This window comes from Methanosarcina sp. UBA289, assembly GCA_002496565.1.
GTDB lineage: Archaea > Halobacteriota > Methanosarcinia > Methanosarcinales > Methanosarcinaceae > Methanosarcina.
Window position 1 is genome coordinate 125,134 of record DAKJ01000004.1, and the last position, 57,671, is coordinate 182,804.

48 protein-coding genes, 2 tRNA genes and 1 pseudogene (1 of these 51 running past the window's edge) are annotated in these 57,671 nt (G+C 37.8%); 37 read left to right on the plus strand and 14 right to left on the minus strand.

Translation table 11 applies throughout. The features are described from left to right. Window positions 1-1,237 carry the 3' portion of a replication factor C large subunit gene (locus BP549_RS01050; RefSeq protein ID WP_292377479.1) on the plus strand. The gene continues 740 nt to the left of window position 1, outside the view, so the window shows 1,237 of its 1,977 coding nt (coding positions 741-1,977); its start codon lies beyond the left edge, outside the window; the stop codon is at window positions 1,235-1,237. A 1,144-nt stretch (window positions 1,238-2,381) separates the two neighbouring features. Further along, a tRNA-Val gene (locus BP549_RS01055) sits at window positions 2,382-2,455 on the plus strand. 394 nt (window positions 2,456-2,849) lie between these two features. On the opposite strand, the gene BP549_RS01060 is transcribed toward BP549_RS01055, so the two are convergent. Beyond that, window positions 2,850-3,959: a hypothetical protein gene (locus BP549_RS01060; protein ID WP_292377481.1), complete on the minus strand. Its 1,110-nt coding sequence runs from the start codon at window positions 3,957-3,959 to the stop codon at window positions 2,850-2,852. A gap of 171 nt (window positions 3,960-4,130) precedes the next feature. Here BP549_RS01060 and BP549_RS01065 point away from each other — a divergent pair, with 171 nt between their 5' ends. The 6 genes from BP549_RS01065 to BP549_RS01090 all read left to right on the plus strand — a co-directional run bounded on the left by BP549_RS01065 (window position 4,131) and on the right by BP549_RS01090 (window position 11,584). After that, on the plus strand, window positions 4,131-4,283 hold the full coding sequence (locus BP549_RS01065; protein WP_292377482.1) for a hypothetical protein: 153 nt from the start codon (window positions 4,131-4,133) through the stop codon (window positions 4,281-4,283). Between the two features lie 392 nt (window positions 4,284-4,675). Then, a complete protein-coding gene (locus BP549_RS01070) occupies window positions 4,676-7,312 on the plus strand; it encodes a phage/plasmid primase, P4 family (protein ID WP_292377483.1) in 2,637 nt (878 codons plus the stop codon). A 794-nt stretch (window positions 7,313-8,106) separates the two neighbouring features. Beyond that, a complete protein-coding gene (locus BP549_RS01075) occupies window positions 8,107-8,505 on the plus strand; it encodes a hypothetical protein (protein ID WP_292377484.1) in 399 nt (132 codons plus the stop codon). A gap of 22 nt (window positions 8,506-8,527) precedes the next feature. Beyond that, a complete protein-coding gene (locus BP549_RS01080) occupies window positions 8,528-8,791 on the plus strand; it encodes a hypothetical protein (RefSeq protein WP_292377485.1) in 264 nt (87 codons plus the stop codon). A gap of 198 nt (window positions 8,792-8,989) precedes the next feature. Next, complete coding sequence (locus BP549_RS01085; protein ID WP_292377486.1) at window positions 8,990-9,250, plus strand: hypothetical protein; 261 nt, start codon at window positions 8,990-8,992, stop codon at window positions 9,248-9,250. A 1,200-nt stretch (window positions 9,251-10,450) separates the two neighbouring features. After that, window positions 10,451-11,584, plus strand: a complete 1,134-nt coding sequence (locus BP549_RS01090) for a hypothetical protein (protein WP_292377488.1) — start codon at window positions 10,451-10,453, stop codon at window positions 11,582-11,584. Between the two features lie 150 nt (window positions 11,585-11,734). On the opposite strand, the gene BP549_RS01095 is transcribed toward BP549_RS01090, so the two are convergent. Both BP549_RS01095 and BP549_RS01100 read right to left on the minus strand, forming a co-directional pair. Next, window positions 11,735-12,553 (minus strand): hypothetical protein, encoded by an 819-nt coding sequence (locus BP549_RS01095; RefSeq protein WP_292377490.1) that lies wholly within the window; start codon window positions 12,551-12,553, stop codon window positions 11,735-11,737. Window positions 12,554-13,037: 484 nt separating this feature from the next. Then, window positions 13,038-15,812 carry a DUF2254 family protein gene (locus BP549_RS01100; RefSeq protein WP_292377556.1) on the minus strand — a complete coding sequence of 925 codons (2,775 nt, stop codon included), beginning with the start codon at window positions 15,810-15,812 and terminating at the stop codon, window positions 13,038-13,040. Between the two features lie 469 nt (window positions 15,813-16,281). On the opposite strand from BP549_RS01100, the gene cas1 reads away from it, so the two are divergent. Together cas1 and BP549_RS01110 are read left to right on the plus strand one after the other, a co-directional pair. Beyond that, window positions 16,282-16,674, plus strand: a complete 393-nt coding sequence (cas1, locus tag BP549_RS01105) for a CRISPR-associated endonuclease Cas1 (RefSeq protein ID WP_292377492.1) — start codon at window positions 16,282-16,284, stop codon at window positions 16,672-16,674. A gap of 542 nt (window positions 16,675-17,216) precedes the next feature. Next, complete coding sequence (locus tag BP549_RS01110) at window positions 17,217-19,802, plus strand: hypothetical protein (protein WP_292377494.1); 2,586 nt, start codon at window positions 17,217-17,219, stop codon at window positions 19,800-19,802. A gap of 478 nt (window positions 19,803-20,280) precedes the next feature. On the opposite strand, the gene BP549_RS01115 is transcribed toward BP549_RS01110, so the two are convergent. Continuing rightward, complete coding sequence (locus BP549_RS01115; RefSeq protein ID WP_292377496.1) at window positions 20,281-21,237, minus strand: integrase; 957 nt, start codon at window positions 21,235-21,237, stop codon at window positions 20,281-20,283. Between the two features lie 1,257 nt (window positions 21,238-22,494). Here BP549_RS01115 and BP549_RS01120 point away from each other — a divergent pair. The 8 genes from BP549_RS01120 (at window position 22,495) to BP549_RS01155 (ending at window position 30,316) form a co-directional block, all read left to right on the plus strand. Beyond that, window positions 22,495-22,671 carry a winged helix-turn-helix domain-containing protein gene (locus tag BP549_RS01120; RefSeq protein ID WP_230627482.1) on the plus strand — a complete coding sequence of 59 codons (177 nt, stop codon included), beginning with the start codon at window positions 22,495-22,497 and terminating at the stop codon, window positions 22,669-22,671. A 345-nt stretch (window positions 22,672-23,016) separates the two neighbouring features. Continuing rightward, window positions 23,017-23,253, plus strand: coding sequence for a hypothetical protein (locus BP549_RS01125; protein ID WP_292377498.1), 237 nt, complete (start codon window positions 23,017-23,019; stop codon window positions 23,251-23,253). Window positions 23,254-23,486: 233 nt separating this feature from the next. Beyond that, entirely contained in the window at window positions 23,487-25,784 is a 2,298-nt protein-coding gene (locus BP549_RS01130; RefSeq protein ID WP_292375690.1) for a CDC48 family AAA ATPase, read from the plus strand. A gap of 272 nt (window positions 25,785-26,056) precedes the next feature. Next, window positions 26,057-26,617 carry a CBS domain-containing protein gene (locus BP549_RS01135; RefSeq protein ID WP_292375688.1) on the plus strand — a complete coding sequence of 187 codons (561 nt, stop codon included), beginning with the start codon at window positions 26,057-26,059 and terminating at the stop codon, window positions 26,615-26,617. 346 nt (window positions 26,618-26,963) lie between these two features. After that, entirely contained in the window at window positions 26,964-28,115 is a 1,152-nt protein-coding gene (locus BP549_RS01140) for a pyridoxal-phosphate-dependent aminotransferase family protein (protein WP_292375685.1), read from the plus strand. A 100-nt stretch (window positions 28,116-28,215) separates the two neighbouring features. Continuing rightward, window positions 28,216-28,680 (plus strand): riboflavin synthase, encoded by a 465-nt coding sequence (ribC, locus tag BP549_RS01145; RefSeq protein WP_292377500.1) that lies wholly within the window; start codon window positions 28,216-28,218, stop codon window positions 28,678-28,680. Between the two features lie 39 nt (window positions 28,681-28,719). After that, complete coding sequence (gene ribH / locus BP549_RS01150) at window positions 28,720-29,124, plus strand: 6,7-dimethyl-8-ribityllumazine synthase (protein WP_048108716.1); 405 nt, start codon at window positions 28,720-28,722, stop codon at window positions 29,122-29,124. A 49-nt stretch (window positions 29,125-29,173) separates the two neighbouring features. After that, window positions 29,174-30,316: a pyridoxal phosphate-dependent aminotransferase gene (locus BP549_RS01155; protein WP_292375678.1), complete on the plus strand. Its 1,143-nt coding sequence runs from the start codon at window positions 29,174-29,176 to the stop codon at window positions 30,314-30,316. 85 nt (window positions 30,317-30,401) lie between these two features. On the opposite strand, the gene BP549_RS01160 is transcribed toward BP549_RS01155, so the two are convergent. Further along, entirely contained in the window at window positions 30,402-30,845 is a 444-nt protein-coding gene (locus tag BP549_RS01160; protein WP_292377558.1) for an FAD synthase, read from the minus strand. Window positions 30,846-31,191: 346 nt separating this feature from the next. On the opposite strand from BP549_RS01160, the gene BP549_RS01165 reads away from it, so the two are divergent. The 3 genes from BP549_RS01165 to BP549_RS01175 all read left to right on the plus strand — a co-directional run bounded on the left by BP549_RS01165 (window position 31,192) and on the right by BP549_RS01175 (window position 34,836). Then, complete coding sequence (locus BP549_RS01165) at window positions 31,192-32,694, plus strand: L-aspartate semialdehyde sulfurtransferase (RefSeq protein ID WP_292377501.1); 1,503 nt, start codon at window positions 31,192-31,194, stop codon at window positions 32,692-32,694. A 2-nt stretch (window positions 32,695-32,696) separates the two neighbouring features. Then, on the plus strand, window positions 32,697-33,083 hold the full coding sequence (locus BP549_RS01170; RefSeq protein ID WP_292375674.1) for a 4Fe-4S binding protein: 387 nt from the start codon (window positions 32,697-32,699) through the stop codon (window positions 33,081-33,083). 946 nt (window positions 33,084-34,029) lie between these two features. Beyond that, window positions 34,030-34,836, plus strand: coding sequence for a DUF166 domain-containing protein (locus tag BP549_RS01175; protein ID WP_292377503.1), 807 nt, complete (start codon window positions 34,030-34,032; stop codon window positions 34,834-34,836). A gap of 342 nt (window positions 34,837-35,178) precedes the next feature. On the opposite strand, the gene BP549_RS01180 is transcribed toward BP549_RS01175, so the two are convergent. After that, window positions 35,179-35,586 (minus strand): Ig-like domain-containing protein, encoded by a 408-nt coding sequence (locus BP549_RS01180; protein WP_292375668.1) that lies wholly within the window; start codon window positions 35,584-35,586, stop codon window positions 35,179-35,181. An 806-nt stretch (window positions 35,587-36,392) separates the two neighbouring features. Between BP549_RS01180 and BP549_RS01185 the strand changes: the two genes are divergently transcribed. Further along, complete coding sequence (locus BP549_RS01185) at window positions 36,393-36,755, plus strand: Mth938-like domain-containing protein (RefSeq protein ID WP_292375666.1); 363 nt, start codon at window positions 36,393-36,395, stop codon at window positions 36,753-36,755. Between the two features lie 62 nt (window positions 36,756-36,817). On the opposite strand, the gene BP549_RS01190 is transcribed toward BP549_RS01185, so the two are convergent. Beyond that, on the minus strand, window positions 36,818-37,729 hold the full coding sequence (locus tag BP549_RS01190; protein ID WP_292377504.1) for a mechanosensitive ion channel family protein: 912 nt from the start codon (window positions 37,727-37,729) through the stop codon (window positions 36,818-36,820). A gap of 316 nt (window positions 37,730-38,045) precedes the next feature. On the opposite strand from BP549_RS01190, the gene BP549_RS01195 reads away from it, so the two are divergent. Continuing rightward, complete coding sequence (locus BP549_RS01195) at window positions 38,046-39,344, plus strand: cell surface protein (RefSeq protein ID WP_292375662.1); 1,299 nt, start codon at window positions 38,046-38,048, stop codon at window positions 39,342-39,344. A gap of 531 nt (window positions 39,345-39,875) precedes the next feature. Here BP549_RS01195 and BP549_RS01200 read toward each other — a convergent pair. Then, window positions 39,876-40,568 carry an AIM24 family protein gene (locus BP549_RS01200; protein WP_292375660.1) on the minus strand — a complete coding sequence of 231 codons (693 nt, stop codon included), beginning with the start codon at window positions 40,566-40,568 and terminating at the stop codon, window positions 39,876-39,878. A gap of 302 nt (window positions 40,569-40,870) precedes the next feature. Here BP549_RS01200 and alaXM point away from each other — a divergent pair, with 302 nt between their 5' ends. The 8 genes and pseudogenes from alaXM to BP549_RS01240 all read left to right on the plus strand — a co-directional run bounded on the left by alaXM (window position 40,871) and on the right by BP549_RS01240 (window position 47,474). Then, the gene (alaXM, locus tag BP549_RS01205) at window positions 40,871-41,602 is read left to right on the plus strand and encodes an alanyl-tRNA editing protein AlaXM (protein WP_292377506.1); all 732 of its coding nucleotides are present in this window, start codon (window positions 40,871-40,873) and stop codon (window positions 41,600-41,602) included. Between the two features lie 204 nt (window positions 41,603-41,806). Next, window positions 41,807-42,805: pseudogene (locus BP549_RS01210) on the plus strand (TIGR03557 family F420-dependent LLM class oxidoreductase). A 202-nt stretch (window positions 42,806-43,007) separates the two neighbouring features. Next, on the plus strand, window positions 43,008-43,415 hold the full coding sequence (locus BP549_RS01215; protein ID WP_292377507.1) for a VOC family protein: 408 nt from the start codon (window positions 43,008-43,010) through the stop codon (window positions 43,413-43,415). A 399-nt stretch (window positions 43,416-43,814) separates the two neighbouring features. Next, on the plus strand, window positions 43,815-44,492 hold the full coding sequence (locus BP549_RS01220) for a diacylglycerol/polyprenol kinase family protein (protein ID WP_292377509.1): 678 nt from the start codon (window positions 43,815-43,817) through the stop codon (window positions 44,490-44,492). Between the two features lie 1,219 nt (window positions 44,493-45,711). Then, window positions 45,712-45,900 carry a DUF2795 domain-containing protein gene (locus tag BP549_RS01225; protein ID WP_292375653.1) on the plus strand — a complete coding sequence of 63 codons (189 nt, stop codon included), beginning with the start codon at window positions 45,712-45,714 and terminating at the stop codon, window positions 45,898-45,900. Window positions 45,901-45,954: 54 nt separating this feature from the next. Continuing rightward, window positions 45,955-46,164, plus strand: a complete 210-nt coding sequence (locus BP549_RS01230) for a DUF2795 domain-containing protein (protein WP_292375652.1) — start codon at window positions 45,955-45,957, stop codon at window positions 46,162-46,164. A gap of 113 nt (window positions 46,165-46,277) precedes the next feature. Then, complete coding sequence (locus BP549_RS01235; RefSeq protein ID WP_292375650.1) at window positions 46,278-46,424, plus strand: DUF2795 domain-containing protein; 147 nt, start codon at window positions 46,278-46,280, stop codon at window positions 46,422-46,424. Between the two features lie 855 nt (window positions 46,425-47,279). Further along, on the plus strand, window positions 47,280-47,474 hold the full coding sequence (locus BP549_RS01240) for a CxxC-x17-CxxC domain-containing protein (protein WP_292377510.1): 195 nt from the start codon (window positions 47,280-47,282) through the stop codon (window positions 47,472-47,474). 123 nt (window positions 47,475-47,597) lie between these two features. Here BP549_RS01240 and BP549_RS01245 read toward each other — a convergent pair whose 3' ends face one another. The 4 genes from BP549_RS01245 to BP549_RS01260 form a co-directional block, all read right to left on the minus strand. Next, a complete protein-coding gene (locus tag BP549_RS01245; protein WP_292375647.1) occupies window positions 47,598-47,951 on the minus strand; it encodes a hypothetical protein in 354 nt (117 codons plus the stop codon). A 45-nt stretch (window positions 47,952-47,996) separates the two neighbouring features. Next, window positions 47,997-48,557, minus strand: a complete 561-nt coding sequence (locus BP549_RS01250) for a TIR domain-containing protein (RefSeq protein WP_292375645.1) — start codon at window positions 48,555-48,557, stop codon at window positions 47,997-47,999. A 22-nt stretch (window positions 48,558-48,579) separates the two neighbouring features. After that, a complete protein-coding gene (locus BP549_RS01255; RefSeq protein ID WP_292375643.1) occupies window positions 48,580-48,720 on the minus strand; it encodes a hypothetical protein in 141 nt (46 codons plus the stop codon). A gap of 285 nt (window positions 48,721-49,005) precedes the next feature. Continuing rightward, window positions 49,006-49,215 carry a TOBE domain-containing protein gene (locus tag BP549_RS01260; protein WP_292377512.1) on the minus strand — a complete coding sequence of 70 codons (210 nt, stop codon included), beginning with the start codon at window positions 49,213-49,215 and terminating at the stop codon, window positions 49,006-49,008. Window positions 49,216-49,396: 181 nt separating this feature from the next. On the opposite strand from BP549_RS01260, the gene BP549_RS01265 reads away from it, so the two are divergent. From BP549_RS01265 to BP549_RS01290, 6 genes are all read left to right on the plus strand, one after another. Beyond that, on the plus strand, window positions 49,397-49,624 hold the full coding sequence (locus BP549_RS01265) for a hypothetical protein (protein ID WP_349682315.1): 228 nt from the start codon (window positions 49,397-49,399) through the stop codon (window positions 49,622-49,624). Between the two features lie 135 nt (window positions 49,625-49,759). After that, window positions 49,760-50,017: a hypothetical protein gene (locus tag BP549_RS01270; protein ID WP_292375639.1), complete on the plus strand. Its 258-nt coding sequence runs from the start codon at window positions 49,760-49,762 to the stop codon at window positions 50,015-50,017. A gap of 225 nt (window positions 50,018-50,242) precedes the next feature. Next, window positions 50,243-51,025, plus strand: a complete 783-nt coding sequence (locus tag BP549_RS01275; RefSeq protein ID WP_292377513.1) for a sulfide-dependent adenosine diphosphate thiazole synthase — start codon at window positions 50,243-50,245, stop codon at window positions 51,023-51,025. Between the two features lie 164 nt (window positions 51,026-51,189). Beyond that, window positions 51,190-51,262, plus strand: a tRNA-His gene (locus tag BP549_RS01280). Window positions 51,263-51,624: 362 nt separating this feature from the next. Beyond that, window positions 51,625-53,334: a radical SAM protein gene (locus BP549_RS01285; RefSeq protein ID WP_292377514.1), complete on the plus strand. Its 1,710-nt coding sequence runs from the start codon at window positions 51,625-51,627 to the stop codon at window positions 53,332-53,334. A 266-nt stretch (window positions 53,335-53,600) separates the two neighbouring features. Then, window positions 53,601-53,801, plus strand: a complete 201-nt coding sequence (locus tag BP549_RS01290) for a hypothetical protein (protein ID WP_292375633.1) — start codon at window positions 53,601-53,603, stop codon at window positions 53,799-53,801. Window positions 53,802-53,862: 61 nt separating this feature from the next. On the opposite strand, the gene mgtA is transcribed toward BP549_RS01290, so the two are convergent. Both mgtA and BP549_RS01300 read right to left on the minus strand, forming a co-directional pair. Beyond that, window positions 53,863-56,391 carry a magnesium-translocating P-type ATPase gene (gene mgtA / locus BP549_RS01295; RefSeq protein ID WP_292377517.1) on the minus strand — a complete coding sequence of 843 codons (2,529 nt, stop codon included), beginning with the start codon at window positions 56,389-56,391 and terminating at the stop codon, window positions 53,863-53,865. A 35-nt stretch (window positions 56,392-56,426) separates the two neighbouring features. Then, complete coding sequence (locus BP549_RS01300; protein ID WP_292377518.1) at window positions 56,427-57,500, minus strand: hypothetical protein; 1,074 nt, start codon at window positions 57,498-57,500, stop codon at window positions 56,427-56,429. Window positions 57,501-57,671 lie beyond the last annotated feature (171 nt).

A 57,671-nucleotide genomic window follows, 5' to 3' on the forward strand; every position in this document is an offset into this window, starting at 1 on the left:
CCTTGAAGCTGCTCGCGGACTTGACGAAAGTCCTGAAGACCTTGTACACTGGATCGATGAAAACCTGCCTATCCAGTATGCCTCTAAAGATGGAGATATTGAGGATATAAGGACCGGCTTTGGTTATCTCTCAAGGGCTGATCTCTACCTTGGACGCGTAAAGAAACGCCAGAACTATGGGATGTGGAGATACGCCAGCATGTTGATGGTCTGCGGAGCTGCAATTTCAAAGACAAGGCCCTATCCTGGATTTATTAAGTACCAGCCACCGTCTCTTTGGAAGAAGATGGGGCAGATACGTTCTAAGCGCGACCTCAGGGATAATATAGCTTCTAAAGTTGGAGAACACAGCTTCGAGTCCATGCGATATTCAAGAAATAACCTGCTGGAGCTTTACTCTAGCATGTTAAAGGATGAAGAGTCTGCAATTGAAATTACTGCAGGTCTGGGTCTTGAAATCGAGGAATTGATATACCTCTCGGGAAGCACAAAAGCCAGCAAAAAACTACAGAAAATTTACGATAGGGCACAGGAATTCCTCCTTGAAGGGAAAGAAGAATCCGATGGAACGGAATTTTTCAGGGCTCCCGATTCCTCAGGCGATAGTAAGGAGCTTCCTTCTGGCTTCGTGGTTACGACTCGTGAGGAAAAAGCTGGAAAATCTTCTGGGAAATCTTCTGAAAAGTCTGCAGTTCCAGATTCTCGGACCTCTCAGGGCGGGCAGAAGACCCTTAGCTTTGGCTTTGATATTTTGCCTGAGATTTCCCCAGAAATTACAGATTCGGGAGATAATAATACTTCTTTGGAAAAGATTATTTCTGATACCCTTAAACCTTATACCTTTAAACCTGATGACCTTGCATCTGATAACCTTACACCTGTTACCCTAAAACCTGATAGTTTTACTTCCGATACCCTTATACGGGAGCAGTATAGAGCAGGGACTGACGGAGTCGGATTCATACCTGATAGTCTCATGTCCAGTTCTCATAAAAACGATAATCTTAAGATTAAGGATTCTTTTTTCCTGCCTGAATCCTTTGAGAAGAGAGCTTTCTCTGGCTCTGAACCGATAGAAAGCAGCATCTCTCCTGAATTTTCAAAATCCATGAAATCTGTAAACCTTGAGCCTGCTATCAAAAAAGTTTCTGATACGTCTGAAAATTCTGAGGTAAAGGTTAGCGAAACTCCTAAAAAAGACGAGTCGAAAACACAAAAAACGCTTTTCGACTTCTAATATCTAACCTTTTGTTTTATTTTTTTGGTTTATTTTCAATTTTTATCCTAATTTTTCTCCTTGTTCAAAGATGAATTAATTTTTCTTTCCGGCACGTTGTATCAATAAGGACATTTTTCAGAATTTATGAAACTGATAAGAAGGTATGAAACTGATAAGAAGGAAGCTGAGTGCAAAGTTAGAAAAGGTTGAGATAATTTCATTAAAATGGCACAATCTTAGATAAGTTCAGGCAGATTAAGTAGACCTATAACTAATTATTTAATTATAAAAATTTTCAAACTTCAAGAACAGGTAAAAACAGCAAAAAACAGTTTGTGAGCGGGTTGGAGAGTTTGGGGAATAGTTGGGGGAAATAGTTGGGGGATATTGTTTTGGGGTTATACTATGGAAAAGAGACCCGCTCACTCGAAATGAATATCTGTTCATCTTATAAATAGCTTTTCATTTCTATATGTTCGAATTTATAATTTCAGATTTATTTCCCTATCTGGAATTTTTCCTTTTTGATATAATATCGTAAATGCAAAATCGATAACTGCTGGGTTAAGTTATACCTATATAAGCATTTCCATTTTTTACAAGTATAGGATGAGCGGGTTGGGGAGTATGAATTGGGGTGTTGGGGGGTTGGGGTTATCTTACAAAATAGAGACCCGCTCACAAACTAAGTCATGCTAATCTAATATAAATATATTTTGCTTGGCGTCTTTATATTCCCCGAATTTCCCCGTGTCAGCATATATATAGAAAGAGTAATCATTTTGAAATCAAATATTCTTATATATTATCTCTTATTTTTATCTGTAAAAAACATTTGATTTTGATAAATTGAATGTTATTTCTTGGTTGAAACGTGGTCACTCTATATAAATAGATGTCGATCAAAGTCTCTCCCATTATTTGTAATAGATATATCACTTGGTATAATAAGAGTTTATCATTTATTGTAAAGCAGTTTCATTTACTATTGACAGCAATCTCATTAGTATAGTAAGAGATTTATTTGGTGAGTAAGAGTCTAATTTAACACATTAATTGGTTTTCAGGTCATCCCTGAAGTTCTCTTCTAACAAAAGAGTTATATATAACTTATGACATTTTGGTCTTGCACTTAGAGCGATTCTGTAAATGTAAGCAAAATGGGCTCGTGGTCTAGTCGGTTATGACATCGCCTTTACACGGCGGGGATCCTGAGTTCGAATCTCAGCGGGCCCATTCTCTTTATTTTCCTTGTTTTCTGATTCTAAGTGTTTATTGAGCTTCTTTTCTAATGTTTCAATTCTTGATTCAAGATCAGATTTCACTTCTGGTTGTGTAACTTTAAGTTCAGCATTGAATTGTTCATCCAAAGAGATTACATATAATGGTTTACCATTGTACTCTGTTTTGAATATGTGCGCAGTTTCTCCGGCAAGGTCAATTTCTGATTGAGGGAGCCTTACTAATGGGTATGTGATTTCTGGCTTTACCCTATGCCTCAGGACTTTGGATTTTCCCAATAATTTCATTCTTCTACCTCTATAATATCAAATAAAAGGTTACTAAATATTTATGTAACTTTCCCTTTTCTGATATGTGATTAGAGTTGAAGAAAACTGTATGTACGCGATTATTGTTGTAATTGCCAGCGGCTATAAAATTCTAACACTGCTTGATATATCTCATCTACAGTATTAAAACTAAATCTCGATGGCTGCTTATATTTAAATATCATTTCACTGGCTAGCTTCAAGTCAGCTAACTCCGCTTCTCCAATAACCACTTGCTCCGGTACTGTCGATCCTCGATGTAAAGTATGATTTTCTTTTGTTCTATTAATAAAGTAGAGTTCTTCGGGAGAGTCTGCACCTATTAACATATCATGGTGTAGGAAATGCTCTAGTAGTAAATCGTCCTTTATGTACTCAAAATCGATTTTTTCTTCTATTCTCAAGCGCATTGCGTCTAACATGTATCTTATAAAGTCTTTTTCATTTATTTCCTCGGGTATTCTCTCAGGTATCTCTTCAATACCTGATAATTTTGTTTTGGAAATTAGGTGAGGAATTTCTTTTGGGAACCCTGGAAACTCTTCTTCAAACAATTTTAGGAGCACATCTTCAGCAAAAAACCTGTATATTTCCCATGGATGTGCCTTAATGGTGTTTTTAAATCCTTCTTCCGACATTTTAAACTCTGAGTGACATTTTATATGCGCAAAGTAACATAATTCCAAAAGTTCATCAATACGTTGATGTCTGTAAGATCCAATTGTAGTAATGTAAATTTTCCAAGTACCTCTATCAAGTTCTCTGCCCTCAGTTTCAATACTTGTATTGAAAAAAGAAGCCGATAGCAGCAATTTTAGGTAAAAGGTTAACCATTCTGGGCTGTTTTCAAAATGTTCGTGTTCCTTGAGCACTATTTTTATAGATTTTTCATAGTCGTTTAAACGAATTTCGGGAAACTGCTGTTTTATATTTCTTAGATTTTTTAGTTTTTTGATATCCCAATAGTTCCGCAGACCCTTCTTCTCAGGTGAAATTAATTCTATACAATCTAGTTTCTGCAGATCATGGAGGTGCCTATTGATATTTCCCTGATCCATAATGTTATATCTCTTCAACAAAAACTCTCGAATAGCTGGCTCTCCAACAAGTTTCTCATTTTTCAGAATAAACTTCAATATGCTGGATTTTACTTCGCCTACATTCAGCCTGTCTCCTTGTTTCTTTGGCATATCGTGTATATCAACTGGTATGTATATATACATATGCTTAAAAGCGACGGATAAAAATGATTCTACTGAGAGTGGAAATTAGCTAAACTAATGTTTTGAAGCATTTTCTTTTTATATAAGAACCTTATACTAATGTATTAAATGTATCCAATTTAAAAGGAGTTCAAAAACATGGAAAATAGTTTTCCGAATCTCATTGGAGATAAACTCCCAGTCATTGCATATGTTGACCCTGCAACGTTTTCTAAAATCGAGGCATTGCGTGGGGATATTTCCAGAAGTAGATTCGTAGGAAAAATTCTTAAAAAAAGTATTGAGCAGTAAAAATGAAAATTGAAAGACCGTGTCTACTGTGTGGACAAAAAAGCAGTTCGATAAACATGAACTATTGGACGACAATTCTGGCTTACTGTACAATCTCCAAAAAATTAGATGAGGTTATTAACAAAATAGTAAACACAGGCTGTGTTTGATTAAAGAGTCAATGTTAGAAGTCTAGACCCTTCTAACACCAACGAATTCTTTAATTCATCTCCATTTTAAATCGAGAAAGCACACTAATGCGACTTAGTGCTATATACTATCTACACATCGATAGTATTTAACACTTATTGTTGTACTTTAGTGTCTTCCATATTCGGTTTTACCTTGAAGAAAGCAACATGAATTACAGAACTCACTCTTTTTTTTGAGCGCGCCTGATTACAGGTGTAAAAATGACTAATACAGAATCTAATCAAAACGCACAGCAAGGAACCACAACCGAAGAAATGCTAATAGCTGCAAGGAACTACACAGCAGCAGGCTTGATAATTCACCCTCTCATAAAACCAAAACAAGGCGAAAGAGGCACAGGCAAAGCACCTTTTGAGGAGGACTGGCAGAACAGAGCAGAGCCTAGGAGCCAAGAAGACTTATTTAAGTTTTGGGGAAGGAAGAGCGCAATCCCTTATAATATAGGTCTTCAGTGTGGTGAGCGATCCGGTATAACTGTTTTAGACATTGACGACTACAACCCTATAATATTAAACGAGTTGTTAGAGGGCATAAATAAAGAAACCCTTACAATGTCACGCAGGACACCAGAGAGAGGACACCTTTATTTTAAGTATACTGGAGAACTGCAAGCAGTTAAAAAGCATTTCATAGGCTTTGAGGTTCTTAATAATGGCTCTAATGCTGTCTTACCTCCAAGTGTTCATTATTCTGGCTCTGTCTATCAGATGAATAGAGAGATAAACAGTATAAATGATTTTCCGGAAATGCCAGAGGAGCTTATAAGCAGACTAAAGGAGCTTTTCAGCACTTCTGATAAACTAGAGTCTGTCTTTAACAAGTGCCGAAAGTGTATAAGAGAGAAGTTTATAGAGCTCAAAAAGGCTAGGGACACAGAATTTTATCACACCTCCACGGGGCGAGATTTTACCCTTGCTTTAATGATTGAGTTATACGCAAACGGAGCAGAAGAGGAAGAGCTCTTATTAGCCTGTAAAATCATCTTTAGAGACAAATACACACGCAAGCAGAGCGAGAAAGAATTAAACTATGTTCTGAACTATGCAAAGGATGGCGGGAAGCCCTGGACGTGTGAGACGATCCGGAGCAAGTGCAACATAATAACAATAGGAAGCGGAGGAAAAAGCCTTTGTGATGCCTGCCGACCTGCCGGAGATAAGGACAAGAAAACCGCAACAATGGAACGAAGTGTTAAGTATTTCCATCTATTGAGAAAGGGAGAACAGCAGGACGTAGCTTCCAAAGAGTTTTTAAAAAAGTATCCTTGTGTACACGTTACAGGCTACGGATTAGCGACCTACAGAGAAGGGATTTATGTCCCAATGACTCCGGAGGAAACAAAACAGAAGCTATTAAGCCTTATAAAAGAATGGGGATACGCACCAACAGCAAGCGAATTAAAAAACATTCTTGAAATGATAGAGATTAAGGCACACAGGCCGGAGACTCTTTTTATTAATGCGGATAATCCGGAACTTGTAGCACTTGATAATGGAATTCTTAACCTACTTACAGGTGAATTAACAGAGTACACCCCTGATATAGTGATATTCAATAAGCTACCTGTCACATATGACCCGCATGCAACGCATAAACCAATTTTTGATAAGTTCATAGGGGAAGTATTCGAAGGAAACGAAGCAGGGAAAAAGGCATATCAAGAATTTGGAGGGTACTGCCTTTACAGAGCCTTTCCTATACATGCTTTCTGTGTATTCATAGGGACTGGGGGAAACGGCAAATCACAGCTTATAGCAATCCTCGTAGGGATGCTAGGAGGAAACGAGAACATAACATCCTACTCAATGCAGGACTTCTTTTCCCCTAAGGAGCCTTCTATAATTGCAGCACACCATAACAAAATGGCTAACCTATCAAGCGAAACAGACCAGGACGCTATAAAGTCAACAAAGACAGGAAAGGCACTGACTGGGGGGGATGCAGTGACGGCCAGAAAGCTATACTGTAACCCCTTTACTTTTGTTAGTCACAGTAAGGCCCTATTCTCTGCAAATTCAGCGCCAGAAATAGAAGACAACACAGGCGCGCTTGTAGATAGAATGATACCAATTTTATTAAAAAAGAAATTTAGAGGAACCGAAGGCGAAGTCTTACAAATAGGGGAAAAAATAGCACAGTCTGAGGAGATGCCAGCCGTTTTAAACTGGTTTATAGAGGGATTTAAGCGCCTAATGGAGCAAAAGAAGTTTACAAGAGCACAGTGTGCGGAGCTAGACGCGGCAAATTACGCACGTCTAAGCATGCCTTTCGAATACTTCGTGGAGGAATATTGCTATGAGTCTGAGGGATTTGATACTGAATATACCACAGTCGCAGACGTAACAGAGGCGCTTTTCAGATATCGGGCAATGTATCCACAGAGCGCGGATTTCGGGACAGCCACGAAGTTTAAAAAGAAGATAGAAAGCGCATTTAAGGAGCAGGGACTGCGGAAAGTAAGATACCAGCAGAAAAAAGTAAACGGCAGAAATACAAAAGTTTACATGAACCTCATAATTGATGTGAACACACTTAACGAGGATTACGAGGCAGTAATGAAGAGAAGAGACGAGGAGGAAAAAACCTCCGCCCCCCTGCCAGACTTCACCGCGCAAGTAGAGAAAACGGAGCAGCAGAAGGTAACAGATGCAGCCTTTGACATGTTGGCGCGCGCACTTATGAATTATGCAAAGTCAGATAAATATAATGGAATTGTCGAAGACCTGGCGGAATTCGTTGATAGCTTCAATCAGAAACAGCCGGTGTTTATGCAGAGAGTCGGAAGCAATGGCGTTTTCACAACAGCCGAAAGATTAAAAATAAGGGGATTCAGATAAATAATCTCACTTTTTTTTTCTATGAAAAAAACTCAACAGTCCAATTTTCATTTATAATGTTACACAGTGAGGAACGAAGGCTTAATATTCCTCCGATTTTTTTATAAACATTTTATCCATGTAAATTTTTCATAGGCATAAGGCGTTTTCCCTACGGTATCCAATCATTTTTCGTGGCGGTTTCGATAACAAGAGTGCAAAAGGTATCCAAACCAATGGAGTTTTTAGACAGTTTGGATACCGATATTTTCGGCATCAGTTGACCGTGAATTCTTAGACGGTATCCATAATTACGGAAAAAAGAAAAAGATTATAATTATTATTTAGAAAGTTAAACCTCTAATTTTTTGCTATAAATTCCATAACCTGATTATTTATAGAAAAAAATATTACTATCTAACTGTCTAAAAAGTATAGAAAGTTTACCTGCCATTTTTTGGATACCTTGGATACTTTGAATCGGGAGATACTGTTTAGATACTGGATACCTATTGGATACCTTGGATACTTTGGATACCATTGTAAACTATATCAGAAAGTGAGAAGAGGTGAAGGGCTCCAGGTTATTAGCCTAACTTCTTAAACATTTTAGATTTTAGTATAGGGAGCGCCAGAAACCACAACTTTTTGGACACCTTTCCTATCCATTTAATCCATTTCTGCATATAGAAACCATATCAATAGACACAATTATATTTTTATACAAAAGACAATGAAATTATCAGTATATGACAAAAAAATGTTTAATTAACGATGATCTTATTCAGAAATGTTATGATAATTTGCTATTAGGGATGAGTCAGACAGCCTGCGCAAAAAGTATAGGAGTTGCAAACTCTACATGGTTCCTATGGCAGAAGCTCGCACTTGAGAAAAAATCTCCCTATGCTAAGTGGTGGGCTGAATGCCAGAGAGCGGAAGCAGATCTTCAGGCAAATTGTCTTCGATCTGTAAAGCTTGCTATGGATCATGGAGATTCTAAAGCAGCAATGTTCCTGCTACAAACAAAATTTGCATCTGAAGGATTCGGGAAGTCCTCACAGGTCAATGTCAACGCTAAAACAGAAAGTCAGAACCTAAACCTTAGCGTCAATGCAGATGTGACGAATGACGAGCGCAGGGCTGCTATTATTCGAATTTTGGAAAAGCTTGAGCCAAAGTCTAACACCTTTGAAAATAATATGCTTGAATAATTCACCAGGATTAAAGATCAAGATGTCTCTAAAGCCAACTCTAAACGAATATGAAGAACTTGCAAAGGAAATTAACTTCCTTTGCTCAAGGCTTACAACACTATCCTGCAAAATAGGACAAAAAATAGGTGTTTCTAAGGAGCCTTATAAGCTTGCTAGTGATGCATCTAAGAAACTTGATATGTGTAAATCAATGATGGAAGACCTCATGTTTAATCATTACCCCGGATTACCCAGGGAAGCAACAAAGATCTTTTACCACGAACCAAAAGACCCCCAGGACTAAACCTATCAGGTCTTTTATTTCCTTTTTTATTGTAGAAAGTCCAGCAAGACTATAAGATATCCTCTGTGCTTTCAAAGCCCTGAAAGTGAATTTCACCCAGGATAATCTCTTCATGTTGTTTTTATATGTAACTAGTTTTTGTCAAGTAAGCTAATTTGTCAATGCTGAGATGGAGCAACAAGCAAGGCAGGCTTAAACATGGCTCACTATCTCTCTAAAGGTTCCACAGGCCGGAGTATTGAAGATCTCTTTAATGTTAGTCCTAAGATTTTAATTTGCCTAATCGAGGAGGACTATAGGAAAGTGAAGATAAATCCCACACAGAAAATGAGTGTGAAGACTTTAATATGTTTAAAAGAGAAACTGGTAGTGAACCCTCATTACTATTTTATGTATGCTCAGATTTCAAAGAGGCCAGAGGATAGGCCGCTTGTAACTGAAAGGTTATTGAGCACGTAAACAGTAAGCTCATCTGGATTTACGAGAGTTCAAAAAAGGTGCGTCCGTGTTCGTTTTTAACTGTACAACTTCTTAAATTACTAAAATCTGCTGTAAAAATTCTGGTCACATTTCGCAGCCGCATTATTTTGACAAAAACCACCTTTGGTTTGCGGTTTTGATTAAAATTGATAGTCTCTGACATTACCAAAGTTAAATCTAAATATTTTTTAAATTATCCACAGGTGAAGTTAAGTTTAAAACTTTAATTAAACAAAGAAACTTTACTTAATTATTCTTCTTAATAATCTTTTGTTCACAACAATAAACAATAATAGTAAACATAATAGTAATATCATTAGCGCACATACAATAACTAATACATGTTATTAATCAATAACAAGATAATTAATAATATAATATTAATAAACAATATCAATAAACATTATACTTAATTAATAATTAATGTTAGTATTAACAGATATAATATAATAACTAATGTTATTGTTATTACTAATACTATATATTCTATACATATATGTATGCTAATATAACTACTATATATACTCTTACTGTAGTACATACGTGCTGTACTAAGCACATAAATATGCATGTATATAACCAATATCAATAGATCATATCTAATTCTAAAGGCTTCTAAGGGCATATTTAGATTAGTCTAATATAAATCTACCTAAGTGCTCCTATTAACTCAATACATAGCCTCTCTGTAAGCCTCATCCTGCAATATGGGCTATACTGAATATCTCGAAATACTCCTCAGGAAATCCAAAGACTCACAGCACAGGTTGAAGGACTTCAATTACTCTTGGAGGAAAAGGATGATAGAATTCAAGACCTAAGCAAACAGGTAGACTCGATTAATATACAACTCGAAACAAAGGATGACCAGATAAGCCAGCTAAATGAAATCACACAGAAGCAGCCAGTATACATTCAGAGCTTGATCTAGGAGAACAGCAGGTTGAACATTAAGCTGCTTCTAGAGACGACGGAAAATAAGAGACCATGGTGGAAGATCTGGTGATGTTTGAAAGGCCTTTAAGATCTCTAATATATGGTATTATCAAATTGAAAAATAATTCAAGTGATTTCCACTCACAAAATCTTATTAAAGAAAGCTATTAATATTATTTTTCATGATGAATAGTTACGTTTAAAACTTACTTCCGTGATAAAAGTAACAAAGTCGGAGTTTTTATGAACAGGAATATTAAATCTAGTGTTTTTTTTGAAGAAAATATTTCTAATATAAATAAACTTAAATCATGTGCTTTCTTCTGGGAACAAATATGTGTATACCCATCTTTTATTGAAGATTTCTCAATGATATCTCCGGAGTCTCAGATATATAGTGACTTAAAATATTTAATAGAGGAAAAGGTAATTAAATTTGCAGTTGAAAGCAAAAATGAGTTAAAGAGTACATTATTTGATAGCACTTGTTGCCGTATGGATGAGGAGCTGAGAGAATACATGTATAAACATTCAAGTGAATTTATTGTTAAAACAACAGCTCCACCAAATTTATCTGAAATTATAAAAGATGCTTCTTTGAGAGAGTATGAAGACGATAACTTGAAGAAAATTTTGGATGATTCTTTTTATAATTTAATCCGAAATTATATCCTAGATAATCTAGATCCTAGTTTAGAAGCAGGTCTCAATAATTCAAATAAGGATATTCAAAACATCGCATTGAAAACTATAAAAGAAGTTGTAGATCTTGAATATTTACAGTGCCAAGAAAGAGGAGAAAAAACGATATATGGGAAATACGATTTTGAGGGGAAAAACGAAGGCCTTATTTTAAAAAATTCAGTAAGCTCTTCAATTTTTACTAATGAGTATCTTTATTCATATTATAATTATAAACTTAATAACTTCAGAAGCCATGATGCTAATTTGTATATTGAAGGACTTAATGCCACTATTCCTCTTATGGATAAAGAAAAAATTGATCATTTTGGTATGGAAGATATTTTAGAAATAAGGAAAATGAAAGAATGGAAAAAAGCAATGAATAGATTAGGCGAAATCTGCTCGACGGCAAAAAGTCAGCCAAATACAGAAGAATTTGTAAAAGAAATAAAGGACGAAGTTGTGTCTGAAGTTTTTTATGTAATTGGTGAAAACAGAAAAAGTAAACCGAACTTGGTTAAAGATTGCACAAAATCTCTATTTTGGACAGGCATATCTTTCATTCCGGTAGTAGGAGCGGCCTATTCGGCCATTGGAAGTTTAGGAGATGCTGTAGTATCTTATATACGCAACGAACGAAAGCAAAAAGCTCTTCCAGTATTTATATATAATATCCGAAATATAAATAAATAATCCTTCTGTAAAAATATGTAAAAATATTATTTTTATCAATATATCGTGGATTAGTAACTCGGTGACATTTTGTCTTATAGTCTTTTTGGATAGAGTCCGCCATTCTGCTAGAATTAATGTAGAATAGACTAATACACCGTTTTATGGTAATCAAAAGATGTCCATTAATTGGTACACTTTTTTACAATATGGAATAAAGAGATTAAGATTTACGTAGCATTGTTCTCTGCTTATTTTATTTCCACTTGGATGTCCAGAATCATTGCGAAAATAACGTATAGTATTCATTATTCCATCAAGGTTGCTATCAAGATTTTCTCTTATTTGAGGGGTTAGAATTGTCTTATTCTGGCTAATTACTCGATCCAGTGACTTTTTGAATTCTGTAAATTTTCTCAGGATATTCCTTTGCTGAAATGCATTTTTAAAATCAGCACTGTAATTTCCTCTCTCAATTTTATCAAGTAAATTCAAAAAAGTATGTTCTGATGCGACTCCAAGCATAACTGCTGATGATAAGTAACAACCGCTATAAAACGATTGCATTGCTTCCGTGAGATAATCTAAAGTTACAATGTCAATATTTGGAACTTGCTGTTTGATAACAGCTTCATAGCTTGAAACATCATGGTAAAAATATACCGTAGGATTTTCAAGAATTCTTTTAGCATGCGCTGAAACTCTAAAATTTGGAAAATTTGGATTCATATCATTTTTACCAAGTGTTATGATTCCTTGTCTGAATAGATCCCAGAAAACCTCGAGAAATATATCACAGTCAGCACTTGACATTGGTTTATCATATACATCAGGAATAAAACCAAATTTCTTTTTTGACAAGAAATTTCCAACACTGCGTTCCAATCCTTCATATTGTCTTATATCACCTGGTACTCTACCAGCCAATATATCAATTGCAGTATTCCTTATTTCTTCATATGAATAAATTGGATTTTCTGAACTGTCCATAGATAATAGAATGCTAAAAATAATATTAAAACTTTAGTTAATCATGTTTTTACACAAGAAAGACGATGGCACACAGGGCAGCACACCGCCCGAGGATGTATAAAGTACCCTGAAAATGATGTTCTTGTATCACATAGAAGACATGAGAAAGCAGACAGACTTAATGAGTGACCAATTAGGCAAGAAGGATGACCAGATGAGCTAGCTAAATAAAATCACACAGAAGCGGCAGTACACATTCGGAGCCTTATTCAGGAAAACAGCAAGTTAAATACTAAGCTATTATCCGAAGGGGCAGAAAGTAAAAAACCATGGGGGAAAATTTGGCAATAAGTATTGATCTTTAAGGCAAACTTAAAGCTGTCAGTTTTTTGCCATCCTACACTAGTGTCATGGCAATTTAATTATTGGGCGTTAATACCTAAATAATACATCACACGTAGTTCTCTTAATTATAAGAACTTCGAACTAAATTTTCTAGACACTAGTTTTGGTTTTTGAATTCTTCAATTGCGTTTTCTGTTATTGTTATAATTTTCTCACGTTCAGATTCAAATTTTTCACTTTCAGATTCTTTAAGCTCATATTCCTGTATCATCTTTAATATTCTCTCGAATTTAGCTACCGCCCAAAATATATTGTGATATTTTCTCTGTATATAGATTAAATACTCCATCTGTTGGTGGAGTCTACTAAAATCTACAAAGTTGTATGTCAAAGACTCAACTGCTAATTTATAAATAGAGTTCGAGACAGCTTGTGTCATTAAATCTAAATACTCCCAAGCATTATTGTCTTCTTTATACTCTACTTCGTTATACTTTGAGTACTTATAATCAAAAAAAGAGTCCTCAATTTCAACAAGAGAATGTATAAAGATTCTGTTTAATGAAAATTCATCTCGGAAATGAATCGACGTTATCCCGAAGTTTTCAAAACAGTTAATTATCATAGTAAAGGGTTTTAACGTATCATCAGATGGTGAGTTTAGTACGTGCTCGAGAATAGGGTCAGTGAGTTCTTTTAACAACTCTGGTATTCTGTAATATGCTTTTCCGGAATCTTTAAATTTACTAAATTTAAATAATTTTGTAGTTCTGTATCCATCATCTATATCTTTAAGATAAAGGCCTTTTATGTCTTTTCTTTCTTCATCACCAATTATTAATGTCTTTTCTCCGTAAATCATGTCATCAGGGTACACTGTATAATTAGAGTCCCCCATGTCCTTAAAGTCCGCAGAATCTACAAAATTAGAATAACTACTTTGTAATCCCCTTGCCAAATATCCACTATACTCTTTCTTTAAAAAAGTTTGTTGTTTATCTGGATCTCTGTCCCAATCAAACATATAGCCAAATTGCAACAGACTTATTGAGTATAGAGATTTAATTATATCTTTCATTAAGGGGAAAGTTTGCTCTTTTTTTACAGCTTCTAGCCCAATGTCTCTTATCATCTCACAAATACGCCTTGATTCAGTATCGTCTCGAAGAATTCTTTCAACGTGTTCTAGTGATTTAAGGCATTGCCGTGTTACATCTAACAGATTAGTTTTAATTGATTCTCTGGCAATCATAGATATATAAGCGTAAATGTCACTAATTTCACGTTTTTCTCGATTTTTTAATGCTTCCAATGCGTTCTTTGTTGTTTCATATGTATGATAATTTAATTTAATGTATTCGTAATATTCAACAAGCTGATTTTGTGTATTTCCAGATAGTTTCTGAGAATTATTATCAATTTTGGATGCTAAATTTTCTAAACATTTCACTATTTGTTTAGTTAAGGGTTCAAATTCTCCTCCTTTTTTCGCAGATTCTTCACCAATAATTTTTAGATTTTCCAGTATGTGAGCAATACTATGTATGAGGTTGTGATAAATTGCTGCTTCTCCAATATAATTAAAAGTATCAATAACGACTTTAAACGCAGATTTTGAACCCGCATTAATTGCAGCGATTCCGATATCTTTTAAAATATACGAGAATTCAGACGTTGAACGTTCTAAACTTTCTACATGTTTTACTGATTTATCTATTTCTAGCTCGTAACGATTTTTGAAAGTATCTGATCCGATCTTATTAATTTCCAGTGCAAAAAATGTTGATAAGTTTTGAAACTCTTCATCGTTCACTTTCACAATCGATTTAAAAGCCTCTTTTAGATAATACTCCGATAAAAAAGTAGTATATAATAAATTGGTTTGCGTGATTTCTTCTTCAGAATTTTGTATATTGAGAACATTGAATAATGGGATCAAAGCTTTTGTCCTCGGTTTCCCGAGAGAATTGATACGCGACGAATGTGACATTTCTATGGGATAAGTACATAATTTTCCAATGCTACAGTATTGTGCCAGTATCATGTAAATGAATTCGCTATCCTTAGTTTTCAAAGCTAACTTCCAAATCTCATGAATACGCTGAAATACATGCTCTGAAATTCTTTTTTCCTCAAGTGGGTTTTGCCTAAGAACATTAAAAAGGCAGTTTGATACCGTTCCAAGTCCATCTCTTGCTGTAGTATAGTCGTATCGCTCAATTGAAGCTCGTATAATATCAATTATTGGCAGAACAGGGTCTTTTTTTTCTTTTATTTTTATAGTAATTCTATTAATTTTAGGTTCTTCTTTGGAAATTTTGCTAGCACGTTTATCTATTTCTTCTGAAGAACCAGATAAACTTTTGATACCAATCTTTTTAGATAGAGCATCAATTACTGAACTCGGTTTCATCATTTTAAATACATAAAGGATGTAATAGGATAATGAAAAATATGCGATAATTGAAAGTGCGTAAGCTTTGGTAAAGTGTAATTTTAAGGTTGAATAATTTATATAATGAGTATTCAGCGTTATTAGGTAAACTGGATAAAATATCGATAAACCGTATACTATTATAAATCCCCACAATACTGGGTCTTTTTTAAACACATCGACAACTCTTGCTGAGTATTTGGATGCAGAGAACTCTATTACAACAAAGCTTAAACTTATAACTATAGCAAGAATAGTGGCATTGCTTTGAGCCAATGTACCTAATATGGATACCACGTTATCTGAATCTAGATCATTAAAAGAGTTAGCATATATTCTGCCTAATATGGATAATAATACATTTTGTGACTCTATGTTTATATTAAAAAACAGAACATAAATTAGACAAGATAAAATCAAACTAACTATAATAAATGAAAGCCACGGCTTTATTGTTAGTTGAATGTAAGAAATTTTCTTTCTAATACCTTGTATCATCACACGATTACTTAAAATGTCAAAAATATATAAACATTATTTTTTGAGTATGCTTTTCGATTTGTACTTTTTTATTCTGTCTTTGACGTTTCTACTCTCATTTTTCTGACTCTCTTCAAATTATATATTTGTGAACTCAGTTATTCTGCACCAACACTACCACACCGCCTGCACCACATACAGGTAGGGAAAATTTTTTAACTTCTTAACTTTCTCCATTTTTTATTTATAAATTTTATCCGGCATTTACAGGCGCACAAATGCATGTATACTGTATCGGGTTCAGTCTAAGTATTTTTACTGGAGTCACCGTCGTTTGTTTAAACGATAATTTATTTAATTGGGTTTTGGGATGAGCTCATCCATATATTTATTGAGGTTTTGATCTGGAAGTAAAGGAACAAATTTTCAAAAGCAATTCCATAAAAGTATGATTTTTTACTCAAGAATAGATCAGTATAGGCGGTCTATGGGTTCAGGAGATATAGTAAACACCATGCTCAATTATGGCTATTCTCTGCTTGAAGCTGAGTTTTTGAGGGCTATTAACACTGTAGATCTGGACGCTCATGTAGGGTTTTTGCATGAAATGACACCCAGCAAGAACAGATTGGCTTATGACCTTCAGGAACCTTTCAGGTTCCTTGTGGATCTGGCAGTCATCAACCTGGTTGAAAGTGGAGCTATGGAAAGTAAGGACTTTATCAGGACTGAGAATTACAATCTCAGACTAAAACCTACAGGAGCCAGGAAGATTGTTAATGAGTTTTCCAATAAACTGAATAAAAAGGTAAGTTATCAGGGAAAAAAAAGTACATGGAGTTATGTTATCTTTTTAAAGATACAAGAATTAGCCCATTAGCTCGCAAGCAAAAAGGAAAAACTGGATTTTGTTAAGCCTGAATATGAAATTGAGAGAATTGATTCATATGACGTAAGGCAAAAAATCCTCAATATTTCTTATGTTGATTGGAAGAAATTAGGGTTTTCCAAAAGTACTTTACACTACATGAAGCAGAATGCAAAGTCAGATAAGCCGTTTACTCTTAATTCACATGTTCTGGAAAGAGTGAATAAGTGGGATGCATTGGTTTCAAGTCAAAAATAAAATATTTATAGTTTTTTACTGTTAAATGTAAAAATGTGTATGTTTTTACTGTAAGATGTAGAAATGTAAATTTTATAATAAAATTGTAAAACGGTATTAAGAGGAATTATAAAATGGTTGTAAAATTAAATTTAAATTTTACACATTTTAGTAAAATTCAGCGATATAGTTTTTAGTAAGTTTATCAAAAGAATTGATTTAACTTCTCAGTTTATTTATTCTTTTTCATCTGTGTATAAATAACAAATATTAATTTACTTTAGAACATCTGCCTAGAATACGAAGCTGGTCTATAAATGGTAAATGATAAAGCAGATAATTCTAAAAATTTAGATGATGAAGTTCGACAAAAAATAATTAATCCACTTGAAAATGAATTAAAAGGTTTTAATACAGATTTGACTGAAAAAGACAAAATTTTGACGGGTTTAGATGAAACAATCCAATTAAAACTTGGTAGATGTCAGGATATTGTCAAAAAAAACACAGGAACTGTGTTTAAGTACTTAAAAATTTTTGGCACAATTTTTGTAATAAGTGGTGTAGCATCTATTGGAATCTGGGTCTCCTTAGGGGTTGACAAGTCCGTTGATTGGATTATAAGTAATCAATCTTTTTCAACCGCGAGTAAAGTTATATACCTATTCGGATTTGTCGTATTGTTCGTTATTGTTAGTGCTATATCTGTGATTTTATTTTACCATTTTGTAATTAGAGAGCAATATAAAAAATCTTTATCTGAAATTGAAATGAATTCAATTGACCCTGAAAAAAAAGGCGTTAAAAAGGTATTTGAGGATTTCAAAGTTTCAGCTAAAGGTGCAGAAGGATTTTTTAAAAGTAAGATATCTCTTGTTGAAAGCGTAAATGCTGAGATAAAAACAGAAAGAGAATGGTATCTTGAATGTAATAAAATTCTGATGATAATTACTTTTTTTGGCTTACAAAAAGATTTGAAAAATACAATCGAGGATATAAAAAACAACCCTCCTGATAATTCAAATTATAAAACTGTAATTGATCATGTTTGTGAAAAAGCTCCGTTTAATTCAACCTTGATGAATCTTTTAGTATCATATTATGATGGAAAAAACAAAGAGGTTGAAAGTTATTGGAGTGAAGTTAAAAAAGATCAAAAGTTATTTGACAAGATAGCAAATATAATATGGAATTTAAATATTTTTAATCTTTATAATGGCATTGAAAAACTGGACAAAAATGCTTTGAGTATAGACGAACTAAAACATATATTATCAAAATCACAACAGTTTGAGAAGTCTTTGATAACGAACAACGTTTTGTTATATACGCGGATATATACACATCTTTTAAATTATCGTGAAAAAGTTGCCAAAGAAAAGACTAATGGAAATATCAATTTGAAAAAACAATTAACAAAGAAGGAAATTATTGATAATATAAATTTCAGTAATGATTTTGTATCTAATTTTATTGATATCTTTTCCAAAGAGCTATGTGAATCTTTAGATAAAGAGCTACGTGAATCTTTAGATATAGATTCTACAGATGGTTATGTAGATGCATTAATAGCAATTATATTGAGCCAAGATATTAATTTTAGAGAAACAGTATGTAAGAATGCCTCCGAAAACGATGAGGCTATATATGTTTTGATGGCTTATCATGATTTACGTGAACAGAAAGGGAAAAAGAATGAATACTTTTCACTGTCAGATATATTCCACAAAGATTATACTCCAAACAAAATGAGAGAAAAAATTAATACAGATCACTTTAGTAAAATAAAGTTCAAGCATTTTTCGACTGCGTTATCTGAAGGAAGATGGATTGAATCAACTCAAATGATACTTCTGAGTATGATTGATAATGTTGAAACGCAGTTAATTAAAAGTGAAAAAAACGAAATTGTCATAAAGATTTTTGCAAAATATTTTACAAAAATAAATATAAATACTTTGGATAGAGCTGTTGATGCTGGACTTTTTACTATATATTTAATCCTTGTTCCACCGACTGGAGGATCTTTTTTAAGAGGAGTGATAGATAAACTTTCAATCCAGAAAAATAAACATATTAATAAAAAACAAAATGAAAAGGATAATGGAACTAGGAGTTTTAATTACAACGAAACAAGAAAGTCAGAAGAACGTTACGGTGTTTCCCTTTTTTTTGATTCGAATAAACCCGAACCACAAGTGCCGATGTATGATTTTGACAATTATTCTAATGCTACTAGAATTGGTATAGTTCATAATAAAATATCGTTTACAACTTTTGTTGATCGCTTCAATAAAGATGTTGAAAAGGTACTGAGGAGAGAAATTAAAGAAAATCCTTCTCAAAAATGGGAAAAGATTACCTTTATACTATTAAGAATTAGCCCTTCAAAATACAGTTTTGGATTAATGAATGACAAGACAAATATCGAGGGTGTGAACTCTTTTGGTAATTTAGATTTAGTAGAAAAAATCGCAACACTAGCTTCCCCTTACCTTACAGAAACGCAGAAAACCGCCGTTGCTACGTTTGAAAACGATATAAAACTAGAAAATATTTTTGAAGAACTGACACTGTCAAATTTCATGTCATTTAACACACAAAAGATTTATGAAAAAAAATACGGTAAGCTTCTAGAAAGTCCAGTTTTAATAGGGTCTATTAAAGAATGCTTAAAAACATATAACATTGAATCCTTTAGGGAGTTAAGTAATATTCTTTTCTACCAACCAAAGATACAAAACGAACTTAAAAAATCTTTAGCTGTAATTATAGCTAAAGAAAATATTAGGCTAGAAAATCCACCTCTTAATGAAGAGATGCAAGAACAATTTGCATCTGAATTTTTAACCTCAATAAAATCACTATATGATATGTGGAATCATGAAATATTAAGACTGTAATTCATTCACCTTTTTTAACAAACCATACCCAAAGTACATTCAATACTGATGATAATTTGGTTTTAACCAAAGACCAAATAATTTTTTCATGCTAATTTTCAAACCTACACGAATTAAAAAATAGAAGTTATTTTGATTAAGGCGACTTTCTAAAAAAATGGATGCGCATTACTTTTGCACTAGCGTACAAAAAATTTGAGTTACCTATATCCCAAAAAGTTAGTGCGATAGGTGCGATTCGAACGCACGAACTCCTACGAGACCAGGCTCTGAATCTATCGCCTTTGGCCTGGCTGGGCAACTCTCGCATATTGAAAGATAGTTTTTTTTGTATTGTCTATTCTTTATTTAACTGGTGTATTATTACTAAACTTCGTTTCTTTTTTCTTGGATCTTTTAATAACATTTAGTCCTGTATGTTGGACTCTGAACCTGGCGCCTTTGACCTGGTGGACAATTCAGATCAGATGGATAAAAATTATACAGGAAATTTCCCAATAAGTCTACTGTATTGGTCTGTTGCTTGCTGTACTTTGTTTAAATAATGTGCACTTCCCACAGTAGCAGATGCTCTACCTTGAATAAAATCAGCTACGCTTTCTGTTATTCCTTCTTTAATCATGGTGTTTAAGTGCCATTTTCTAATTGTTTTTGCAGTCACACGTCCACTTCTTATTTCTTTCATGACGCTACAGTATGATTTGAGACTGCATAGTTTCTTTAATTCAGGAACATATGAAGAAGGGAAAAATACATGAAAAGTCTTTTTTGTACCACTGGATAAATAAGAAGTTGGATAGTGGGCAACTTCACCTTCAATGATTATGTTGCGCTCATCGAAGTTTTCAAGCATTTGATGAATATGGGTTAAGCGGTTTCCTGAATAAACCAATAAACTATATATAGGTTTCATTTGCTGAGGGCATTCTGCATATCCTTTCTTAATTTCTTCATCATTTACATAAATTTCAATAACACCTGATTTTTTGATTTTTACAAAACGTCTCCATTTCTCAAGATTATAACCACATATTTCATCAATCTCTTTATCTTCAAAGTAATTAAATAAGTTACGCAGTCCTCTTTCTTCTTTATCCTTCAATGAAATATCTCTGAATTCTATAGGTTTGCTTACATTTTTACTTTCAAAAAACCTAGATAAAGCACTAAAATAGCTTTTCTTTGTAGATTCCGATATATTTTTATAGCGGAGCCATTTTTCAAAAGAAATTTTATGTTCAATCCATATTTCATTGAGTAGGAAGCTTTTACAACTGCTTTCTTTTAAAGAGCTTGATGGAGAATAATTATTAATTTGGTTGCAATTTGGCAGGCTTATATTGTTGGAAATTAAAGGAATTATAAATCTTTTTTTGTTAAAAGGAGCCTTTACACGGCGGGGATCCTGAGTTCGAATCTCAGCGGGCCCACTCATTTTAACATCCTTGTTTTCTGATTCTAAGAACGTATTGACCTTATTTTCCTAATGCTTCAAGTATTTCTTCAAGGTCAGATTTTATCTCTGGTTGTACAACGCTAATTTTTCCATCAAACTCTTCATCAAGGGAAATTACATACAAAGGCTTATCATTGTATTCTGTTTTGAAATATGAGCAGTTTATTCAACATGATCCAATCTGGATTGAGGCAACCGTATTAAATTATATGATATTTTTGTTTTTGCTTGCAATTTTGTGAGTTTTGATTTCCCTAAAAATTTTATTTTATCTCCACCATGTCAAAAAACAGCTGTTAACTTTTATACAACTTTTTATTCTTCTTTTATCTAGGTTAAACGATGGAAAATTACTCAAAATAATATACGCTTTAAATCATATCAACGTTTTAAAATTATTTATTTCAGAAATTTCAAGACTTTATTGGATTAGTACTAAATGACAAGCAAGTAGATTATTTTTGCTTCTAAACTTTTTCTCTTGAGTTGCCGCACATGTGCCTGTTGCTAAACTTCTTCTTTGGCTCAAGAGTATGTCTCCCTCAAAATCTCATAAAACCTTTTAAAATATCGTGGTCCTAGTGATTTCACGTAAAAAGATTTCAGCATTGAGAAATCTGCAATACTCTCATTTTCTATATTTACACGCATGGAGAATTATATGCTTTTTTTGGGAAAGAGCAGATAGAATTGATATATCAGGGGTCCATCACTATAAAGAAAACGAATATTACACCAAACAAACCTTTTCATTCCAATATTTCCAGTAATTTCTATATATGCTTCATTAAATGTCATAAATAATTTATTTTCATAAGCTTCTTAGATTCTGAACAGTTTAGTCCTATATATTTACTTTTGCTCATCTTTTTGGTTTTTTTTATACGCTTTAGAGGCATATTCTTCTTTAACTCTAACTTCTGTTTCAAAAAAACTTAATTGAGAGCTATTTCCTATTTTTTCTGTGGGAATTTCCCTTTTTCTCTAGCTGCAAGCGGAATTTGCACATCAAATTCTTTTTTCTTTATAACTTGATATTATATATAGCACTGATATTGTTATATAGAAAGGAAAACGATAAAGACTTAGAATCTTTGTTACCTACAAAAAGATATGCTTTAATATTTTTAGAGCGTAATTTCTTGCAAAGATTATTTTGAAATCTATAGTGGGGGAGGAGTCAGTATTAAGAGAAGGAGCAGAACTGATATTGCAGTAGATATTTTAAGAGTAGCAATGAACGGGGCGAAGAAAACTCATATTGTATATGAAGTTAATTTGAATTTCAACATTGCCCAGAAATACCTTGAAATGTTGAAAGAAAAAGAGCTTATCAGACATGAAAATGGACTTTTCATCACTACTGACAAAGGAAAAGTCTTTCAGGAAATGGCTAAGGAACTCAAACTCTAAACGATTCTCATCTCTTTTTAATTTTTATTTACTTTTTCCATCTTTCTCTTTTTTCCAGTTTCACTACGTTTTAAATCGAATTTTCCGCTTCCATTCTTTTTTGAGTTATTCCATTACAATCTCAGCTGGGAATCCGGCGAAGAAAATCGCTATGGATAAGCCAGTAATAGTGTTTCTAAATTAGAATACGCCCCCATATATATAAACGTAGTTTGGAAACATATACTATGGCGATAAAAGCATTTTTTTTGAAGTTCATACTTAAGAAGTCGCCTCAGGTATCAAATACTCAAGCACCTGTTGACGGGTCAGCGGTCATTTAAAGAGCCTGATGTTGAGGGTCAGATGAGACTGATTAAAGAGTATAACGTAGCTTTCAGTTTTTCCTCAGATAAAGGAGAGGGAGATGAAGATTCTCCTGAAAAGATAAAAGTCTGTAATATCCCTGTTATAATGATTCCCATTTTGTATGAGGTACTTTCATCCATCGCGAAGATGGTAATCGAGAGTCACTATAGGACTTATATGGACGAAGATTTAAATCTGGCAGATCCCCTAAATGAAAGTTGCATGGCTTATTAATTAGATAACTGAAGGCTACGAGGATAGATTCTATATGGAACATAACCTGGCAAATCTTCCAAAACTATTCAAGGAGGCTCTAATCCGTATAAACTTAAAAACTTGCTGGAGAGGCAAAGATGGCAGGCAAATGAGGCTGATCAACCTGAATGCCGCTGATTTTATTTTTGCAAGAATTTCCTGACACTTTTAATGATTGAAACATTTTTACTGATTGGGATAGGGGGTATTATTTGACTGATAGGGATAAAACAACGATAAAATTAAAAGTTGCAGAAGCCGATCAACGGGACGTTGGAAAAGGAATTGTCCGAATAGATGAAAGCTTCAGGGAAAAGATGGGACTCAAACCCTTCGATGTTGTGGAAATCAAAGGAGGAAAATCGACTTCAGCCCTGATAGGACGTCCATATCCTAGCGATTCGGGACTTGACATTATACGTATGGATGGGCTTATCCGCATCAATGCAAAAATCGGTCTAGGAGAATATGTGGATATTCGCAAAGCCGACTGGAAAGAAGCAAAAAGCGTGACTTTTGCGCCTGTGGTCAAGGGCATGCAGATCTACGCTCCCAGTGAAACCCTTAAAGCCGTATTCATGAACCGCACGGTTTCAAAGGGAGACTTTATTTCAACCACAAGCTTAAGAAAATCTAGGGAAAGGGAGACTTTCGGTAAGGGAGTTATGTTTGAGGATTTCTTCCAAGATTTTTTCGGCCAGGGCTTTGGTCCATCTTTTGGGCTTGGGGAAATAAAACTTCAGGTAGTTTCTACTTCTCCGTCGGGAATAGTAAAGATTACAGACTTAACACAGGTTGAGCTTTTGCCTGAAGCGACCGAAGTAACTCCTGAGCAGAATATTCCTACTGTTATGTATGAAGACCTAGGTGGGCTAAAAGAAGCCATCGGGAAAGTTCGGGAAATGATAGAGTTGCCTTTGAAGCACCCTGAGCTTTTTGACAGGCTTGGAATCGATGCTCCAAAAGGAGTACTGCTCCACGGCCCTCCAGGTACGGGTAAGACAATGCTTGCAAAAGCAGTTGCCAACGAGTCCGATGCTTACTTCATTTCTATCAATGGCCCGGAAATTATGTCCAAATATTACGGGGAGTCTGAAAGGGCAATAAGGGAAATTTTCGAGGATGCAGAAAAGAATGCTCCTGCAATTATTTTCCTGGATGAAATCGATTCCATCGCCCCTAAGCGGGCTGAAGTAACCGGGGAAGTCGAAAGGAGAGTAGTTGCTCAACTTCTCTCCCTTATGGACGGGCTTAAGGCTCGTAAGAATGTAATTGTTATAGGGTCAACTAACCGTCCTGAAGCCCTGGACGTAGCACTCCGCCGCCCTGGCAGGTTTGATCGAGAAATTGAACTCAGAGTCCCGGATACGGATGGAAGGTTAGAAATTTTTCAGATCCATACCAGGGGAATGCCTCTTGCTGAAGACGTGAATCTTATGGATTTTGCTCAAATAACATACGGGTTCGTAGGAGCTGATATTGCTGCCCTGTGCAGGGAAGCGGCTATGAGCGCTCTAAGGCGGGTTTTGCCGAAAATCAATCTCAATGAACCTGAAATTCCGGCTGAAATTCTGGATTCCCTCCAAGTAATAAGAGAAGATTTTGAGAATGCTCTTAAAGATGTCCAGCCATCGGCAATAAGGGAAATCTTGATTGAGGTTCCTACTGTCAGTTGGGACGACGTAGGAGGCTTAGAAGAAGTAAAAAGTCTCCTCAAAGAGGCAGTAGAATGGCCTCTTAAAAATCCGGAATCTTACAGAGATATAGGAGTTGAAGCTCCTAAAGGTGTTCTTCTATATGGTCCTCCCGGTACGGGAAAGACTCTTCTTGCAAAGGCAATAGCCCACGAATCAGATGCTAATTTTATCACAGCCAAGGGAAGTGATCTGCTTTCCAAATGGTATGGGGAATCCGAGAAAAGGATTGCTGAGGTATTTACACGGGCAAGGCAAGTTGCTCCTTCAATCATTTTTCTGGACGAACTTGATTCGCTTGCGCCCATTCGCGTTGCTTCTACAGGTGAGCCTCAGGTTACGGCAAGAATTCTCAATCAGCTTCTCTCCGAGATGGATGGGCTTGAAGAACTCAGGGCTGTAGTAGTAATTGGCGCAACAAATCGTCCTGATGTCATTGATCCTGCTCTTATCCGACCAGGTCGTTTTGATGAACTGATTCTTGTTCCGATCCCTGACGAGGGAGCTCGCAGGGAGATCTTCAAGGTTCATACCGAAAAAATGGCGCTTGCAGAGGATGTTGATCTCGAAAAGCTCGTTTCAATGACCGATCAGTATACTGGTGCAGATATTGCAGCCGTATGCAAAAAGGCAGGAAGGCTTGCTCTGCGTGAGGATCTTCACGCAAAAAATGTCATGCAGAAGCACTTCCTTAGAGCAATAGCAGAAACTGGGCCTTCGGTTACTTCGGATACGATGAAGTATTACGAGGCTATAAGAGGCGAGCTCAGGACAAGGAAATCTAAGGAGATAGAGAATCCTTCTTACTTTGAGTAAAAATGTTAAAAAAAAGTTTTACCTTATTTTTATTTTTTCCTTTTTTCCTTTTTTACTAACTTATTTTTCTCACAGTCTAATTATTTTTAACATTATGTTTTTATTAATCGATCTTTAAAGTCGACAATTTTTTAAATTTCTCTCTTTTTATTCACTTATATCTTAGAGTTTTCCGAAAATGATGGTCGGGATTTAATATCCATTTATATTTAAACTTTACAAATTATGTTAACCAATGATATTAAATATCATAATTACTATCGGTAATATATATGCAGCTTCCAACACCCGAAGATCTTAAAAAAAGAAGAAATGAACTCGGGCTTACCCAGAGCGATCTGGCTAAAAGGGCCGGTGTAAGCCAGCCCCTTATAGCTCGTATAGAATCAGGAGATGTAGATCCCAGGCTTTCAACTGTCAGGAAAATCTTTGATGCTTTTGAGGAAGTTGAAAAGGAACAGCAGATTATTATAATAGATCTGATGCATTCCCCTGTAATCCATGTTTCTCCGGACGATTCCGTGGAAGCAGCAGTAAATCTGATGCAGACTCACGGTTTCTCACAGGTTCCTGTGCTTGACGGGGGAATTCCGGTTGGAAGCGTTTCAGAGGACATGATAGTGAAATTGATGGCCGAAAGTAAGAAAAAATCAATTTCCCAGTTGAGAGTTTCCGAAATAATGGGGGAGTCCTTCCCGGCAGTATCTCCAGGCATTTCTATCTCAGTTGTTTCACATATACTAGAAGGAAATCCTGCTGTGCTAGTAATGGAAAAGGGATCAGTTATCGGCGTCGTGACAAAACATGACGTAATGACACTTCTCCAGGGTTAATAATTGAAATCTGTTCTCCTTATAGGGCGGTATTCGGGATCAGAGCTTGGAAAGCACATCAATTATATACTAGGATTCAATTAAACCTGATCTCTAATTTGGATTTAATGCTTAACTCCTCCAAACTATATTAATTTAATAAATCCGTTGAAATCCCCTAATCTAAAAATTTCCAATATAAAATATAAGATACACTGCATGCCTTTCGGGCACACCGTATCAAAATGATATTACTCTGAATTATTTAAGATCTGCAGATATTTAATACTGCATAATAACACAACCCCATTAAACAAATAAAAAACAAAAATCAATTAAATCTTTGAAAATGTGGAGCATAATACATATGGATCTGGAAGATACTCTTCTCATGATGCCTGGTCCCGTACCTGTTGCACCCAGAGTCCTTAGAGCTATGTCGAAACCGATGATCAACCACCGGAGTCCGGAATTTGCTGGTATTTACACCGATTGCAGGGAAATTCTCTCCAATGTTTTCCAGACAAAGAATGATATTTTCTTGCTGAGTGGTTCTGGAACGGCAGGAATGGAAGCTGCTGTCGGGTCTCTGGCTGGAAGCGAGGACAAAGTCATAGCCATAGAAAACGGAAAGTTTGGAGAGCGCTTTAAAGATATTGCAGCTCTATATTCGGAAGTAGTTCCTGTTGTGTTTGATTGGGGTCTTCCGATTGACCTTGAAGTTGTCAAGGAAAAACTCGAGGAAGGGGCAAAAGCCATCACTCTCGTCCACAACGAGACCTCTGCAGGTATTCTTAACCCGGCTGCAGAAATTGGTAAACTTGCCAAAAAGCATGATGCTCTCTTTATTATGGACGGCGTGACCTCCCTTGGAGGAGACGATGTAAAGGTCGATGAATGGGGAATTGACATTGCAGTTGTAGGTTCACAGAAGTGCCTTGCAGCTCCTCCTGGACTTTCAATCGTTTCCGTAAGTGAAAAGGCTTTTGAGGCTATGAAAGGAGTAACAAAAAAGCCTTACTATAACGACCTTCTGGCATATAAGAAGAGTGGAGATAAACCCAGACCCGAAACGCCTTATACGCCTGCGATTCCTCTGTTCTACGCCCTTCAGGAAGCTTTGCACATTGTAAAAGAGGAAGGAATGGAGGCAAGGATTAAGAGGCACAGGACTCTTTCCGAAGCCGTAAGAGCAGCAGTTGCCGAGCTGAATATCGAGATGTTCCCGCAGCTTAACGAGTACAGCCATTATTCCAATACGGTCTCTGCTATGAAAGCTCCAGCAGGCATTGATGGCGAGGACATAAAGAGCGATATGAAGAAGCGGGGTGTAATCATTGCAGGCGGACAGGAACGTCTTAAAGGCAAAATTTTCAGAATAGGTAGCATGGGAAATGTCACTGCAAGGGATGTGCTTTCAACCATCCAGCAGCTGGAAATCGTACTGAATAAGCGTGGTTACATTGACAGCCTGGGAGCAGGTACAGAAGCTGCAGCCAGGGTTATTGACAGGGCCTGAACAGGATAAAAACTATAGATATACATTCTGTATATCTACCAGCCTTTTTCAGGAAAACCCGGAAAAAAGATTTTAATCTTGAAATTCCGATCGGATTCACATGCCCACAATAGGAATTGCAGATACCACATTCGCACGCTATAATATGGGGCGTGCGGCAATTGACGAGATACAGAAAAATGTATCTGTAAAAATTAAAAGAGTAACCGTGCCCGGGATAAAGGACCTTCCGGTTGCAGCCAAGAAACTTATTGAAGAAGAAGGATGCGATATCGTTATGGCCCTAGGTATGCCCGGAGCTAAAGAACAGGATAAGATATGTGCTCATGAAGCTTCTCAGGGTCTTATTTTGGCCCAGCTCATGACTAATACCCATATTATCGAGGTCTTTGTCCATGAAAATGAAGGAAAGGATGAGAAAGAACTTGCTTTCCTTATGGACAGAAGAACCCGAGAGCACGCTTTAAACGTAATAAAGCTGCTCTTCAAACCTGAAAAGTTAATTCGAGAAGCCGGCACCGGTCAAAGGCAAGGCTTTGAAGATGCAGGCCCATTAAGAACGTGAAGCAATTTATGTAAAAACAAAGACTGGAGACCTTATCAGATGACTATCAGCCTAGGATTTGTTGTAGCTGAATTTAACAGGGATCTGACCTATCAGATGGAACTGCTTGGAAGGGAACACGCGGAGTTCCTGGGGGCAACAGTGAAAGAGACCATTCTTGTCCCAGGGGTTTTTGACATGCCCCTTGCGATCAAGAAGCTTTGCCAGAGGGACGATATCGATGCCGTAGTTACTATAGGATCTGTAATCGAAGGCGAGACTGACCATGACCAGGTGGTTATGCAGCATGCTGCAAGGAAGATCATGGATCTTTCTCTTGAGTTTAATAAGCCTGTAACTCTCGGTATTCCTGGCCCAGGCATGACCCGTATGGCGGCTCATGAACGTGTGGACTATGCAAAGCGTGCCGTTGAAGCTGCAGTAAAGCTGGTGCGGCGGTTATGAATTTATGATCTCTATAAACTAGCAAATGTAATAAACCAGGACCATCCCTATGTCATCCGCAAGGCTCAAGCGTGTAGAAGAATCTGCAACGATAAGGATCTCCAATATTGCGACCAGAATGATTAAAGAGGGTACAGACGTAATCAATTTCAGCCTTGGTGAACCTGATTTCAATACCCCTAAAAATATCTGCGATGCTGCGGCAAAGGCTATGTATGAGGGAAAAACCCACTACGCCCCCTCTGGAGGTATCCCTGAATTAAGGGCAGCCATTGCCGAAAAATTCAGGACGGAAAACAACCTCGATGTAACTGAGACAGGTGTGCTTGTTACCCCCGGAGCAAAACAGGGAATTTTTGAGATAATGATGAGCGTTCTTAATGATGGGGATCAGGCTCTTCTGTTTAATCCTTCATGGGTAACTTATGACGCATGCATACGTTTTGCAGGGGCGGAAACGGTCTGGGTTCCGACAGTCCCTGAAAAAGGTTTCATTCCGGACAATTTTGAGGAATATATAACTGATAAAACCAAGCTCATAGTTGTAAATAGTCCAGGAAACCCAACAGGTGGAGTCTTCGGGAAAAAAACTTTGCAATGTATTGCCGACCTTGCAATTGACCATGACCTCGTAGTAGTCTCAGATGAGATCTATGAGAAAATTATCTATGACAGGGAGCATATCAGCATTGGCAGCTTTGATGGAATGCAGGAAAGAACTGTCACAGTAAACGGTTTTTCCAAGGCATATGCCATGACAGGTTGGAGACTCGGCTACCTCACTGCACCTCCTGAAATTCTCAAACTTCTACTTAAAATTCAGTCTCATTCGGTAAGCAGTGCGACTACGTTTGTTCAGTACGGTGGGCTCGAAGCTCTTCAGGGTCCTCAGGACAGCGTTAAAGCAATGGTTGATCGTTTCAAGGTAAGGCGCGACGTCCTTATAGACGGTCTGAACAAAATGGGACTTGAATGTAAAAAGCCAGATGGAGCTTTTTATGCTTTTGCTAATGTCAGCGAGTATGGAAATGGGACTCAGGTGGCAGAACGGCTCCTGAAAGAAGCTCAGGTAGCAGTTACGCCTGGAATCGCCTTTGGTTCGTCAGGCGAGGATTTCATCAGGATCTCCTATGCAACATCAATTGACAGAATCAGGGAAGCTCTTGAAAGACTTGAAAAAGTATTTTTATAAATCAGATTCTGTGAGTTATCTCCTGAAAAAGGTATGAGTAACGAATAACAGGTATTAATCGAATCGAGGGACGGTGTGGGCAGGTTTACCCATACCGTTTAAGTACCTCTTTTATGATTGCACCTGTACTGCAAAGTGGGCATTCTTTTGAAAGCGGAATCCTGACCACATTTGCAGGATGCCCTCTTTTTGCAAGTTCTTTTTCCAGAAGCTCGGCGTCAAAGCGCTGGTCGTAACCTAGAGCAATTATATCCGGCCTGATCTGCTTCAGGGGTTCAAACATATCTTTTTCGCTGCCAAGAAGCGCTTTATCTACTATCCCGAGTGCATTTACCATCTCCAGCCTCTGCTCCTCTGGCACAACTGGTTTTGGTTTGTGAGTTACATTTGAGTCTCTGGCAACAATAACGAAAAGCTCATCTCCTAGAGCTCGGGCCTGGGCCAGAAAATAAATATGTCCGGGATGGAGAATGTCAAAAGTCCCGGTAGCAAGTATACGTGTCAACAGATCACCTGGCCTCGGGTATATCCTGTAAGCATAAGAAACTTACTGAGATTAACCCTGCCTTCAATCTGAAGAGCCCCTGGATATTCAAACTGTGTACCACAAATACTATTATTATCTATTCATAATGAGACTATATAATAAAAAAATGAAAGAATTTTTTCAATTATCATAAGTAATATATGGTCCGCAAATGTGAATATTATTTATTGAACTTAGGTTATAAACCTAAAAATTTGAAGATAAATCTTATTCAGGTACAGCTTTTCAAGTCTTCTGAGAGGGCTGTTACCTTTGGCATTATCATAAGTAATATATAATTCTTACAAATATTACCATCTAGATAATCTGTAAAAAGAGGAAAACCCCAATGATAAAAAAATCGATTCATGAGATTAATAAGAAAATTGAAGATGGAAGCGTCAATGTAGTGACGGCGGAGGAAATGGTCACAATTGTTGAGGAACTTGGCGCTGAAGGGGCTGCAAAAGAAGTGGATGTGGTTACGACAGGCACATTCGGAGCTATGTGCTCATCCGGCTTAATGCTTAACCTGGGGCATTCCGAGCCTCCTATTAAAATTCAGAAAATCTGGTTCAACAATGTAGAAGCATACAGCGGACTGGCAGCTGTAGATGCTTACCTGGGGGCTGCCCAGATCTCAGATACAAGGGGAATCCAGTATGGTGGGGCTCATGTTATTGAGGATCTCCTCCGGGGGAAAGAGATCGATGTTCATGCGACTTCATACGGGACGGATTGTTATCCAAGGAAAGTGCTTGATACGATAATTACCCTTGAAGACCTCAATGAAGCCGTTCTTCTTAACCCAAGAAACGCCTACCAGAAATACGCAGCAGCAACCAACAGTTCCAAAAGGATTCTGAATACCTATATGGGTGAGCTTCTGCCCAATTTCGGAAATGTAACCTATTCAGGGGCAGGGGTTCTATCTCCTCTATCAAATGACCCTAATTATGAAACCATAGGCATGGGAACAAGAATTTTCATGGGAGGCGCTCAGGGCTATGTTATAGGGAACGGAACTCAACATTCTCCTTCTTCTGGTTTTGGAACTCTGATGCTCAAAGGTAACTTGAAGGAGATGAATCCTGATTACTTGAGAGCTGCTTCTTTTACCGGATACGGAGCTACTCTTTACATGGGAATTGGAATCCCCATCCCTATTCTTAACGAAAAACTTGCTGCTGCAACTGCAGTCCGGGATGAGGATATTGTAACCACTATTCAGGATTATGCTGTGGGAAGCCGGGACAAGCCAGTTATCAGAAATGTGAATTATGCCGAACTCAGATCAGGCTCGGTGCAGATTGACGGAAAAGACGTGCCCACGTCCTCTCTTTCCAGTTTCAAGAACGCGAGAAAGATCGCAAATGAATTAAAGGAATGGGTTAAGCGCGGGAAATTCTTTGTCAGCATGCCAGTGGAAAGACTGTCTGTTGAAGGGGCTGCCAAACCCATGAAAGAGACGCAGGTTGTACCTCTTGTAAAAGATGTAATGTCCAGTTTTATTGTGACCATCAAAAGAGATCAAACTGTCCAGGACGCTGCAAAGAAAATCTGGGAGAACTCTTTTAACCATCTGGCTGTGACCTCCGACACTGATGAACTAGTAGGGATCCTAACTGCCTGGGATATCTCAAAGGCCGTTGCAGAGAATTGTTTTGATTCGGTAGAGAGCGTTATGACGAAAAAGGTGCTGACCTGCGCTCCTAACGAGCCTGTGGACCTTGCAGCTAGAAGGCTGGATCGTTATGGAGTATCTGCGATGCCGGTTATCGATGCTCAGAGGCGGGTTATCGGAATAATAACAAGTGACAACATCAGCAAACTTCTTGCAAGGAGGTACTGAGCGTGAAAATCAAGATCACTATTCCTACCGAGAGAATCCACAACCCTATCATTTCCGAGTCCATAGTCGAAACTGGAATCCTGATTAATATAATGGTTGCAAATATCGACTCAACCTATGGGGAACTAATAGCGGATGTGAATGATCTCAAGTTCGATAAAATCAAACATGCCCTGGAATCTAGAGGAGCTATAGTTTCTATACTGGACAGACCTATTCACAGAGATGAGGAAGAATGTATCGAATGCGGAGCCTGTATTTCAGTCTGCCCTATGAATGTGTATTCTTTTGACAACGCCTGGAATGTCCTAGTAGATGAAAAGAAATGTATTCAGTGCGGCGTGTGCATTAAGATGTGCCCGCATGGGGCCTTGAAACTGGGAGAATGAATAGAGAAAGAAGATTAAGAGCAATAAAGTTAATCTTAACCTTATATTTATTAAATTTCTTTTTATTTTTTCAAGGAAAGAAAAAGATCTGTTTAATATGGAGACAAATTAAAAACTAATTTAAGTAGTTCTAATTATCTTTTCAAAGTTTTCTATTCTTATTTTGGCTTATACTAGTTTTTTACTGATCCGATTCCAAGATCAAGTGATCTTTAGGTTTTTATTAGGTGTAGTTACTCACTTGATCTTGGAATGGACTCCTTTCAGTTCGACAGTCTAGATTCTCTTTACAATGCTCTGTAATATATGTAATACCTTTTCTCGTTGTCATACAGAGTTACTATATTTGCGTTCTCTGAATTCGACTAATTATTTACTGTGTTCCCCGATTCTTGTCCGTTATTTACTGCGCTTCCAGAGTTCTGTCCATTATTTACTGTGTTTCCTGAATTCTGTCCATTGTTTATTGTATTTCCAGAGTTTTGTCCTTTGTTAATTGTATTCCCAGAAAACAGTTTATTTAATTATAATCAGAAAATGTACAAATTCATCGTCAGCCTGGCTTCTAAGCCTGTTTCGCGTATAACAACTTGTAAAATGACATCTACTTATAAAGCAGATTTTTTCGCCTCTATCCTTAGAAGTTTGCAATCTAAAGACATGAATCAAGGTTTCATTCTGAATACCGATTTCTATTTCGAAACTCCCTTTATTTATACATTGAAACAAATAATTACAATGTATCTAGAAAACCGGATAGGCATTAAAGGAGAGTATTGCCAGAACTGGGCATCAGCCCTTTCTCAAGCAACTTCTCAAATATTTCTGCGTTCATCTCCTTTCTCTGTTTTTCTTTGTGGGGACAAAGTAATCCGAAATTTTATATTTCAAACGAATGAGAATATCACAAAAGGAACTTGTACAGTCTTTAAAATAGGGGTAAATTATGAAGATCCTTGTACTCTACTCAGGCGAACTTGGGAAAAAAGTCATCCAGAACCTGATCAATCCGGGAAATTTCTGCGTGTCCTGTGGAGAACTTTGCAATCACTGCAGGCAGGCCAGGAAGTCATATGCAAACCTGATCGTAGGAATTCATGAATTTCCTCAAGACCTGCCCACATTTATAGAACAGCCCGAACAGTACATGCCTCAAAAATTTCCGGAATGCGATCTAATACTTGCTATTGGCATTCATCCCGACCTTCTTATAGCCCTCCCAGATGTTGTAACGAAAACGAAGGCAAAAGCCGTGATAGCGCCTGCTGAAGACTCAAAGAAAACTCCTGCAGGTGTCCTTGAACAGCTTAGAAAAGAGCTTGAAGCTATTGGAGTTGAGTTTGAGGGGCCAAAGCCATTCTGTGCCCTTGAAAAAACCGGAAAGCCAATTATAGACGCGTTCGTTGACCTTGGTTTCGGGAAGCCTGTGCTCAGAATAGAAATGAGCCCTGATGGAAAGATGTTTATCGGAGCAGGCGTCCTCAGAGATGCCCCTTGCGGTTCCACTTGGTTTGTGGCAAAAAAGCTCGGCTGGACTGACACTCCTGAATATAAAGAGACCATCTCAGGTGCTCATCATTCTTATCCCTGTACCGCTAGCATGGACAAAGACCCTCAACTTGGGGACACCATCCTTCACAAGGCCGGATACATTATCAGGGAAGCAGTTGAAGATGGAATGGAATGTGCAAAAAAGGAGAAAGCCCGATTGTCTGCAGTATGCGTGGAGGAAATCTCAAGTTCTAGTCTCTAAAGGTAAGTTTTCGTTTCCAAAAAGTTTTCAAGAAATATATTCTAAATAAAAACCGGAATTTTTTATCTGGTTCCAACAAGAAAATAAGTGTTATCTATCATGTTTCGATAGATTTAAGCCTGAATTCGATGATTTACAAATCTCAGTAAGCAAGCCTCTTGAAGAAAGCTGTTACAATCTGAGCCAAGTTTCATCTATTAATGAATTGAACTGTTTCCTTAATATTCAACTAAAAGCATTAAGGGATTATGGGGTTAAATCCCTGAAGTTAATACTTCTTATTCCCTTTAATGCGTTTAGTTACAATAAGTGCACCTACTGGAGAAGTGCTTGAAAGTACTTTTAGCAGGTGGAACATTTCAGTTTCAATGTAATGGGGGCGCAATCGGTTTTTCCATCCTTACCTTTTACACAGTATGTGAAAGTGTCAGTGCAAGAACATTTTTGAGAACAACATTTGGCTGGTGCTTTGTAGCAGATTTTGCCATTACTCTTCACAGTCACTTTGCCACCCAGTTTGGTAGTAAAAGTTCCTGTCTTTGTAACTTTAAGGTTGCATCCTTTGTCATTGCTCAGCACGTTAAAGCAATAAACAGTATTTGGACATTTTTTAAGTTTAATAGAATACGTATCTTTTACTGCATCTGTTTTTGTTTTACAATTGCTGTTACAGGCGGCTGCTCCTGTCATTGACAGGACAAAAAATACTAACGTGAAAACACATATTGTTTTGAACATAATTTTTCGCATTATTTATCCTCCGTATTTTTATCTTATTCAGTTTTTATTTTATCTTGCCAGTTCCCATTTAATCCTAGAGTACTCGCAATCGAAACGAACTGGGAAATATTAACATATAAACATACTTTTTTTTCTAATCTTATATAAAAATCAAAAAACGAATTTAAAACTTGATAAAGCTTTATCTTAAAACTTGAAACGTCATAACACTGTTAATCACTATAACTGTATTAGATATCTGCTAGATTAAAAATATAAGACACTTGACGAGTTTATGCCCTATGATGTCTTATGATAGATGTCTATGTGAAAGAATATCAATTCATAAAAATTCTTTTCTGTAATAATTAAATATTAAGATCTTTTACTCTTCTAGAAGGACGGATTTGTCATATTTTAGGAAAAGAAAGTCCTTTCTTTGTACATACAACGTTTAACTTTTATCTTCGGGATTTTTCAAGTTCCAAGATCCCACACTTTTTTGCCTTCACAAAATAGTACATACAGGATTACATTTTCGTTAATCTGCTCACCCGCTTGAACGAAAAATCAATAGAATAAACCTTTAACTGCTTAAAACATAATTTGATTATAATGCCTATTGTGCTTGATTTCATCCTTCAAATGCAATAGGTCTTAAGTCTATTTTCATCAGGTCAACCTGACAAGAGTAGGGAGTATATGAATGTTTATATTCGGATCTGCCTATAGCTTGAAACTCGTGTATTTAGGGCATATCTATTAATTATATGAAGTACGTGCAATAATTATAAAATAGAAAATCTTGTTTTCAATCTCAGTTTAAGAGGTGAACTATGAAGCCAAAGATTGATTCTACGAGTTTTGGTTCGATTACTGTAGGTGGAGAGGTCTTTAAATATGACATCCTTATTCGACTCACTGGGCAAGTCGAAAAAAGAGAGAAAGGGCTGTCAAAGGAACTGTATGGAACTTCTCATAAAATCTCGCTTGAGGAAGCAAAGTACATTTATGAGGAAGGAACAGAAAAAATTATTATAGGAACCGGGCAGACAGGTTTTGTGAAACTGTCTGAGGAAGCAGAAAATTTTTTTACAGAAAAGAAGTGTGGTATAGAACTTTTTCCAACTCCATGGGCAATTGAACGCTGGAATGAACTTGAAGGCAGAATCACTGCAATGTTCCATGTGACATGTTAATAAAGAGGAGACAAGGCAGTCGGACAGTAAAGGCAGGTAATTCAAAAAACAGATTGGTTTATTTAATATAATCCTTCCACATCGCGCCCTTCTTCAAGTACCATTTCTTCTTCCTGTATCATCATATCCTGTTCTATAGTTCGTTTCCCACTTTCTTTTAGCTTAATTTCTTTTATATTTATATCCATCTGCGGGAACGGAATTTCAATCCCTTCTTTCGTATAGGCATCAAATATTCCTGCAATGAGGTCATTCTTTACTGTTCCTATTTCTCCTGTTTTTGCCCAGGCCCTGAGCTGCAAATTTATCGATGAATTTGCAAGTTCAGTGGTTACAACTGCGGGCTCGGGTTCCTGAAGGACAAGAGGATGTGTCTTCATTAGATTCAGTGCTATCCCTGTAGCTTTTTCTAGGCTTGAGGAGTAACTTATCCCTATATCAACAGAAACTCTTCTTGTAGGCATGCGTGTCATATTAACAATAAAACTGCCCCATACAAGCTTATTCGGGATTGTTATGAGCTGGTTGTCAGGTGTCAAAAGTTCGGTTGACATGATCCCTACGGATTTTACTTTTCCGGTCTGTCCATTTACGGTTACAGTTTCTCCCATATCGATTGGTCTGATAGATGCAACACATACTCCAGCAGTCAGGTTTGTAAAGGTATCCTGCAGTCCAAGGCCAAGAACAATGCCTATTGCTGCAGAAACTCCTACTATATAACTATCCACGTCGAAATTTAGACTCTTCAAGAAAATAAGAATAACAATTACATACAGGAGAATGCTTAAAAAGTGAGTGAGAAATTGAATGGTAAGATCTGGAATCTTTGTTTTATGCATTCCTCTCCTGAAAATATGAATAATATACTTTGATAATGCTAATCCCATGATAAGCACTATAATTGCAAAAATCAGCCTTAATACAGTTATCTCGGTATATGGAATTACCTGCTTCATTATCTCATAACTCATTTTTAGCCTCCTCGCTTTTTGGCCAATGTGCGGAGAAGATCAAAAACGATTCTATGCCACTGTCCGGTAGAACTTGTAAAGAGTAAACTTATAAAGAGTAAACTTATAAAGTAAAGACAGGATTATACTGATATGCTGTCAGTATAAAATACATTTAATTTCTTTTATATGTATCTCTAAAAACTACATTTCTTTTATTCTGTCTTTTTAGTGCGAAAGTCTTTTACAGAATAAATCTTTCAATAACAAGTTTCAAAAATATATATGATATAAAAAATAAGTTAAATAGTTTTATCACATTTAGGGAAGGTCAAGGTTGAAATGGATTAAAAAACTCTTTGGAAAAAAAGAAGACTCCCGCGAGGAAACTGGTTTCAAGGAGATTAATTTTGAAGACCTGCCCGCGTGGCTAGATATCAGGTCTCAAAAAATATCTTCCCAGGTAGAAAAAGACGTACCTGACCTTTTGAAAGAACTTGAAGTTTCGCTTCTGGCACTCAAGGAAAGTAACTCAAGGCTTTCAGAGGCTAAGGTCGAGGGAGATTTTGATATCAGGATTGTAAAGCGAGCGAAGAGCAACAGAGAAAATGTGACAAAACAGGTCACAATGTTGATAGATAAAATCAGGGTTCAGGAAGACAGGGATTTCAGGACTCTGGAAAGCTTTTACGGGGCAGCTACGCAGAGCCTAGATACCTGCCTGGAGCATATGAACCGAAGCTTCAGGTATACCAGAGGCGTTTTTCCAGAAGAATCAAAAGAGGTTAGTGAAAGTCTTGCCAGCCTGGGGAAGGCTTTTAATGAGCTCGGAGAGGTAATTCTGGGAAATAAAAAGGAAATGGACGCTGTAGAAGCAGCTTACTCGGATGCTAATAGAATAGAGGAGCTTTTTGCCTCAATAGCAGCCGAAGAGCTGGAACTCGAATCCAAAAACCAAAGAATCCAAACATTGAATTCTGAATCTTTAGGAGTTAGCCAGGCTCTTGAAGATTTCAGAAAAGGAGCTGCCTGGCAGAGGTTACAGAACCTGCAGTCAGAATTTACTGTTGCCAGGGAAAAACTCAAGAAAGCCGAGACTGGCTTGAATTTTCTTGTGCTCCCGCTTTCAGGTCATCTCTCAAGGATTAAGAAACTTCATGAAAGCAGCAGGTATACCTTAAAACTTGAAGTAAAGAAAGAGCTTGAGATTTGTCTTGAAGATCCCGTGCATGTAAATCCTTCTTTTTTCTCTGAACTTCAAAAGATATTCGAGGATAATTCCCTGGATATGCAGGCCCAGAAAAAAGAAAAAGCCCTTTTACAGGTCAAAACTGCAATCTCGAGTTTTCCCGAGAGGAATAAAGAGTATCTTGAAGCTCTGCAGCAATTTGAGGCAAAGAAAGCTGAAATCGAAAGTTTGGATACCGGAAAATTTGTTGAACTTGAACATAAGGAAGCTGAGCTCCTGAGCAGGACTCGCTCGCTTGAAGAGGATATTGAAGATTCTAAAAAGAAACTTGCCGCTTTAAGAGAAGAACTGGAACACCAAAAGGAAAAATTCCTTGCCAGTCTCAGTTTAATCGACAGCAATTTGCATGTGAACTTCCCGAGTCCCGTCTCGGGAGGACGGCCCTAATCGTGCCTCGGGAGCACGGTCCTTTTTGTTGCCCGAGTTTCGCTTCGGGAGCACGAAGCCCTTTTCGCTTCGCTCAAGAGGGCTGAATTATGGGTTAGAAAAAGTGATTTTCAACTCGCTCAGGGGTTTATTTATACAAATTTCTTTTTTGATCACCAGGTGATGTGATTATAACTTTTTTAAAAAAGGCTTGACCGAAAATGGTACAATAAAAACCTTACCCTGAACCCTATCGGCATGATTACAAGCCTTTTTTTAAAATGCTTTAGCAAAAAACACTGCTAAATCTAAAACGTCATGACGGCGTGATCAACCGGCGCAACGGTTGCGGGTCAACGGTTGCGGGTCAATGGTTGTAAAGAAGGCTGAATTATAATGAAGATAGTTAGCACATGGGAGAAATTAAAGTGGAGATACTGAGCCCACAGGGACAATTTTACGAATTATAACTTTCCCATAGCTGTTATCCTGGTTCCATATTGTTGGATAGTAATTGGGTAAATGCAGATATTTACATCCAAAACTGCGTTTTCAGGCCTGCGTCTGGAAATAAACTTCCTCGTAAGGCTGGACCACTACAAATCCCTCTCCTTTGAAAGCCATCTGGAATGACTCCCCGCTGCTTCTTCCAACCAGGGTTTTTAGGGAAATGTCAGTTTTTATCTCAGGTTCCAGGTTTCCTGACCAGGCGACTGTAGCATTGGGGTCAGTAAAGACCGGGTGACCTGGGCTTACCCGGAGAGTTAGGGGGTCCTGGTGAGTTGTAATGGCGGCCATACCGGTTCCTTCCAGTTTAATGTTGAAAAGCCCTCCTGCCATCATTCCTGAAACATTTTTCATCATCTTTATTTTCCAGTTTAGCGAGGTCTCAAAGGCAAGTAGATCGTTGCCATTTACAAAAAGGGAATCGTTATCAAGTTTCAGGACTGATACCTTCTTTCCTTCATCTGCAAGGTAGAGTTTTCCTTTGCCTTCGGCTTTTGTGAGGCTGACTCCCTCACCTGTAAGCGCCTTCTTCACAAAGGTGCCGATTCCGTGTTCGAAGACTCCTTCCCTCGTAAAAACTATATCTCCTGTGTACGCGACCATTGAACCTCTTTTTGTCCAGACCATTCCTTCAAGGTTAACCTCAAGAAGGCGTTCGCGTTCCAGCTCAAAAATTCCCTGATCCAGATCCTTTTCTTCTGTATTTTGAATGAAATCCTCTATTGAATAGCGTCCCAAACTATCATCTCTTTTTATGTTTTATTCTCTTATTTAATTGTTCAATTGTCTATACAGTTATAAAGCATTTCTCTCAATCTGCATTATCAAGTTGAAAAACCCGAGTTCCGTCTCGGGAGGACGGGTCCGTTTCGCTCACTCCGTTCGCTCAAGCGGACTTTCTGCAGTTATGGAAAATAAGATTAGCGATGTCTGGATTTTGCTCAAAAGTGTATAATTTATGTACTCTGACAGTTTTTATCTGCTTTACTAATCTCCTTTAATTATCTCCTTTAATAAAGTTTAAGAAAAGAGGTTTGACAATGACAGAGGCGCTTTACTTCCTTGATTGTTACCTGAAAGAGTTCGAAGCAACTGTCGAAAAAGTTACAAATGATCAATTTGTGGTTCTTGACCGTACTGCCTTTTATCCCGAAAGCGGGGGCCAGCCCAGCGATACCGGAAAATTAGTTCGTGAATCTGATGGGGCTGAATTTGGTGTCCTGTATGTGGGTAAGTTCAATGGAGATATCAGTCATGAGATAGCTGGTGAAAATGTTTCTAACGGGTTAAAAGCAGGGGATAAAGTAAAAGGATTCATTGATTGGGATCGTCGTTACAGGCATATGCGTATGCATACGGCGACTCACGTAATCGCAAACGTAATCGAAAAGGAAGCCGGGGCTCAGATAACCGGAAACCAGCTTGGTCTTGATCAGAGCAGGGTGGATTTCAGCCTTGAAGTCTTTGACAGGGATAAATTTGCCGAATATGAGAAAATTGCCAATGACCTTATAGCCCGGAAAAACCCTGTTAATCTCTACCTTGTAGGTCGAAATGAAGCCGAAGAAAAGCTCTCCCGATTGACCACATTGGCAAAAGGCTTTTCTGATGATATAAAAGAAGTCCTCATGGTTGAAATAGAAGGTGTCACGATTGAAGCCTGCGGGGGAACTCATGTTAAAAATACTGAGGAAATAAAAGGCATAAAAATCACAAAGCTTCAGAATAAAGGGAAAAGTAACAGGAGAATGTACTTTACACTTGTAGATTAAGATCTGAATCTAACCTGAATCTAATTTAGCTTTTCTTTCTTTTTATTTTTTCGCCGTTTCTCTTTTTCTTCCAGATTTCAGGTCTCAAGAAGATAGTATTCTATCAGCAGGATACATTGGACTGGAATTCGAATTTTTGAGTCTGAATACGATTATCTAATATCGTTTATAATTTTAATTATAAATTGATCAATGGGGGTTAGATTGCTTAAATTAGGATATAAAATTGCACCTGAACAGTTTCCTCCATCGGAGTTGCTGCAACAGGTCATAACGGCTGAAAAGGCGGGCTTTGAAAGTATTGATGCCAGTGATCATTTTCATCCATGGAGTGAAAGCGGACAGGCATGTTTTGTCTGGAGTTGGCTTGGAGCAGCGTCGGTGAGTACTCAAAGTATAGAACTGGGAACGGGTCTGACTTGCCCTATTCTGCGTTATAACCCTGCTGTTATCGCTCAGGCTGCTGCAACCGTATCTTCGCTTGCAGGAGGCCGGACTTATCTTGCAGTCGGAACGGGGGAAGCTTTAAACGAGTATCCCGTAACTCTTGAATGGCCGCAATATGACGAGCGTCAGATACGAATGATAGAGGCAATCGGACTTATCCGTGAACTCTGGACCGGGTAGAAAGTCAGCTTTGATGGGTGCTATTACCGGACAAAAAATGCCAAACTTTATACGCTGCCTAAAAACAATATTCCTATTTATATCTCCTCACTCGTACCCGAAAGTGCCTACGTTGCAGGCTATTATGGGGATGGTCTTCTAACTGTTGGGGGAGAGTCGGATATGCAGAAATATGAGCAGATTCTTTCCGAGTTTGAAAAAGGAGCCAGGGATTCAGGTAAGAGCCCGGAAAACCTACCAAAGGCAATAGAGCTTTTTGTTGACTATGGTACAGATCCTAAAGAATCTATTGATAATTTCATGAAGTACTGGGCTGGAGCGCTTATACCTGCTCTTTTTGTGAATAAGATATACACTCCGGAGATGTCTGCTCAGAATGGAAAAGTTGTGGGCCCAGACGTGATACGAAATCATGCTTGTATTTCTGAAAATCCTGAGGATCACATTCATTTTGTAAAGAAATATATGGATTTGGGTTTCACACACATTTATTTCCATTCGGCAGCCTCGGACCAGATATCTTTCCTCAAAGCCTACGGAAAAGATGTTTTACCGGCGTTAAATAAAATGGGATAAATTTATTTTTATTTTCTGATCTTTACTTTTCATATACCCTTTTACATAAATGTCATTTATTTCCTCTTCTATTATTATATGATTATTCGAGACAATATGTCATATATCCAAATTAAAATCAAAAGTTTATTCTGGAAATCCTCATTAAAATTAACACGTTTGAATATTCTTCAAAGATTTGTAACTTTTGTTTATTTGAGGTGTGTACATAATCGAAGATATGACACATGTTATGATATTCGTCAAAGACTATAATGAGGCGCTTGACTTTTATACGAATAAACTTGGTTTTGTAAAAGTTACAGATGTTATCCCGACACCAGGATGGCGCTTTTTGTCTGTTGCCCCAAAAGGCCAGGGTACCGAAATAATTCTCCATATGCCCAATGCCACAATAGAAGGCGAGGCCGAAACACAGATGGAGACTGAACTCATAGGTAAAACCCCAGCCTTGATGTTTAAAGTCGATGATTGCAAGAAGACATGCGATGAGCTAAGATCAAAGGGAGTAATGATCATTGAAGAGCCTTTCTCGGCTCCTTACGGTATCCAGGCGCTCATAGTAGACCTGTATGGAAATCCACTGTGGCTCATAGAACATCCCAAGTGAAAAAGTCATATCCAAATTAGGTTATTTTTTCTGTCTCGCCTGTTGCATCCGGGTAACCCACTTATCTTTGCACTTAAGTTATTCCTACGAGCCTCCGCAGGCGTTTTACCTTCAAGGGCTTCTCTACTACAAAAATAAACATCCTTTCTATTTCAAAAATGTAGGCTTTTTTGAAAATGAATTCTCGATAATTTAACCCAATGATGTTATTTTCTGTCTAATAATAATCCTGTAAACTTATCTATATCTATTTATATATTTCAAGAAATATTACCCTTATTAAACAGAATTTCAGAGAATAAGGCTTAGGTTTCGAGTTTTTTGGATCTTTTTGGATCTTTTAACCCTGTTAGTTGTTTGGGAGTAAATACCTGTCTAAGGTTACTAAAAAGTGATTTTATGGCAAATAAATATGCTCAGCATTTAAAGTGCAATTACCTTGACAGAAGAGCTGCTCTTAGAGGTGAAGTTGAGCGTCAGTTAATACACCTGTTTACAGGTATAACTCTAATTCTTTTAATTGATGCAGCAGGCGATATGGCTCTACCTCTCTTGCTTCTTTTCCTTATTTTTTATGTGACAGTCTCAATAGCCATTATCCTGGATAAGCTTCCACTTCCATTATCCATTTTTCTGTGCAGATGGGGAAGGCCTTCGAAACAGACTATACCGCTTAAAGGAACTATCCTACTCCTTTGTGGAATACTCCTCTCTTTTATACTATTCCCTGAAGAAATTATGTATGCTTCAATTGTAGTAGTCACATTCGGAGATTCGGTAGCAACCGCATTAGGGGTTCTGGTAGGCAAACATAAGCTTCCATACTCGAGAGAAAAAACTATAGAAGGAACAGTCTCAGGGATAGTAGCAGCCTTTTTAGTATCTTTACTTTTTGTGACCCCTGTTCAGGCTTTTGTTGGGGCTACAGGTGGGATGCTGCTGGAAAGCGTTATAGGTTTGCAGACAATCCGGGAATCTAACTCACAAACTGTCTTCAAGTTCTTTTTTAATGATAATTTTTTAATTCCTTTATTCTCAGGTTTACTTATGTTTATTGTAGGTTTATTCAGCAACTGAAGACTTTTCAGTAGCAGACAAATGTTTTATCTGGTACTTTTATATCAAGTGAATAAACCTCTGGTCGTATCATTATGCGGTTGATGTTTTCATGATTAATTTTCCAGTGCTAGAAATGCCTTATATATCGTGTATCAAGCAGCTATTAACCTTACTGAATTACAAAAAGGTATGATACGCCACTAATAGTATTTTGGAAATAACATCAACTAACTAATAGTGCATGACCAAGCCTCTATATCTTGGCAGTATTATTGAAAGATCTGCGTTCAGACAGATTCAGCGTTAGTTTTATATTATACAATTAGACTCTGAAATACATCCCAATTTATTTTCGTTTCATAACTCTGATCTTAGATAGCTTTCAAGAAGTTTTTCTAGATATGTGGTGAATTTATTTCCTGACGGAGTAGCTTTTCAGTATCGGTAGCTCCTTTGAATGGATTTTTTCTTCAATTCACCTGTTTTAAACCAAGCCCTCTATGAGGGCATAACTTTCAATAGATGCTAACCAAAAACCTTAGTTTGCAGACATGTTCAGTCTTTAATCCTAATAAAAATAAATAAGCTGCTAGATCTAAATAGTCATCTTCTACCAAACGTTTGAGTTGAATTCTTTTTTATATTATATTTTACATAATACTCAATGGTGGGTGGGCAACTAATTGGGAAAGGCAATAGCTACCTGAATCCAGGGAGGTGAACTTATATAAAGGAGTCTACGTCAGGTTGGAGTTCATAACTGGTGGGGAGGTTATCCTACGAGAGAGACGACCTTGTAAAGTTTGCCAAAGGTAAGCAGGCAAGCAATGACGTTCTGGACCTTCTGAGGGGATACCTGAAATAGAGTATAACACCCTGATGACGTTCCCGGAGAAATCAAACGCCTGGAAAGCGAACGCCATCAAACCACCAAAACCAAATGAGTACTGATTTGCCGAACAGGGATTTTAGGATAGATGCAATCTAGGTCCAGATAGTACAGAAAGTATGAGATAGTACAGAAAGTATGAGTTACCCATTCAAAAGGTAAACTCTCGAACATTATACAGTCGATATGGCTGAATACAACTGAGAGTTCGGTAATTGAGATTTGGTAACTGAGTGTTTAAAGAAGGCTTTTTAGAGAGTCTGTAGATTGCCGGAAAGTGTATCGTACTGACCATGTCAGAAAGGAACCAAGAAAACACATAGAACATATAAACCATGGGGGAAATTTATGCAAACAAGTCCAATTGAAGTTCAAAAAGCTCTGAAGGATATCGATTATCCTGTAAAAAAGCAGGATCTAATTGCACACGCCAAAAAACATAATGCCAGTAATGAAGTAATGCAGGTCCTTGAAAGTCTTCCAGACAAGGAGTACACCAACGCTGCCGATGTCAGCAAGGAATTCTCTGGAAAGTAAAATCATAAAGTAAAGAATTCGAGAGCAAATAAAAATAATATGGGGGGTAAACTTATGAGAACAAGTATGGCTGATGTTGAACATGCACTGAAAGGTATTGATTTTCCTAAAAGCAAGAATGAAATTGTTAGTTATGCTCAGCAACAAAATGCTAATAACGAAATAATTTCTGACTTGCAGCAACTTCCAGATAGGACATATAACAACGCTGCCGATGTTGCTCAGGAGTTTAGCGGAAAGCGCTTTAGTGGAGAATCAAAATAAGTAATAAGATAATGAAAAAGCTGAAGACATTGACAGCAATTTAAACTTATTGGAGTAAAGGGGGAAATTTTATTCACACAAGCCCTATTGAAGTTCAGAAAGCTCTAAAGAACATGGATTATCCTGCAAAGAAGGAAGATCTTGTTAAGCATGCCAAGGACCGTCACGCTAGCGATGAAGTAATGCAGGACATTAATGAGCTTCCGGACAAGGATTATACAAACGCTGCCGATGTCAGCAAAGAGTTTAAAGGAGACTAAGCTGAACAAAAAGGGGATTTAGGCAACCAGTCCAATTGAAGTTCAAAAAGCTCTGAAGATATCGATTATCCTGTAAAAAAGCAGGGCTTTATTAAGCACGTTAAAATGCATAAGCTATCAGTGAGGTAATTGAGGCTCTCGAAGATCTTCCGAAAAGGAGTAACATAAATGTTTCAGATGTCAGTAAAGAGTTTGAAGGAAAACAACCATACTTTAGAGCCAGCAAAGCAATAAATGGGGAGCAAGTAAATGAGCTCCCCCTTGATCCAAATAAAAAAGGAGGCTGATGTACCTCCTTTCTTTCTCCTGAATTTAATCTCTGATCAGTGTCTCCGGGCAATTTCTGTGGCAGTCGCAGTGCTAAAAATTTAGCAAAGATGATACGCTAATGTAAGTATTTATAAGCTACCACAAAGTAAGCCAAATCAAAAAACTTTTGTGAAAAACAGACTAATGCGAAATAGAGTAATACTACAAATTTTTATTCGATCTTCTTCTTCTTATTACTATTACTACTATTACTATTACTATTAATTACTATTTCTTCTGGAAACCCTACATTATTAACCGTATCCAATGGAACAAATATTGATAATGTCAGGAAAACTCCATAAACAATCGAAATTAATTAATCGAAATCAATTGCGAAGCTCCAGTTCAAAAGACAAGAAATTGTTAAAGCTTAATAAAGCCTAATGCAGTAAAAATAAATATCATCATACCAGATATTAACTATTCAATTAGTTCATCGAGATCCCCAGACAATAACATGTCCATAAATGAGGTTCTTTTTGAATTATTTGATAAATCTCTTTGCATGGATTTTTACTAAAAATTAGATGGGGGAAAATCATAATGGAAAGAAGAAATTCCCAGAGTAAGGATCGGGGTTCCAGCAGGGAACGCGGCTACGGTAGAGGGCCACAAACGATGTACAAGGCAAAGTGCTCAGATTGTGGCGAAGAAACAGAGGTGCCTTTCAAACCGGATCCTGACAGGCCGGTCTACTGTAGGGAGTGTTACGCAAAGCGCAAACCTAAAAGGTATTAATATATTCGGCATCAAGCCTTGCTGTTTCATTCTAATTGATAATCTTTTACTGATTTGCTGAGGTTATTATTCTTACCTTAACTCATCTCCTTTCTATTTTTTCTTATTTTTTATTAAAGAGCTTTATTCCTGTTCCTGTATCTCTAGTTGTCTTTCAAATTGCGTTATGTCCAGCAAAACTTGAAAGAGTGAGTTCCTTCCTATATCCTTTACATCAATTTCTACGGGTTGAGCTAACGTATCCTTAACGGTTCTCCAGTCGTCTCTAAAGACATCAACAATCTCCCATGGGCCTGTAGAGCTATCTTTAACCCTATCACGGGCAAGTTGCAGAAGCAGGTGTTTTTTTTCAGTCAAAGTGAGATTTTCTATTCCTTTGACTTCTAACTCACTTACAGTAGCTTCACCCATTTTGGATCGAACTACCATTGGCTCTCCTGGCTCATCTTTTATTTCGTTTGTTACTTTTCTTTCCATCAATTCAACCCCTTCTCTGTTTTCAGCCCGGCTGCTTATCGATAATCAGAGCACAGCTGTGAAGGTTCTTGGATCCAGATGAATATTTTTCTGGCAATAACTGCATCTTGTCTCAAGATTTGTCCCTGCAAGAATAGCTCTCTCTACTTCTTCCTGAGGTGAGATGTACTGCGTCATTTCCTCTCCGCAATAAGGGCACTTTATCTTCAGCCAGTCAAGCCTGGTCATTTCTCTAAGATTCTGTATTAATTTTCCCAGAGCATCCTCATAAGCCTCAGGAGAAAAGACAATTGGCTGAAGGTGGTGTATCAGGATTGGTAATTCAACTCCTGCTTCTACCAGCGGAATTATAAGCTGGTCGGCTCCGACTGCAAGGCCAATCTCCTGATTTACTTCCGGAGACCCTGCACCTTTCTGCGTGAGGATCGGGATAAAACAATCTGACTGACGAATGCCAAAACTTATTCTTTCACCCAGGGAAAGGATTCGAGCTTTCCTGTACAGGGCTGAGAAACTTTCCAGCTCCACGGCCCAAAGAGTTCTGGCAAGTTCCTGAGCAAGTGGCTCGTCCTGCTCGCAGTGGGCTATGTAAATTTTTGAGATCATAGATGGTGTTTTTAACCTGCAGTTATTCTATTTTTTTTGGTTTCTTGTCGTGCTCAATTTCCGGCTCTGGATGAGGTATCGGCTCAGGTGGAGGAACTGGTTCAGGCTCAGGTTCAGGTATCGGTTCAGGCTGGAAAGATGGTTCTTTGTCTTCTCGTGGCAAAAATGACCCCTCCTTTACTGAATAATTACGATTTTCACGGTAATCTCAGAATAATCTGGATTTTCAATGATTATTTTGCTTCTTAGCGATTATTTAACTTCTTGAAAACGATTTGGCTTTTCAGATTTACCTTGTTATGGATTTTAACTGCTAGAATTGTTCTGTCTGAAATAAGTTTTAAGTTTTTAAGAATCTGATCTTAGTAACTACCGTTAATCTGAGATAGTGACATGTTTTAGTTATTTAACGAATGCTTATGGTTCTGCCTTGCTGAAACCTGATTGGTCAGTCAGAAGCTAGCATCACGCTTGTAGATTTAATTACTGCGTATACCTCACTCCCTTCTTTCAAATCCATATTTTCGGCCGAGTTTTTTGTGATTATGGAAGTAATTTCCATACCACATGGAAGTTCAACAACTACTTCGGAGTTAACTGATCCGTGCACTATTCTTTTCACCCTGCCTTTCAGCACATTGCGTGCGCTTATTTTCACTCTTATTCCCCAAATGCAGGTATTTATCTTGTTATCAATAAGGTTAGCCTTGTAAATTATAGAAGCATAGGAATCTGGTTTTCTGAACTCAAATCAGATATTATAAATTTTAATTTATATGTCTCATTCCTGTTTCCGATAACTGTAAATCAAATCGAAGTTTTAAGTCTGACCTTCGATCTTGCCAATGACGCTTCTTGCATGTGGGCCTGGGTCTATGGATAGTAAATACCTGTCGTTTTTAAGCGATGTGAATTCAGCAACCTTTGATAATGAGCAGCTTATCCTCTATTCTGAAGACGCAGATAAGAGGATGTTCTTTAAGAATGGGGCCGGGCTGAACAGAATGTTTGGCCGAAAACTCTTATTCGAGAGCTTCATTGCCAGTTATATGGCTCTCCATTATTGAGCTTCATCTCCAATTGTATAGTTCTCTATCATTGATTTTTTTCTTTTCCTCAATAGGAACTAATATTAAATGAAAATAATAAAATAATTTATATAAAAACAAAAGATTATACCATATAAATGGTTATTTAACAGGATGTCTCTGGTTGATGACGTAAAACTATCAACAATGGCTGCAGCCTGCACATTAGTACTTATAATTGTACCAGAAAATATAATTCACAGTCAACTTGATTTTGCGTCGAAATATTCTCCTATATGGATTTTTATATTTTACCTATTCTTGAAAAATGAAACAAAAAATAATATTTTACCCTGGTACTTTTTAATGATTTATGCAACTGCTGGAATTCTGATCCTTGAAGCAGTAAATCCCTTCAATAGTACGACATAACTACCAAGGATGCCATTATTGATTATCGTATTTATCCGAAAAGTTATCTATTAACCGTTTTTTGCTTATTCTTTACACCGAGTCCAACAACTTTAAAAGCAATGTCTCTTATGAACATGTGAACTTTAATGTCGAAAGATCAGGGTTTACAATTCCCTGGTTTACTTCCGAGATTCGGGTTGATTTTCCAGGCTTTTAAACTTAGAAGCTTTGTGAGAGATTGAAATGGAACTTGATGAAGTTATAATCACACGGGCAATTTTTGATGAGTATTCTAAAACCTTCCTTGACTACACGGAAATTGATGTGGCACTCATAGGAGGAGGGCCTGCAAACCTGGTGGCTGCAAAATATCTTGCAGAGGCAGGAGCAAAGGTCGCTATTTACGAACAGAAGCTGTCGCTCGGGGGAGGTATGTGGGCTGGAGGCATGATGTTCCCGCGCATAGTTGTTCAAGAAGAGGCCTGCCGCATCCTTGATGATTTCGGGATAAGGTATAAAGAGTACCAACCCGGGTACTATGTGGCAAATTCCGTAGAGTCCGTCGGGAAGCTGATTGCAGGGGCAACTTCAGCCGGGGCTGAGGTTTTCAACCTTGTGAGCTTTGAGGATGTCATGATCAGGGAAAACGATAGAGTTACCGGGATCGTCATCAACTGGGGTCCTGTCACAGCACAGCATTTGCATGTTGATCCTCTTATGATCCGCACAAAACTCGTAATTGACGGGACAGGGCATGATGCGGTTGTATGCAATACGATTCTCAAAAAGATTCCCAATGCAAAGATCGGAAAACTCGGAAAGCTCGGAGAAAAACCAATGTGGTCAGAGGTTGGCGAGCGCCTGGCTGTTGATGCAACCCAGGAAATCTACCCTGGCCTGATCGTTGCGGGCATGGCTGCAAATGCCGCAACCTGCGCCCCTAGAATGGGTCCAGTCTTCGGAGGCATGCTTCTCTCGGGAGAAAAGGCTGCAAAACTTGCTCTTGAAAAGCTTAAAGAACTATGATTCCTATCCAGAAAGGACTTTTAGCCAAATTTTTCCCATTCCAAGAGCCGGAAAACAGAAGCTCTTCTTTTACTTAGGAGGGGCTCCTGCTATTTCCGGCAAAAACTTTATATAAAAAAACTCCTTCTATAGGTTGCTTCAATCTGAAGTACCAGACCCCTGTGGCCGGGGTAGGGTAGAGGTCCATCCTGTGGCCCTGTGGAGGCTACGACCCGAGTTCGATTCTCGGTCCCGGCCCTAATTATTTTTATATCTTTTTCTTACCTTTTAACTAGTATTTTTGATTCTGTGTATATAATTTCTTTACCCCCTCACTTACCCCTCTTGCATAGATGCCCTTCACTATTTTTAACACACATTTATAATATGGACTAATTATCTAAAAAACTTAAGATCCATAACTGTACTGGTAGAAAAGGATAGGGACGGGCGTGAAATCTCGATATTACTTACAATTTATCCGTAATTTACCTGCAATTTATCTAGAATTTACCTACAATTACCCAACAGTTTATCTAAAATCTACCTGAATTTACCTGTAATTTATATCTAACTGTAGTATACTTTCGATTATCAAGCAAATGGAAACAAGAATTGACATGAAAGCACTTATTATAGATGGCTATGTGGATGAACCTGCCTGTCTTGGGGTTCCTCCTTACTTTTCTCCCTACCCACGTTATATAGCAGGCGCTCTCAGAGAACGCGGACTCTCCGAAAAGGATATTCATTACCTGACCATTGACACTCTGCGCGAAAACCCTCCCGGAGCAAGGGAATTTATAGGAAAAACAGACCTTGTTATCATTATAGCAGGCATGACCGTGCCAGGTAAATATCTTCAGGCTTCTCCAATCACACTAGGGGAAATTGAGACAATCTTCCGGACTGCACACGGGGTAAAAGTAATAGGCGGTCCTATCAGGCTCGGCTTCAGCAGCGAAGGTGGAAGGGCTGCAAAAGGTACTGAAGGCGGAATAAACTTTGAAAGCGCCGTACTTGCCAGAATGGATCTCGAAGCTTTTGTTTATGATCTTTTTAAGGATGACATTACCGGACATTCTCCTGTAAAGCTCAGAAATCCCGAGGCTGTAGAGCACCGCTTCAGGACCACAGCCGAAATCGGACGCTGGGGGCCCAAAGGGGCTTTTTTGATCAGGCAACACCCTGATTATCCTTACTGCATGTGCGAGCTTGAGACCTACAGAGGTTGCGGCAGACAGGTTCACTGCTCCTTTTGTACAGAACCTTTTTACGGGTCTTCCGATTATCGCCCAATAGAAGATTTAATTTCCGAGACATCCTCCCTTTACTCCCACGGAGCCCGCTATTTCAGGATTGGTAGGCAGCCTGATCTTTTTTCCTATCGCGGCAAGGATACTGGAGGGCCTGTCCCCAAGCCCAATCCAGAGGCCATTGAAAGGCTATACAGAGGAATCCGAAACTCAGCTCCAGAGCTGTCTGTGCTTCATATGGACAATGCAAACCCTATTACTCTCGCAACTTATCCTGAAGAGTCTGAGCAGATCCTGAAGACGATAATTAAGTATCATACCGCAGGAGACGTGGCGGCTTTTGGAATGGAAAGTGCTGACAGGGCAGTAATTGAGGCTAATTTCCTGAAAGCAACTCCTGAGGAGGTCTTTGAGGCGATTAAACTTGTGAACAGGCTTGGGGCTGTTCGAGGAGCAAACGGGCTTCCCGAAATTCTTCCGGGCATCAATTTTGTGCATGGGCTGATGGGCGAGTCCAAGAAAACCTTCCAGCTTAACTACGACTTTCTTCAGCATGTGCTAGATTCGGGATTGCTCCTGCGTAGGATCAATGTTCGTCAGGTCATGGCTTTTCCGGGGACCCCGATGTATGGGAGAGATGAAGCCACAAGGAAGCACAAGAAACTTTTTTTGGATTATAAGGAACGGGTAAGGAAGAATATTGATCTGCCAATGTTGCGGCGTGTTGTACCCGAAGGTACTATACTCAGGAATGTAATGTGTGAAGTTCACGAAAAAGGAGTTACTTTTGGTCGGCAGCTTGGTTCATATCCTCTGCTTGTTGGAATTCCTGCTTCTCTGACTTTGAGGAAATTTACTGACATTACGGTCACAGGGCATGGAATGCGCTCGATTACCGGCATACCTTACCCTCTGCCTATCAACAACGCTTCTCCCAATCTCATCAGGGAACTTCCTGGACTTGGCAGGAAAGCTGCTGATTCAATAATCGCCGGAACTCCCTATACAGGCAGAGAAGATTTTCTCAAGCGTGTAAGTGAAGGGGATAAGTTGCTCCGGTTTATTGAGATCTAATACTTTTTAAATTTCAGTTTTTCAGTTTCGATATCTTGGCCCAGTTACTAGATTCATAGAGTTGGATTCATGCTGTCTGATGCCAGAAATTGATGATTAGCAGCCTTTAAACTTTTCTGGCTCAGAATTTACCGTAGTCTCAGGCGGTTGTTTAAAGGGCTCTTCTATATTCATAATTTTTTAATAGAGCCCTCTTTCTTTTACACAAACACCTATTTATCCAATCGAGAATTATTTTTACTTGGGGATTTTTGGAGGGAATTTTGTTGAGCAAGAGCACGGAGAATTTATATAGGGCAAAGATTGCTTTTCAACTCAGTTTCATTGTCTGGGTCATGCTTGTGATTCTCATTTTCTATGCTACGTTTGAGGCAACGACCAAAATGTACGGCACTTTTTTTCTGCTGCTTGTAGTTGTTATATTCACTCCTTTTCTGCCGGATGGGGCAGGTTATGAGGAAGGGTAAGCCGAAGTAAATAGGTGAATCTGGACTTTTCTATCAGTACAACTGTTAGTGACGGTAATTTTCAAAATTTTACTTTTCTATAAAAAATTCTCTTTATTGCCTCAGCCGTAAATATGTAAAGTCCTATTATGGCTCCAACAATTAATATAACCTTCAAAGGCAGGGGTTTGAAGCCAAAGAGTGCTGCAAAAGGAGTTAGCGGGAAGCAAAGAGTAAGGACTAAAATGAGCATAGTGGCCACCAGTAGATATTTTCCAGGTTTGCTTTTGAAGAAAGGTTTTCGACTCCTGATTACCAGGACTATCATTGATGCCGAAATAACAGATTCTATAAACCAGCCGGTTCTGAATTGTTCTATCATACCCGGTAGCAGGAGAATCAGAATACCGAATGTCAGGTAGTCGAAAACCGAACTGGTAAAGCCAAATACCATCATAAACTTACGGATGAAATTTATATTCCAGCGATGTGGCTCTTCAATCAGTTCTTTATCAACGGTATCAGTGGCTATTGTCATTTCTGGAAAATCAGTCAATAAATTAGTTAGCAAGATCTGTGTGGGCAGCAGGGGAAGAAAAGGAAGGAAAAGGGATGCTCCTGCCATGCTGAACATATTCCCAAAGTTGGCACTGGTAGCCATGAAGACATACTTCAGGGTATTGGCAAAGGTTTTTCGTCCGCCTTTGACACCTTCTACAAGGGCATCCAGGCTCTTTTCCATCAGCACAATATCTGCAGCTTCTTTGGCGACATCTGCGGCACTATCAACTGAAATTCCTACATCGGCTGCATGAAGAGCCGATGCATCATTTATACCATCTCCCATATACCCAACAACGTTTCCTCTCTTCTTAAGTGCAAGAATAATATGTTCTTTCTGATTTGGCTCTACTTCAGCAAAGATGTCAATATCATTTACTTTTCTTACAAGGGCCTCACTTGTCATTTGATAAATTTCGCTTCCGGTTAGAATTCTTGAGGCTTTAAATCCTACTTCCTTACTAATACTGGCAGCCACAAGTTTGTTATCTCCGGTAATAATTTTCAGGGAAATTCCAAGTTGTTCCATGTTTTCTATCGTTTTTGCAATGTCTGGCTTCAGCGGGTCAAAAAACAAGAGAAATCCGAGAAAGGTCATTCCATCTTCCTGCTCTTTTTCGATTTTAGTCTGCTTGTCCATGTCCCTGTATGCAACTCCAAGTGTTCGAAACTCTTTTTCGCTGAACTCCTTGTATTGCTGCTCGATTTTGTCCTTGACCTCTGAAATTTTCACAGTTTTTCCAGGCTCTATTTCTGCTAAGGTGCAGACCTCAAGAATACTCGAGAGGGCACCTTTAGTGATCATCAGGCTATTCTCGTTTTTTGAGACAAGAACGCTTAATCGCTTACGCATAAAATCGTAAGGGACCTCGTCCAGCCTTTTATATTCTCCTACATCGAATTTATTATGTGCTAGGATCGCCCGGTCGATAGGGTTTTTAAAACCTTTCTGGTGATAGGCATTGAGACTGGCGTAAAGAAGGATTTTTTCACTCTGGCCTCCTTTCACATCCCGGATAGAATGAAGTTGAAGTTCTCCTTCGGTCAGAGTGCCAGTCTTGTCGGAACACAGTAAATTCATGCTGCCGAGATTCTCAATAGAGGCCAGCCTCTTGACAATGACTTTATTTTGCGCCATCTCTCTTGCGCCGTGAGAAAGGTTAACACTTATAATTGCTGGTAAAAGTTGCGGTGTAAGTCCGACTGCAAGCGCAAGAGAGAAAAGGAAAGAATCCAGAATCGGGCGCTGAAAATAAACATTGATTGCAAAGATGGAAATAACCATCAGCATAGTAACTTCCAGCAGGAAATGGCCGAACTTTGCAATACCTCTTTCAAACTCCGTTTCTGGAGCACTGGTTTTTAACTCTTCCGATATTTTTCCGAACTCAGTTTTTTTCCCTGTAGCTACTGCAAGTGCTTTTCCACTTCCGCTTTCCACACTGGTTCCCATCCAGAGCGAGTTTGTACGCTGTGCAAGAGGGGTTTCTGCGTTCAGGGTTTTTGTTGATTTTTCCACTGGGTAGGTCTCTCCGGTGAGGGTAGCTTCATTGACAAAAAGTCCCTTTGATTCCAGAATCAGGCAATCTGCAGGAACTATATCGCCTGCACCAAAGATTATTACGTCTCCAGGTACTATTTGTTCTATAGGAATTTCCTTTCCTTTACCATCCCTTAATACTGTTGCCTTCACCTCGACTGCACTGAGCAATTTTTCAAAGGCATCTGCAGCTCCTTTCTCCTGCCAGAATCCAAGTAAACTGCTAATCAGGATGATGGTTACAATAATTACAGTATCTGTAGTATCACCAAGAAAGAAAGATAGTCCTGCTGCAAAAAGTAAAATAAGAATAATCGGACTCTTAAATTGGGAAAGTAAGATTGTAAGGGTATCTGAACTTTTTTTTGGTTTAAGGAGATTGGCACCATATTTTTTAAGGCGTTCATTACTTTCTGAGCTACTAAGACCTTCAGCTGTTGTTTGAAGCCTCTGTATCATTTCCGGCACAGGAACGCTCCAAAATTCAGAATTACTCTGTTCTTCCGTCAACAGACTCTCTCCTTCTTGCCTGTCTATCTTTTTTCTCAAGCCTCCGTAACCCTCAGGAGTGTAGTAAGTTCTTCCCCTTCCCTTCCAATGGTTGAAAGTTCTCTCAAAATTTCCGACTTCTCAAGATATTTCTCTGTCCTCATCCCTTCTGGTTCTTCGATCTTGATGGTAATTTCCCCTTCAGTATATCCTTTTTCAAGGCATTCCGTTACCAGTTTTCCGTATATTGAAGCAATCAGTTTCAGGCAATCAAAAACCCTGTTTTCTTCAATGACGTTTTTTCCGTCAAGCATGATACGCCTGAGACTCTTCGATCCCATGAATTCAGTGAAGAACCCCCTTAACTTTATTATGAAAGCATTGACTGAATCGCTATTTAAGGCGGCATTCAGTTCTTCATCTCGCGTTATTTCATAATCCCTGTGCATAATAAGGAAGGCTTTCTCATCCGAAGAAATTATGAACCTGTTTTCCGCATCTTTGTCTTCGAGCACAGCTCTAAGGTTGTTTCCCTCATATTCGATATTCGTGATATGAAAATCAGATACATCGAGTCTCTTTACTTTCTTTTCTCTGGATAAAATTCCACTCTTTGACCATAGCGGCAAAGTTAGGTTTTGCAGGTCTTTTACCTTCAGGGTGTCCTGTGTAAACATGAGTTCAAATTCATACTGCAGGTTGTCAATAAAACTAATCTCTTTTCCCCTCAGCTTTTTATCCTCTATGAATGCATAATACGTATTTTGAGCTCCATAAATACTGTCTTCAAAAAAAAGACTAAGGGTTGAGAGTATCCTTGTGTCAAGTTGCTGCAGTTCCATGAGATCCAATTTATTCTCCTTGTCGAGATCTGAAAGTTTTTCGTTTTTCTTTGTCAGCGCCACGCTTGAGGACGCCTCAAGTGTTCTTTCTTTGACCTCAAGAATTTCAGCTGCATCTACTCCGGCCGCGCGGGTTTCAATACAATCTCTTATTTCCTTCTCAAATAGGTCTATTTCTTGAATCTTTTTTTCGAAGATTGCACGCCTTTCTTGATTTTCATTTTTTATCACGATAGCTGATTTTTCCAGAGGTATGATTTCTTTTGAAATCGCTATGAAATTCTGCATATCTTGAATAAAGTCTCTCTGAACTGGAAACTCAGTAGAATTCTGGAATGTATATCGAATTTTAAACCCCCCATTCCTTCCGCATAAAAAGTGTTTTTATTAAATTATGTTTTTTCAACATTTTAAGTTTATCAGCTTAGGTTTTGAAAATGGTAATGTGGTTTTCTTTCA

Coding starts and splice junctions, on each gene's coding strand:
- BP549_RS01060 (WP_292377481.1), bottom strand. CDS start 3,959: ATGCCAAAGAAACAAGGAGACAGGCTGAATGTAGGCGAAGTAAAATCC.
- BP549_RS01065 (WP_292377482.1), top strand. CDS start 4,131: ATGGAAAATAGTTTTCCGAATCTCATTGGAGATAAACTCCCAGTCATT.
- BP549_RS01070 (WP_292377483.1), top strand. CDS start 4,676: ATGACTAATACAGAATCTAATCAAAACGCACAGCAAGGAACCACAACC.
- BP549_RS01075 (WP_292377484.1), top strand. CDS start 8,107: ATGAGTCAGACAGCCTGCGCAAAAAGTATAGGAGTTGCAAACTCTACA.
- BP549_RS01080 (WP_292377485.1), top strand. CDS start 8,528: ATGTCTCTAAAGCCAACTCTAAACGAATATGAAGAACTTGCAAAGGAA.
- BP549_RS01085 (WP_292377486.1), top strand. CDS start 8,990: ATGGCTCACTATCTCTCTAAAGGTTCCACAGGCCGGAGTATTGAAGAT.
- BP549_RS01090 (WP_292377488.1), top strand. CDS start 10,451: ATGAACAGGAATATTAAATCTAGTGTTTTTTTTGAAGAAAATATTTCT.
- BP549_RS01095 (WP_292377490.1), bottom strand. CDS start 12,553: ATGGACAGTTCAGAAAATCCAATTTATTCATATGAAGAAATAAGGAAT.
- BP549_RS01100 (WP_292377556.1), bottom strand. CDS start 15,812: ATGATACAAGGTATTAGAAAGAAAATTTCTTACATTCAACTAACAATA.
- cas1 (WP_292377492.1), top strand. CDS start 16,282: ATGGGTTCAGGAGATATAGTAAACACCATGCTCAATTATGGCTATTCT.
- BP549_RS01110 (WP_292377494.1), top strand. CDS start 17,217: ATGGTAAATGATAAAGCAGATAATTCTAAAAATTTAGATGATGAAGTT.
- BP549_RS01115 (WP_292377496.1), bottom strand. CDS start 21,237: ATGAGTGGGCCCGCTGAGATTCGAACTCAGGATCCCCGCCGTGTAAAG.
- BP549_RS01120 (WP_230627482.1), top strand. CDS start 22,495: ATGAACGGGGCGAAGAAAACTCATATTGTATATGAAGTTAATTTGAAT.
- BP549_RS01125 (WP_292377498.1), top strand. CDS start 23,017: ATGAGACTGATTAAAGAGTATAACGTAGCTTTCAGTTTTTCCTCAGAT.
- BP549_RS01135 (WP_292375688.1), top strand. CDS start 26,057: ATGCAGCTTCCAACACCCGAAGATCTTAAAAAAAGAAGAAATGAACTC.
- BP549_RS01140 (WP_292375685.1), top strand. CDS start 26,964: ATGGATCTGGAAGATACTCTTCTCATGATGCCTGGTCCCGTACCTGTT.
- ribC (WP_292377500.1), top strand. CDS start 28,216: ATGCCCACAATAGGAATTGCAGATACCACATTCGCACGCTATAATATG.
- ribH (WP_048108716.1), top strand. CDS start 28,720: ATGACTATCAGCCTAGGATTTGTTGTAGCTGAATTTAACAGGGATCTG.
- BP549_RS01155 (WP_292375678.1), top strand. CDS start 29,174: ATGTCATCCGCAAGGCTCAAGCGTGTAGAAGAATCTGCAACGATAAGG.
- BP549_RS01165 (WP_292377501.1), top strand. CDS start 31,192: ATGATAAAAAAATCGATTCATGAGATTAATAAGAAAATTGAAGATGGA.
- BP549_RS01175 (WP_292377503.1), top strand. CDS start 34,030: ATGAAGATCCTTGTACTCTACTCAGGCGAACTTGGGAAAAAAGTCATC.
- BP549_RS01180 (WP_292375668.1), bottom strand. CDS start 35,586: ATGCGAAAAATTATGTTCAAAACAATATGTGTTTTCACGTTAGTATTT.
- BP549_RS01185 (WP_292375666.1), top strand. CDS start 36,393: ATGAAGCCAAAGATTGATTCTACGAGTTTTGGTTCGATTACTGTAGGT.
- BP549_RS01190 (WP_292377504.1), bottom strand. CDS start 37,729: ATGAGTTATGAGATAATGAAGCAGGTAATTCCATATACCGAGATAACT.
- alaXM (WP_292377506.1), top strand. CDS start 40,871: ATGACAGAGGCGCTTTACTTCCTTGATTGTTACCTGAAAGAGTTCGAA.
- BP549_RS01220 (WP_292377509.1), top strand. CDS start 43,815: ATGGCAAATAAATATGCTCAGCATTTAAAGTGCAATTACCTTGACAGA.
- BP549_RS01225 (WP_292375653.1), top strand. CDS start 45,712: ATGCAAACAAGTCCAATTGAAGTTCAAAAAGCTCTGAAGGATATCGAT.
- BP549_RS01230 (WP_292375652.1), top strand. CDS start 45,955: ATGAGAACAAGTATGGCTGATGTTGAACATGCACTGAAAGGTATTGAT.
- BP549_RS01235 (WP_292375650.1), top strand. CDS start 46,278: ATGGATTATCCTGCAAAGAAGGAAGATCTTGTTAAGCATGCCAAGGAC.
- BP549_RS01240 (WP_292377510.1), top strand. CDS start 47,280: ATGGAAAGAAGAAATTCCCAGAGTAAGGATCGGGGTTCCAGCAGGGAA.
- BP549_RS01245 (WP_292375647.1), bottom strand. CDS start 47,951: ATGGAAAGAAAAGTAACAAACGAAATAAAAGATGAGCCAGGAGAGCCA.
- BP549_RS01250 (WP_292375645.1), bottom strand. CDS start 48,557: ATGATCTCAAAAATTTACATAGCCCACTGCGAGCAGGACGAGCCACTT.
- BP549_RS01270 (WP_292375639.1), top strand. CDS start 49,760: ATGTCTCTGGTTGATGACGTAAAACTATCAACAATGGCTGCAGCCTGC.
- BP549_RS01275 (WP_292377513.1), top strand. CDS start 50,243: ATGGAACTTGATGAAGTTATAATCACACGGGCAATTTTTGATGAGTAT.
- BP549_RS01285 (WP_292377514.1), top strand. CDS start 51,625: ATGAAAGCACTTATTATAGATGGCTATGTGGATGAACCTGCCTGTCTT.
- BP549_RS01300 (WP_292377518.1), bottom strand. CDS start 57,500: ATGCAGAATTTCATAGCGATTTCAAAAGAAATCATACCTCTGGAAAAA.